General features: G+C 32.0%; 62 protein-coding genes and 1 pseudogene (1 of these 63 running past the window's edge). 14 read left to right on the top strand and 49 right to left on the bottom strand.

Annotated elements, in window-relative coordinates; all coding sequences use genetic code 11:
• The 6 genes from lplA to IDG63_RS05040 form a co-directional block, all read right to left on the bottom strand.
• Positions 1-246, bottom strand: partial view of a lipoate--protein ligase gene (gene lplA / locus IDG63_RS05065; protein ID WP_000280836.1) — the 5' end (the start) only. It extends 777 nt beyond the left edge of the window; the window shows 246 of its 1,023 coding nt (coding positions 1-246); its start codon is at positions 244-246; its stop codon lies beyond the left edge, outside the window.
• The gene (locus IDG63_RS05060) at positions 224-1,168 is read right to left on the bottom strand and encodes an SIR2 family NAD-dependent protein deacylase (protein WP_001191951.1); all 945 of its coding nucleotides are present in this window, start codon (positions 1,166-1,168) and stop codon (positions 224-226) included. The genes lplA and IDG63_RS05060 overlap by 23 nt, the downstream gene beginning before the upstream one ends.
• Entirely contained in the window at positions 1,158-1,958 is an 801-nt protein-coding gene (locus IDG63_RS05055; protein WP_000449059.1) for a protein-ADP-ribose hydrolase, read from the bottom strand. The genes IDG63_RS05060 and IDG63_RS05055 overlap by 11 nt, the downstream gene beginning before the upstream one ends.
• A complete protein-coding gene (locus IDG63_RS05050) occupies positions 1,959-2,291 on the bottom strand; it encodes a glycine cleavage system H family protein (protein WP_000731877.1) in 333 nt (110 codons plus the stop codon).
• 33 nt (positions 2,292-2,324) lie between these two features.
• Positions 2,325-3,326, bottom strand: coding sequence for an LLM class flavin-dependent oxidoreductase (locus IDG63_RS05045; RefSeq protein WP_001808208.1), 1,002 nt, complete (start codon positions 3,324-3,326; stop codon positions 2,325-2,327).
• Positions 3,327-3,439: 113 nt separating this feature from the next.
• The gene (locus tag IDG63_RS05040; protein ID WP_001802007.1) at positions 3,440-3,532 is read right to left on the bottom strand and encodes a hypothetical protein; all 93 of its coding nucleotides are present in this window, start codon (positions 3,530-3,532) and stop codon (positions 3,440-3,442) included.
• 95 nt (positions 3,533-3,627) lie between these two features.
• Between IDG63_RS05040 and IDG63_RS05035 the strand changes: the two genes are divergently transcribed.
• Both IDG63_RS05035 and IDG63_RS05030 read left to right on the top strand, forming a co-directional pair.
• Complete coding sequence (locus IDG63_RS05035; RefSeq protein ID WP_000286461.1) at positions 3,628-4,827, top strand: NADH-dependent flavin oxidoreductase; 1,200 nt, start codon at positions 3,628-3,630, stop codon at positions 4,825-4,827.
• 72 nt (positions 4,828-4,899) lie between these two features.
• Entirely contained in the window at positions 4,900-5,727 is an 828-nt protein-coding gene (locus IDG63_RS05030; protein WP_000136014.1) for an alpha/beta hydrolase, read from the top strand.
• Positions 5,728-5,968: 241 nt separating this feature from the next.
• Here the strand turns inward: IDG63_RS05030 and lip2 are convergent, their stop codons facing one another.
• Positions 5,969-8,044 (bottom strand): YSIRK domain-containing triacylglycerol lipase Lip2/Geh, encoded by a 2,076-nt coding sequence (gene lip2, locus IDG63_RS05025; RefSeq protein WP_000943825.1) that lies wholly within the window; start codon positions 8,042-8,044, stop codon positions 5,969-5,971.
• Positions 8,045-8,461: 417 nt separating this feature from the next.
• On the opposite strand from lip2, the gene IDG63_RS05020 reads away from it, so the two are divergent.
• Positions 8,462-9,775, top strand: a complete 1,314-nt coding sequence (locus tag IDG63_RS05020; protein ID WP_001077716.1) for a YjiH family protein — start codon at positions 8,462-8,464, stop codon at positions 9,773-9,775.
• Between the two features lie 130 nt (positions 9,776-9,905).
• Here IDG63_RS05020 and IDG63_RS05015 read toward each other — a convergent pair whose 3' ends face one another.
• A complete protein-coding gene (locus IDG63_RS05015) occupies positions 9,906-10,574 on the bottom strand; it encodes an N-acetylmannosamine-6-phosphate 2-epimerase (protein ID WP_000936727.1) in 669 nt (222 codons plus the stop codon).
• Between the two features lie 139 nt (positions 10,575-10,713).
• Between IDG63_RS05015 and rpiRa the strand changes: the two genes are divergently transcribed.
• Positions 10,714-11,514, top strand: coding sequence for a pentose phosphate pathway transcriptional regulator RpiRA (gene rpiRa / locus IDG63_RS05010; RefSeq protein WP_000667382.1), 801 nt, complete (start codon positions 10,714-10,716; stop codon positions 11,512-11,514).
• Positions 11,515-11,791: 277 nt separating this feature from the next.
• On the opposite strand, the gene IDG63_RS05005 is transcribed toward rpiRa, so the two are convergent.
• Positions 11,792-12,652, bottom strand: coding sequence for an ROK family protein (locus tag IDG63_RS05005; protein ID WP_086095906.1), 861 nt, complete (start codon positions 12,650-12,652; stop codon positions 11,792-11,794).
• Positions 12,653-12,809: 157 nt separating this feature from the next.
• Between IDG63_RS05005 and IDG63_RS05000 the strand changes: the two genes are divergently transcribed.
• Both IDG63_RS05000 and IDG63_RS04995 read left to right on the top strand, forming a co-directional pair.
• Positions 12,810-13,691, top strand: coding sequence for an N-acetylneuraminate lyase (locus IDG63_RS05000; RefSeq protein ID WP_001030741.1), 882 nt, complete (start codon positions 12,810-12,812; stop codon positions 13,689-13,691).
• A 39-nt stretch (positions 13,692-13,730) separates the two neighbouring features.
• Positions 13,731-15,263, top strand: a complete 1,533-nt coding sequence (locus tag IDG63_RS04995) for a sodium:solute symporter family protein (protein WP_000665747.1) — start codon at positions 13,731-13,733, stop codon at positions 15,261-15,263.
• Positions 15,264-15,367: 104 nt separating this feature from the next.
• Here the strand turns inward: IDG63_RS04995 and IDG63_RS04990 are convergent, their stop codons facing one another.
• From IDG63_RS04990 to IDG63_RS04975, 4 genes are all read right to left on the bottom strand, one after another.
• Complete coding sequence (locus IDG63_RS04990) at positions 15,368-16,588, bottom strand: NupC/NupG family nucleoside CNT transporter (protein WP_001022968.1); 1,221 nt, start codon at positions 16,586-16,588, stop codon at positions 15,368-15,370.
• A 10-nt stretch (positions 16,589-16,598) separates the two neighbouring features.
• On the bottom strand, positions 16,599-17,522 hold the full coding sequence (locus tag IDG63_RS04985) for a pseudouridine-5'-phosphate glycosidase (protein ID WP_000002072.1): 924 nt from the start codon (positions 17,520-17,522) through the stop codon (positions 16,599-16,601).
• A complete protein-coding gene (locus tag IDG63_RS04980) occupies positions 17,497-18,615 on the bottom strand; it encodes a carbohydrate kinase (protein WP_001283968.1) in 1,119 nt (372 codons plus the stop codon). Before IDG63_RS04980 ends, IDG63_RS04985 begins: the two co-directional genes overlap by 26 nt.
• A gap of 342 nt (positions 18,616-18,957) precedes the next feature.
• Entirely contained in the window at positions 18,958-19,947 is a 990-nt protein-coding gene (locus IDG63_RS04975; protein WP_001822575.1) for a PTS sugar transporter subunit IIC, read from the bottom strand.
• Between IDG63_RS04975 and IDG63_RS14670 the strand changes: the two genes are divergently transcribed.
• Positions 19,898-20,038, top strand: coding sequence for a hypothetical protein (locus tag IDG63_RS14670; protein WP_072353785.1), 141 nt, complete (start codon positions 19,898-19,900; stop codon positions 20,036-20,038). The genes IDG63_RS04975 and IDG63_RS14670 overlap by 50 nt on opposite strands.
• Positions 20,039-20,196: 158 nt before the next feature.
• Here the strand turns inward: IDG63_RS14670 and IDG63_RS04970 are convergent, their stop codons facing one another.
• The 3 genes from IDG63_RS04970 to IDG63_RS04960 all read right to left on the bottom strand — a co-directional run bounded on the left by IDG63_RS04970 (position 20,197) and on the right by IDG63_RS04960 (position 23,075).
• On the bottom strand, positions 20,197-20,874 hold the full coding sequence (locus tag IDG63_RS04970) for an ABC transporter ATP-binding protein (protein WP_000911017.1): 678 nt from the start codon (positions 20,872-20,874) through the stop codon (positions 20,197-20,199).
• 12 nt (positions 20,875-20,886) lie between these two features.
• Positions 20,887-21,936, bottom strand: coding sequence for an ABC transporter permease (locus IDG63_RS04965; protein WP_000477931.1), 1,050 nt, complete (start codon positions 21,934-21,936; stop codon positions 20,887-20,889).
• 248 nt (positions 21,937-22,184) lie between these two features.
• Positions 22,185-23,075 (bottom strand): 5'-nucleotidase, lipoprotein e(P4) family, encoded by an 891-nt coding sequence (locus tag IDG63_RS04960; RefSeq protein WP_001033878.1) that lies wholly within the window; start codon positions 23,073-23,075, stop codon positions 22,185-22,187.
• A 583-nt stretch (positions 23,076-23,658) separates the two neighbouring features.
• Between IDG63_RS04960 and brnQ2 the strand changes: the two genes are divergently transcribed.
• Positions 23,659-24,966: a branched-chain amino acid transport system II carrier protein BrnQ2 gene (gene brnQ2 / locus IDG63_RS04955; protein WP_000745086.1), complete on the top strand. Its 1,308-nt coding sequence runs from the start codon at positions 23,659-23,661 to the stop codon at positions 24,964-24,966.
• 236 nt (positions 24,967-25,202) lie between these two features.
• The gene (locus IDG63_RS04950) at positions 25,203-26,027 is read left to right on the top strand and encodes a formate/nitrite transporter family protein (RefSeq protein ID WP_000659770.1); all 825 of its coding nucleotides are present in this window, start codon (positions 25,203-25,205) and stop codon (positions 26,025-26,027) included.
• A 215-nt stretch (positions 26,028-26,242) separates the two neighbouring features.
• On the opposite strand, the gene IDG63_RS04945 is transcribed toward IDG63_RS04950, so the two are convergent.
• From IDG63_RS04945 to esxA, 33 genes and pseudogenes are all read right to left on the bottom strand, one after another.
• Entirely contained in the window at positions 26,243-26,641 is a 399-nt protein-coding gene (locus IDG63_RS04945; protein WP_000415665.1) for a DUF4064 domain-containing protein, read from the bottom strand.
• 149 nt (positions 26,642-26,790) lie between these two features.
• A complete protein-coding gene (locus tag IDG63_RS04940; RefSeq protein WP_000822161.1) occupies positions 26,791-27,165 on the bottom strand; it encodes a DUF4467 domain-containing protein in 375 nt (124 codons plus the stop codon).
• Between the two features lie 624 nt (positions 27,166-27,789).
• Positions 27,790-28,278 carry a TIGR01741 family protein gene (locus tag IDG63_RS04935; RefSeq protein WP_001008489.1) on the bottom strand — a complete coding sequence of 163 codons (489 nt, stop codon included), beginning with the start codon at positions 28,276-28,278 and terminating at the stop codon, positions 27,790-27,792.
• 10 nt (positions 28,279-28,288) lie between these two features.
• On the bottom strand, positions 28,289-28,789 hold the full coding sequence (locus IDG63_RS04930) for a TIGR01741 family protein (protein ID WP_000142124.1): 501 nt from the start codon (positions 28,787-28,789) through the stop codon (positions 28,289-28,291).
• Positions 28,790-28,799: 10 nt separating this feature from the next.
• Positions 28,800-29,300: a TIGR01741 family protein gene (locus tag IDG63_RS04925; protein ID WP_000141941.1), complete on the bottom strand. Its 501-nt coding sequence runs from the start codon at positions 29,298-29,300 to the stop codon at positions 28,800-28,802.
• A gap of 10 nt (positions 29,301-29,310) precedes the next feature.
• Positions 29,311-29,811, bottom strand: a complete 501-nt coding sequence (locus IDG63_RS04920; protein WP_000142138.1) for a TIGR01741 family protein — start codon at positions 29,809-29,811, stop codon at positions 29,311-29,313.
• 531 nt (positions 29,812-30,342) lie between these two features.
• Positions 30,343-30,735 carry a DUF5084 family protein gene (locus IDG63_RS04915; protein WP_000878108.1) on the bottom strand — a complete coding sequence of 131 codons (393 nt, stop codon included), beginning with the start codon at positions 30,733-30,735 and terminating at the stop codon, positions 30,343-30,345.
• A 1-nt stretch (position 30,736) separates the two neighbouring features.
• Complete coding sequence (locus tag IDG63_RS04910) at positions 30,737-31,126, bottom strand: DUF4064 domain-containing protein (RefSeq protein WP_000413099.1); 390 nt, start codon at positions 31,124-31,126, stop codon at positions 30,737-30,739.
• Positions 31,127-31,143: 17 nt separating this feature from the next.
• A complete protein-coding gene (locus IDG63_RS04905; protein ID WP_000825546.1) occupies positions 31,144-31,518 on the bottom strand; it encodes a DUF4467 domain-containing protein in 375 nt (124 codons plus the stop codon).
• Positions 31,519-31,532: 14 nt separating this feature from the next.
• On the bottom strand, positions 31,533-32,006 hold the full coding sequence (locus IDG63_RS04900) for a DUF5083 family protein (protein WP_000411307.1): 474 nt from the start codon (positions 32,004-32,006) through the stop codon (positions 31,533-31,535).
• 10 nt (positions 32,007-32,016) lie between these two features.
• Positions 32,017-32,214: a hypothetical protein gene (locus IDG63_RS04895; RefSeq protein ID WP_001808199.1), complete on the bottom strand. Its 198-nt coding sequence runs from the start codon at positions 32,212-32,214 to the stop codon at positions 32,017-32,019.
• 91 nt (positions 32,215-32,305) lie between these two features.
• Positions 32,306-32,797, bottom strand: coding sequence for an antitoxin YezG family protein (locus IDG63_RS04890; protein ID WP_000142003.1), 492 nt, complete (start codon positions 32,795-32,797; stop codon positions 32,306-32,308).
• A gap of 10 nt (positions 32,798-32,807) precedes the next feature.
• Positions 32,808-33,308 carry a TIGR01741 family protein gene (locus tag IDG63_RS04885; RefSeq protein WP_000142091.1) on the bottom strand — a complete coding sequence of 167 codons (501 nt, stop codon included), beginning with the start codon at positions 33,306-33,308 and terminating at the stop codon, positions 32,808-32,810.
• A gap of 12 nt (positions 33,309-33,320) precedes the next feature.
• Entirely contained in the window at positions 33,321-33,821 is a 501-nt protein-coding gene (locus IDG63_RS04880; RefSeq protein ID WP_000141988.1) for a TIGR01741 family protein, read from the bottom strand.
• Positions 33,822-34,179: 358 nt separating this feature from the next.
• Positions 34,180-34,293, bottom strand: a pseudogene (locus IDG63_RS04875) (DUF5080 family protein); the annotation flags it as partial.
• Between the two features lie 100 nt (positions 34,294-34,393).
• A complete protein-coding gene (locus IDG63_RS04870) occupies positions 34,394-35,077 on the bottom strand; it encodes a DUF5079 family protein (protein WP_000201522.1) in 684 nt (227 codons plus the stop codon).
• Positions 35,078-35,283: 206 nt separating this feature from the next.
• The gene (locus tag IDG63_RS04865; protein ID WP_000141997.1) at positions 35,284-35,775 is read right to left on the bottom strand and encodes a TIGR01741 family protein; all 492 of its coding nucleotides are present in this window, start codon (positions 35,773-35,775) and stop codon (positions 35,284-35,286) included.
• Positions 35,776-35,785: 10 nt separating this feature from the next.
• A complete protein-coding gene (locus IDG63_RS04860; protein ID WP_000575668.1) occupies positions 35,786-36,286 on the bottom strand; it encodes a TIGR01741 family protein in 501 nt (166 codons plus the stop codon).
• Between the two features lie 10 nt (positions 36,287-36,296).
• The gene (locus IDG63_RS04855; RefSeq protein ID WP_000142007.1) at positions 36,297-36,797 is read right to left on the bottom strand and encodes a TIGR01741 family protein; all 501 of its coding nucleotides are present in this window, start codon (positions 36,795-36,797) and stop codon (positions 36,297-36,299) included.
• A 132-nt stretch (positions 36,798-36,929) separates the two neighbouring features.
• Positions 36,930-37,148 carry a hypothetical protein gene (locus IDG63_RS04850; protein ID WP_000431354.1) on the bottom strand — a complete coding sequence of 73 codons (219 nt, stop codon included), beginning with the start codon at positions 37,146-37,148 and terminating at the stop codon, positions 36,930-36,932.
• Between the two features lie 134 nt (positions 37,149-37,282).
• A complete protein-coding gene (locus tag IDG63_RS04845; protein WP_000394923.1) occupies positions 37,283-37,894 on the bottom strand; it encodes a DUF5080 family protein in 612 nt (203 codons plus the stop codon).
• Positions 37,895-37,903: 9 nt separating this feature from the next.
• A complete protein-coding gene (locus IDG63_RS04840; RefSeq protein WP_001004375.1) occupies positions 37,904-38,353 on the bottom strand; it encodes a DUF5085 family protein in 450 nt (149 codons plus the stop codon).
• Positions 38,350-38,799: a DUF5085 family protein gene (locus tag IDG63_RS04835; RefSeq protein WP_000417868.1), complete on the bottom strand. Its 450-nt coding sequence runs from the start codon at positions 38,797-38,799 to the stop codon at positions 38,350-38,352. The genes IDG63_RS04840 and IDG63_RS04835 overlap by 4 nt, the downstream gene beginning before the upstream one ends.
• A 120-nt stretch (positions 38,800-38,919) precedes the next feature.
• On the bottom strand, positions 38,920-39,606 hold the full coding sequence (locus IDG63_RS04830) for a DUF5079 family protein (RefSeq protein WP_001066359.1): 687 nt from the start codon (positions 39,604-39,606) through the stop codon (positions 38,920-38,922).
• A 14-nt stretch (positions 39,607-39,620) separates the two neighbouring features.
• Positions 39,621-41,174: a T7SS effector LXG polymorphic toxin gene (locus IDG63_RS04825; protein ID WP_000527011.1), complete on the bottom strand. Its 1,554-nt coding sequence runs from the start codon at positions 41,172-41,174 to the stop codon at positions 39,621-39,623.
• A gap of 25 nt (positions 41,175-41,199) precedes the next feature.
• Positions 41,200-41,595: a YwqH-like family protein gene (locus IDG63_RS04820; protein WP_001284372.1), complete on the bottom strand. Its 396-nt coding sequence runs from the start codon at positions 41,593-41,595 to the stop codon at positions 41,200-41,202.
• Positions 41,596-41,612: 17 nt separating this feature from the next.
• Positions 41,613-41,909 (bottom strand): TIGR04197 family type VII secretion effector, encoded by a 297-nt coding sequence (locus tag IDG63_RS04815; RefSeq protein WP_000503898.1) that lies wholly within the window; start codon positions 41,907-41,909, stop codon positions 41,613-41,615.
• Between the two features lie 11 nt (positions 41,910-41,920).
• Entirely contained in the window at positions 41,921-46,366 is a 4,446-nt protein-coding gene (essC, locus tag IDG63_RS04810) for a type VII secretion protein EssC (protein WP_000549288.1), read from the bottom strand.
• A 21-nt stretch (positions 46,367-46,387) separates the two neighbouring features.
• A complete protein-coding gene (gene essB / locus IDG63_RS04805; protein ID WP_000240338.1) occupies positions 46,388-47,722 on the bottom strand; it encodes a type VII secretion protein EssB in 1,335 nt (444 codons plus the stop codon).
• A 12-nt stretch (positions 47,723-47,734) separates the two neighbouring features.
• Positions 47,735-47,977: a type VII secretion protein EsaB gene (gene esaB / locus IDG63_RS04800; protein WP_001071606.1), complete on the bottom strand. Its 243-nt coding sequence runs from the start codon at positions 47,975-47,977 to the stop codon at positions 47,735-47,737.
• On the bottom strand, positions 47,949-48,407 hold the full coding sequence (gene essA, locus IDG63_RS04795; RefSeq protein ID WP_000928938.1) for a type VII secretion protein EssA: 459 nt from the start codon (positions 48,405-48,407) through the stop codon (positions 47,949-47,951). Before essA ends, esaB begins: the two co-directional genes overlap by 29 nt.
• Positions 48,407-51,436 carry a type VII secretion protein EsaA gene (gene esaA / locus IDG63_RS04790; RefSeq protein WP_000728954.1) on the bottom strand — a complete coding sequence of 1,010 codons (3,030 nt, stop codon included), beginning with the start codon at positions 51,434-51,436 and terminating at the stop codon, positions 48,407-48,409. Before esaA ends, essA begins: the two co-directional genes overlap by 1 nt.
• 83 nt (positions 51,437-51,519) lie before the next feature.
• Complete coding sequence (gene esxA / locus IDG63_RS04785) at positions 51,520-51,813, bottom strand: WXG100 family type VII secretion effector EsxA (RefSeq protein ID WP_001240826.1); 294 nt, start codon at positions 51,811-51,813, stop codon at positions 51,520-51,522.
• Between the two features lie 247 nt (positions 51,814-52,060).
• On the opposite strand from esxA, the gene IDG63_RS04780 reads away from it, so the two are divergent.
• The 5 genes from IDG63_RS04780 to IDG63_RS04760 all read left to right on the top strand — a co-directional run bounded on the left by IDG63_RS04780 (position 52,061) and on the right by IDG63_RS04760 (position 57,614).
• Positions 52,061-52,954: a CHAP domain-containing protein gene (locus tag IDG63_RS04780; RefSeq protein ID WP_000751207.1), complete on the top strand. Its 894-nt coding sequence runs from the start codon at positions 52,061-52,063 to the stop codon at positions 52,952-52,954.
• A 330-nt stretch (positions 52,955-53,284) separates the two neighbouring features.
• Positions 53,285-54,808: a DUF6583 family protein gene (locus IDG63_RS04775; RefSeq protein WP_000038525.1), complete on the top strand. Its 1,524-nt coding sequence runs from the start codon at positions 53,285-53,287 to the stop codon at positions 54,806-54,808.
• 67 nt (positions 54,809-54,875) lie between these two features.
• Positions 54,876-56,042 carry an ABC transporter permease gene (locus IDG63_RS04770; RefSeq protein ID WP_000848779.1) on the top strand — a complete coding sequence of 389 codons (1,167 nt, stop codon included), beginning with the start codon at positions 54,876-54,878 and terminating at the stop codon, positions 56,040-56,042.
• A complete protein-coding gene (locus IDG63_RS04765) occupies positions 56,039-56,941 on the top strand; it encodes an ABC transporter permease (RefSeq protein WP_000806105.1) in 903 nt (300 codons plus the stop codon). Before IDG63_RS04770 ends, IDG63_RS04765 begins: the two co-directional genes overlap by 4 nt.
• 13 nt (positions 56,942-56,954) lie before the next feature.
• On the top strand, positions 56,955-57,614 hold the full coding sequence (locus IDG63_RS04760) for an ABC transporter ATP-binding protein (protein WP_000570076.1): 660 nt from the start codon (positions 56,955-56,957) through the stop codon (positions 57,612-57,614).
• The last annotated feature ends 57 nt before the right edge of the window (positions 57,615-57,671 follow it).

Here is a 57,671-nt window from a genome sequence, read left to right as displayed (position 1 = left end):
AACATACACAGCGCCACCACCAGTATCTCGGCGAACTACTTGAATACTGTGTTTATCTATATAATCTTGATTCACTTCTATAGCAGTATTTTGAAAACGTCCAATTTCCACTTTTGGATCACAATAATAAGGGAATAAAATATCTTCATCTAAAAAGATATGCTGATTAACATAAACTTGCATAGCGAGTGCAATCGCACCATCAGTAATATATTCTCCATTTCTAATCTGTTCTATTAAGTACATCTTCTGTCTCTCCAATGTTGTTATTTTGCGTTGTGCTGTCGTTCCGGAGTGCTGTTGTAATCAATGTTGAGATATCCTCAGTTAAATGTATGGTACGTTCTTGAATTGAATTCGGAATGCGATATGCCTTTTTATTCATCGTCATATAAAGTGCATTTTCATTTTTACGTGTCATACGCTGAAAAGGATGCTTCACAAATTGTGGTGTAGTATAACCAATTCCAATTTCCAAATACAACACTTTATCATCTTGATGTTGCTCTAGAAAAGCATTATAACGATGTAGTTGCGCATGAAATTCAGCATCTTCAACCATACCAACTTCCGCTTTACGTTTATTCACTTCCATTGGGGCATCACATTTTGGACATCTTGGAATCATCTCCCAAGGTATAAGCATATCTTGTTGCGCAACAACCATTTTACGAATTAAATCATCATTGCGATACGTTTGAGCATGACAATGCTGACTACACTGTTGCAGTATATACTCCCCTTGTATATGAAATACATGAGTCATATCATAATCAGCTACATCGAAAGCATTGTCTGCATTCGTAGTTATAATGTGGTACTGTTTACCTTCCACTAAGGATTTTAAAGCGAGGTAAGACTGACCTACAGGTTGATCTAAATAGTTTAATGTAATAAAACGACTCTCAAATGCCCAATATTCTTGCCAACTGCCATAAGGATGTAAACTCGCTTGCAACATATCAAAGAAGCGATATTTTTCAATAAAATCTGGGAAATTTTCCGTAAAACGCTCTCCTACATATGTAAATCCGTCAGATGCAGACATGCCTGCACCAATTCCAATCACTATCGCATCTGCTTCATCAATCGCAGTACGCAATACTTCATCCTGCTTTGTCTTGTCATCCATTAAAAGAGACATTGCATTCCATTTACTACTCTGCATCACGGTTCAATGCCTCCTTATACAGTTGTAAATCCTTATCTGTAAATACATTGAACACGACTTTCAATGTTGAATTTGTTTCTTTGAGATAGCTTTCTACTGTTCGAACAGCAATTTCTGCTGCTTCATCTTGAGGAAAAGCAAATACACCTGTAGATATACAGCAAAAAGCGACATGATTTAAACTATGTTGATCAGCCAATTTAAGACAGCTAAGATAACATTTAGCTAACAAGTCCTGATTCATCTTTGAAACAGGCAATCGACGTATTTGCGGACCAACCGTATGAATTATATACTTTGCTGGCAAATTATATCCACGTGTTATTTTGGCTTTACCTACACCTTCATTGCGCCCTTGTTGTCGAATGATCTCTGCACAATCAAGTCGAACTTGAACACCCGCTTTTGTATGAATAATATTATCAATGCAGTCATGATTAGCTTGCATACATCCTAGAAAACGACTATTTGCAGCATTAACAATAGCATCGATTTTTAACGTCGTGATATCACCTTGCCAAACAAAGATATTGTCACCTTTTATCGGCTTCAAATCCTTCAAATCCGTAACATGTTGATGATTCAAATCACTTAACATAGCATCTTGTACAGCTAAATATTCATCACTTACAGGTAATGTCGGTCTGACATTTGCTAAGCCTCGATATAATTCCCACAAATCTTCAAATGAAGATGGCATTACCAATACGTCATTGTCATTTCCCTCTCGACGCATATCATTGATTAAATATTCAAGTTTCGCTTTATTTGATTTTAACGTTTCCATTTAAGCCTCCGGTAATGCTAGGAATGCTTCTTTATCGACATCATCCAATTTGAACAACCAATTTTCTTCTGGTTTTTCAGAGTTTAAAATTATCGGTTCTTCTTCCGCTTTTGTATTTCGCTCAATAATCGTTCCTGACAATGGCGTTTGCACATCAATGACCGTTTTCGATGCTTCGATACTCACAATTTCATCATCCACTTTAACTTCATCTGGACTTACGAATTCAACATAACCTACTGTCCCAATATCATCTTGCAATTCAGGTGTCATACTAAACACATACAAATCTCCTACTTTTTCTACCCATAAATAATTGGCTAACTTTTTCATCTTATCTTCATCCTTTCTCTTCTATTTAAAATGCTACAAATAGATTTCCGCGAGTAATTTTAATGTTTTACAACGCTGTTCAATGCCTGGAATAAGCGGTGCTACTAACACCTCATCAACTTCAAACGTAGCAATGAAATCATCTAATTGTGCTCTAACCTGTTCTTGTGTACCTGCAATGATGCGTGCTTGATGTGCTTGAATCATCTCTTTGTCTCGATCATTAAGCTTATACTTTTGCGCTGTGTCTACCGATGGAAAATGTTCAAATTCTGCAAATTGTAATTTACCTAATAACCAAACATCTAAGGCATGTTGCAATGCTGCTACTTCCGCTTCATTATCAGCTACAATGACAAATACAGATGCCATCACCTTTGCGTCCATTTTAATCGTTGATGCTTGGAAATGTTTTTTGTAAATATCAATGTTATCCTTCGCTGCATGTATCGCATTTATATCTGGTAGCAAAAATGTGCCAACAGAAAGCCCTATACCTAGTTCGGCAGCTATTTTGGCAGATGTTGCGCTACTACTTAATAACCACATTTCTGGAAAATGATCAATGTGTGGTTGGACACCTAACGTATGCGCACTTGGTTTATCCTTTATTGTAAGATAATCACGTAATAACGAAATCGATTCATCGTAACTATCATATGTAGGATTTATTCCATCTAAAGCTTGCTTTACCATAGTAGTACCCGGATTATTGCCAATACCTAAATCAATACGATTTGGATATAACGCTGCCATCATTCTAAAATGCTCAGCAATTTTATAAGGTCGATAGTGCGGCAACATCACACCACCAGAGCCAACTCGTATGTGATTTGTCTGCGCCAATGTATGCATCATCAAAAGTTCTGGACTACTACACGCAAACGCTGGTACATTATGATGTTCCGTAAACCAAATTCGCTTAAAGCCAAGTCGATCTGCTAATTTTGCAAGTGTCACTGAATCTTGCAATGCCTTTTCTGCATCCTTACCTTCATCTATTAAGGCATAGTCTAATACGCTTAATTTAACCAATCCGTCATCTCCAAACTTATCCTGCCATGTCAAACCGACATAACATTTTAACGTTCTTAATATCATTCCCTCTTCATATACCCACGTATATGATAACGTTTTTCAATTAACTTTTATATCTTTTCGCCTTTATTTTTCTTTTTCATATTCATATTTTCAGACCTACAAATGCCATTCATTAGTTCAATTTTAAAAATGTTTTCCATGTACCAATTCTATTCTATCAAGACTGTTCATCATTGATTATTCATTCTTTCCATGGTACTTTGAAAACAATATTGAATAGAAAAGGAATCATAGTATGTACCGATACAAACCACTTTTACAATCAATCCACTTACCTAATGGCATCAAAATTTCGAATCGCTTTGTATTATCACCAATGACCGTAAACGCATCAACAAAAGAAGGCTATATTACAAAAGCAGACTTGGCTTATGCTGCACGTCGCTCTAATTCAGCTGGAATGCAAGTCACCGGCGCTGCTTACATTGAACCTTATGGTCAATTGTTTGAATATGGCTTTAATATTGATCATGATGCTTGTATCCCTGGATTAACTAACATGGCATCTACGATGAAACAACATGGTAGCCACGCTATTATCCAGCTAGCGCATGCTGGTCGTTTTTCAAATCAAGCCATTTTAAATTTTGGAAAGGTGTATGGACCAAGCCCTATGACATTGCATTCACCGATTGAACACGATGTTATCGCCATGTCTCATGAGAAAATCAATAGCATCATTCAGCAGTATCGCGATGCTACATTACGCGCGATTAAAGCAGGTTTTGATGGTGTGGAAATTTCGATTGCACAACGTTTGCTGATTCAAACATTTTTCTCAACTTTTTCGAATAAACGTACAGACCATTACGGTGCCGACTCATTAAAAAATCGTGCAAGATTATCTTTAGAAGTTATGCGTGCGGTACAAGAAGTGATTGATAAAGAAGCACCTGACAATTTTATTTTAGGATTTCGAGCAACGCCAGAAGAAACCAGAGGCAGTGATTTAGGATATACCATTGACGAGTTCAACCAATTAATCGATTGGGTCATGGACGTTTCAAACATCCAATATTTAGCAATCGCTAGCTGGGGTCGACATATTTATCAAAATACGTCTCGTACACCAGGTGAACATTTCGGTCGGCCAGTTAACCAAATTGTCTATGAACATTTAGCAGGTCGTATCCCTTTAATTGCAAGTGGCGGGATTAATTCTCCAGAGTCTGCTTTAGATGCTTTACAACATGCAGATATGGTCGGCATGTCTTCGCCTTTTGTCACAGAACCTGACTTTGTGCATAAACTTGCTGAACAGCGACCACATGATATCAATCTTGAATTTTCTATGGCAGATTTAGAAGATTTAGCCATTCCACATGCTGCTTTTAAAGATATTGTTAAAATGATGGATTATGGGGAAGGTCTAAAGAAGCATACCCGTGACGCTTTACGTCAATTGGAACAGAATTATCATGACTCATCGTCTTAAGACTATTTTTCATGGAAATTTAAGACAGTGTTATAATGACATCAATATCAAAAATAAGGAGCCTATTAAATCGTGACTGAAATTAAAGATAAAGTAATTACTAAAGATGCATTTGCATTACCTTACACAATTATTAAAGCAAAAAATCAACCAACAAAAGGCGCTATTGTCTACATCCACGGTGGTGGATTAATGTTCGGTAAAGCTAACGATTTATCCCCACAGTATATCGATATCCTTACGGAACATTACGATTTAATTCAACTAAGTTATCGTTTATTACCAGAAGTAAGTCTCGATTGCATTATTGAGGATGTCTACGCATCATTCGACGCGATTCAATCACAATATTCTAATTGCCCTATTTTTACCTTTGGCAGATCATCAGGTGCATATTTAAGTCTATTAATTGCACGAGACAGAGATATTGATGGTGTTATTGATTTTTATGGTTATAGTCGCATCAACACTGAACCTTTTAAAACAACTAATAGTTATTACGCAAAAATAGCTCAAAGCGTAAACGAAACAATGATTGCACAACTCACTTCACCAACACCGGTTGTTCAAGATCAAATCGCACAACGTTTTTTAATCTACGTTTATGCACGTGGCACAGGTAAATGGATAAATATGATTAACATTGCTGATTATACTGATTCAAAATATAATATTGCACCAGATGAACTTAAAACACTTCCCCCGGTGTTCATTGCGCATTGTAATGGCGATTATGATGTTCCCGTTGAGGAAAGCGAACATATCATGAATCATGTTCCACATTCAACATTTGAACGCGTGAATAAAAACGAGCATGATTTTGATCGTAGACCTAATGACGAAGCAATCACTATTTATCGTAAAGTTGTTGATTTCTTAAACGCTATAACAATGATGTAATATATCATTATTTTAAAAAACTCAATTTATCATCATGATAAACAGTTATTCGATCAACCATATTATTCATACAATTTATTAAGCTCATAAACAGATACGCCTGTCCCTTTAGTTTTCGCTAATGAGACAGGCGCTTTATTTCACTTTACTATTTTTAAATTCAACACTGTGATGCTACTTATATCTGCTGTGCCATGATAACAGCACGATTTACATAGCATATTAAATTCAGAAGATGAATTTAACTTGCTTTCAATTGTGTTCCTTTACTTTCAGTCGCTTCAACACGCAACAAGTCATTTATAATACCTGTATAGAAGTTGGCAAGTTCTGCACCTTTACGTTTGAAATCCAGGAAGTCCACACCAATAAAATCGACATGATCCCATCCTTGTATGATTGGTTTAACTTGCCAGATACCTCTGCGTGTGGCAGGTTCATCATTCGTAACATTAACAAATGGTTGATTGGACGGATGTAATGACGAAATCACTGGTACGACACCATCATTTTTACGCCATTCTTCTCTTGCATCATGACCAATAATTCTACTCGTTGTATCCATTAAGAAAAATGTACCTAAATCAGGATTTTCATAACCTAATGGACCAGTATGAGATGATACACCTGTATAAGTCGTATACGTAATATTAGGATTCATACTTGTCATGTTGTTCAATTTTGCAGAGCCATCTAACGTTAAATCATAGGCAGCATTGTCGTCTGATGTCCAAATTTTGCTTTTACTAACGCGTTTTATATAGTCAATGTAACTCTCATTTGGTAATTGTTTAAAGCCCCATTGCGTTAATCCTAAATCGATATTCGAATACTTGTTACCCATAAATCGATTTAAAGCGAACATGATTTTTCTAACAGCTTCTGTATTTCCAAACTTATCAGCTGCTTGTGAACCATTATGTGGTGTTGCTAATGTTGTGATTGATGCAACCATATTGTTATGACCACCAGTGAATAATGGTGATATTTCTCCACCATGCGCTTTATGATAGGCAATTTCTTCTTTGTTACCATTTCTTAAAAACTCTTCCATTAAACGAATTGTTTGACCACCCATACTATGCCCTACAAGATGTACCTTTTTACCAGGTTCCCAATTAGGCATGATTCCTTTATAAGTCTTACCATAGCGCTCATGTCCGTATTTAGCTGCATGTGCTGCGCCATAATCTACGCGACCACCTTTAATGTAATAATAAAGTTCTACAGCGCGATCATAGTTACTACCAAATGCACTAACACTTGCTTGATGTACATTATAGCCTTGCTTTCTCAATTCTTCGATAACTTTAAATTTATTTCCACCCCAATAATTTGGGTATAAAGCAGGTGCATTATCGCCTACTAATCCTAAAAATCCATGTACAAAAACAACTGGATATTTGTTAAGTGGTTGTACTTGATTCGCTTTAAGTGGTCGAATCTTTTTAGCATCTGCTGCTGCATTTGTAGTCGAACGTGTTTTAGGCGCTTGAAGCGCATCTTTGATTAGTTGTTTATTATCAGTATTTTTATCTGTCGGTTTGTCTGGGGAATTTTGACCATCGATATGTTTACTTAAATCGCCAACTTGTGGTTTCTGTTCACTTTGGCGAACAGTATCATCTTGCTTTGCATCTATGATTTGATGCGCGGGTTGATGTGTATCTTGTTGATTTGGATGTTTGTCCGTGGTTGCATCTTGTGCTTTTGTTGATTTAGGTGCAGTTTTATCATTAGACGGGGGTGTAGTTGAAGTTGGTGCTGCTTTATCATGATTGGGTAATACCTTTTGTGCCGGAATGGATGGTTGTGATTTATCAACATCATTCGATTGTGACGTTGTCGATTGTGATCCATTACGTTCAGCATGATGGGTATTTTGAACCTGATCATTTTGACGTTCAGTATTATTAGTCGCATTATTTTGGTGTGACTGTTTAGAACCTTGTCGTTCAGAATCTTGCTTTACTTGATTATCATTTTGCGTTCTGATTGTTTTACTATTTTGTGTTGATTGATGCTTCGATGATTGAAGCGTGTCTTTACCTTCTGTCACTGTTCCACTTTTACCATTCTCTTTATGCATATCGTCTAATTGCTTTCCTGACTGCATTTGATGTGACGTTATCACGTTCCCTTGTTCTCCCGGTTGATTTAGTGTTTCTTTTTGTGCCGCTGCATTGGACGTTGGTGTTTTTTCCGAGGCTTGTGCTTCATGTGATGACACAACAAACATTGTAGCCGCTAACACTGACACCACGCCTATTGAATACTTTCTAATACTATACTTTCTTTCTTCTTGTCCTCTTAACATATAATCACCTCAAAAGTATTTTTTTGACCCCCTCTTGAGAATGAAAAACAACTGCACCTTCAATATAACATGACATATATTATTTTTTGATTAAGACTACAAAATTAATAAAAATTTAATAATACGATATTAAATCGATACTAATCATTTACAAATATGTGTATTTCCAAATAATTTATAAACACTTTTAGTTGTGGTGTTGAATCAACACAACAACATTTAAGATAAATATTTTATTAAGTAATATAGTTTCAATCTATATATAATTAGTTAATTTGTATTGGTATGAAAATAATTCAAACTATACAATTATAGTAAGTTTTCAGATTTTTCTAAATTAAAATAATGATTCATCTCATTAAGGGGAAGATGCATCATACAGTTTTGTGTATTCATTTAAACAAAGGGGTTGCTTTAATGAATCAATATCATTCTAATGCACAACAACCAAGTGCATGGCGTTTTTTTGTCTATAGTTTAGTGGGCATACTATGTTTCTTTATTCCTTTTACGATTAATGGTAACAACACTATTTTCGTCGATCATGTTCATCTAGCCATTCGCTCAATCATAGGTCCACTTATGCCCTATGTTGCACTGATTATGATTTTAATTGGTACAGCGTTACCAATAGTGAGACGTACTTTTATGACTTCAATCACAAACTTGGTCATTACATTATTTAAAGTTGCAGGTGCAATGATCGGTATAATGTATGTATTTAAAATCGGTCCATCAATACTATTTAAAGCTAACTATGGTCCGTTTTTGTTTGAAAAATTAATGATGCCATTAAGTATCTTAATTCCAGTAGGTGCAATTGCGCTTTCTTTATTAGTGGGCTATGGCTTATTAGAATTTGTCGGTGTTTATATGGAGCCTATTATGAGACCTATTTTTAAAACACCAGGAAAATCCGCTGTCGATGCAGTGGCTTCGTTTGTCGGCAGTTATTCCTTAGGATTATTGATTACTAATCGTGTCTATAAGCAAGGGATGTACAACAAACAAGAAGCCACGATTATTGCGACTGGCTTTTCAACAGTTTCAGCAACTTTTATGATTATCGTTGCTAAAACTTTAGGATTAATGCCGCATTGGAATTTATACTTTTGGATAACTTTAGTCATCACATTTGTCGTGACTGCAATTACTGCATGGCTACCGCCAATCACCAATGAATCAACAGAATATTATAACGGACAAGAAGGAGAACAAGAAGTTGCTATTGAAGGAAGCAGACTGAAAACTGCATATGCAGAGGCGATGAAACAAAATGCATTAACACCATCTCTCGTGAAGAACGTTTGGGACAATTTGAAAGACGGTTTAGAAATGACTGTTGGTATTTTACCTTCTATATTATCGATTGGTTTTTTAGGACTGATTGTAGCGAACTATACACCATTCATTGATTGGCTTGGCTATATATTCTATCCATTTATTTATATTTTCCCAATTGCTGATCAGGCTGTACTTGCAAAAGCATCAGCGATTTCTATTGTAGAGATGTTTCTACCATCTTTGTTAGTAACTAAAGCTGCAATGAGTACTAAATTTGTCGTCGGTGTAGTAAGCGTATCAGCCATTATCTTTTTCTCAGCATTAGTGCCATGTATACTAGCAACTGAAATTAAAATACCTGTCTGGAAACTCATCATCATTTGGTTTTTACGCGTGGCATTGTCGCTATTAATCACCATCCCCGTCGCTTTACTTATTTTTGGATAATTCAAATTGAAAATAAAATCACTATCATAAACAAACAAAACGAGATGAACCCATTACATTCATTCAGCCACCTAAGATAATTAGGTGCCTTTAATTAATGATGGTCATCTCGTTTTTTTATCGTTATCATTTAATCTTCCATAATTTGAACAAAACGTTTCGTAATTTCTTTTGGTCGTGTTATCGCACCACCAACGACTGAACAATGAACGCCTAAGTCCATCACACGTTTATACATATCCGGTGTAATGACATTACCTTCCGCAATAACTTTTGCATCAACACTTTGTAGTACATCTTTTAGAAATTGGAAGTCATTCTGATAAAGTAATTGTCCTTGCGTATAACTAGTATAGCCATGTAACGTCGTGCCAATATAATCAAAGCCAAGTCGTGCGGCATTTTTAGCTTCTTCAACGGTCGCGATATCAGCCATGATTTCAACGTTCGGTGCATGTGTTCTAATATATGATACTAATTCGTCTAACGTTTCTTTCGGACGTTGCTGTAACGTTGCATCCAATGCAATGACTTCACATTGGCTTTCTATCAGTTCATCAACTTCTTTTGACGTTGCAGTAATGAAAACATCTGAGCGATCATAGTCACGTTTCACAATGCCAATAACTGGTAAATCTACCGTTTCTTTAATTGCTAAAATGTCTTCCTTAGTATTTGCGCGAATACCAACAGCACCACCTTCATACGCAGCTAATGCCATTTTCGACATAATAAAAGATGAATGCAATGGTTCATCTGGTAGTGCCTGACAAGATACTATTAATCCATGTGGTAACATTATTCCTCACTCCATAAGTCGTTTTTTCACGTAAAGTCATTTACAATATATCATTAAGATAATTTTTATCAATGCTTTTTACTATCTTGAAAATATTTTTCATATATAATAGTAATCATTAAGATGAAGGGGTGACACAATGAAATTTGAGAATCGTGTTCAACGTTATCAACATTTATTTACAAAAACTGATAAACGCATCGTCAATTATATAAGACAAAATGGTTATAGCGATGCCTTTTCAACGATTAACTCCTTAGCCCATGCGATTGGTACATCACCAGCAACGATGACACGCTTTAGTCATAAGCTGGATTATGAGAATTTCCAAGATTTAAAATTTAATATTCAACAAGAAATGACAGAGACAGTTATTGAAAATAGCCCAATTATTCAAAGAATTCATAAATATCATCAACAAATCATTCAACAAACTGGTGAATTTATTGATAACGACATTATCCAAACCTTTATCGACAAACTTCAATCAAGTCGACATATACTCTTTGCTGGACTAGGTAGCTCTGGTTTATCAGCGACTGAATTTTATTATCGTATGATTCGTATGGGGCTAAAAGGTAATGTTACTACCGATTCACATTTAATGAAAATATCGGCATCCCTACTATCTCATTCGGATATGTTTATTGCTATGTCAAATAGTGGTAATACTTCGGAATTAATTTCTGCAGCGGAAGTCGCCAAATCTCATGGTGCATATGTTGTTGCCATCACAAATTTCGAAGGTAGTAAACTTACAGATTGTGCAGATTTAGTACTTTTAACAACGGATCAATCGCGCAATACCGACCATCAATTTATCAACACACAAATTGCGACACTCTTTTTAATCGATATCGTGAGTTATCATTTATTAGAAAATACGAATCTGAGTCAAACTTATCAACATACTAAATCTATTATCCTAGACAACAAATAACTAGTAGTATATTCAAATCCACCTGCAACTGTAGACAATCATCGTGATTGTCCCAACGAGTTGCTAGGTGCTTTTTTAATTTCAATACCAAATATTTTTTTACATTTTCTAAAATTTTAATATCTCAGCCTCTTCAATTTAATATGCCCGTGGCACACTGTTGGTTGATATAGTTTAGATTGGTCCTAGATAGAGTGTGATGTGTGGAACTAACAACAGCTCTCATCTCTCGTAACGGTTTCAAATTCTATTTTAGAATGACTCCTTCTTTCAACCATCATTGCAAACAGCCATATAATGCTGCATCATTTTTACTCTTAGTCGTTTGTATTGGTGCATAAACATAGTCTTTTGGTAAATAGTGTGCAACTTTCGGCTCGATATATTTAATGAGATTGTCTCCTTGTTCAGATATACCGCCACCAATTAATATAAGCCCTGGATCATACATGACTTGTATTTGGGCAATCCCTTCTGCTACATCTTCTGCCCACTCATTCAATATTTGTTTTGCAATATCATCACCTTCTTCAGCTGCTTCAAACAATACTGGCACATGTGTGCTTCTCGTAAATCCTCCGGCAATCATGCGCTTTTTCAATGCACTCGTTGCAGCACGTTGCTCAAACGTTGTATTTTCAGTTGGACGATACAATAAATACCCAACTTCATTTGCCTTATGAAGTTCACCATTATCAATATGACCTTGATTATTTTTGTACGCACCCCCAATGCCTGTACCAAGCGTCATACAAAAGATCCGTTCTGCTTGATATTGATGTAATTTCAATTCGCCTAGTAATGCAGCGTTTACATCATTTTTTACTTTGACATAAGGAGACAGTGATTTTAATAATCGCTTAAAATTAGTATCTTTATAATTCGGAATGGTTGGCCCTGCGTATACAATTTCGCCTTTTTGTTCATCAACAACGCCTGCTGATGAAATACCTATGACAGGTTGGATCAACTGATATTGCTTCATATATCCTGTTACAATCTCATATACTTTGTCAGTAATAAGCTCACTTTTGTTGTCCGGCGTTGGTATTTGTTGATAGTCAAACATATTCAATTGCTTATCAATAACCGCCGATTTAATTTGAGTGCCTCCAATATCGATTGCGATGTAATACACCTTACTCACTCCATTTCTATTGATTTTGAAAAATATTTTCATTAATTATAAATAAATATGACTGCAATTTTCAAAAAGATATTGTTACATTTTATGATAGCGTTTACAATTATAACTGTAAACTATATTATCAAATGATTTTTGGAGGGACTTCATAATGAACAAAGATTTAAAAGGTTTATATGCAGCGTTACTCGTTCCTTTTGATGAAAATGGTCAAGTAAATGAACAAGGACTCAAACAAATTGCTCAAAATGCCATTGAAACTGAAGAATTAGACGGTCTTTATGTAAATGGTAGCTCAGGCGAAAACTTTTTATTAAATACAGAGCAGAAGAAGCAAGTTTTCAAAGTTGCCAAAGAGGCAGTTGGGGATAAAGTGAAATTGATTGCTCAAGTAGGTTCGTTAGATTTAAATGAAGCCATTGAACTTGGGAAATATGCCACAGAACTCGGTTATGATGCACTTTCTGCCGTAACACCATTCTACTATCCATTTACTTTTGAAGAAATTAGAGATTACTATTTCGATATTATCGAAGCAACACAGAACAATATGATTATTTATGCAATACCAGATTTAACAGGTGTGAATATTTCTATTGAACAATTCAGCGAGCTATTTAATCACGAAAAAATTGTTGGTGTTAAATATACAGCGCCGAACTTCTTCCTACTCGAACGTATTAGAAAAGCATTCCCAGACAAATTAATCTTATCTGGCTTTGATGAAATGTTAGTTCAAGCTACGATTTCTGGCGTAGATGGTGCAATTGGTTCTACATATAACGTTAATGGTCGCCGTGCTAGAAAAATCTTCGACTTAGCACGACAAGGTCAAATTCAAGAAGCTTACCAACTACAACATGATTCGAACGACATCATCGAAACAGTGTTATCAACGGGGATTTATCCAACATTGAAAGAAATACTACGTCACCGTGGCATTGATGCAGGATTACCGAAAAGACCTTTCAAACCTTTTAACGAAGCACATCGACAAACATTAGATCAACTCATTGCAAAATACGATTTATAGACATCAAAGAATCAATACATTGTAAAGGGGATGTTTCCCATGAAAGAAGTTGGATTTGGCACACTAAACTGGGTTGCCGTTATCATTTATCTACTAGCTATGTTACTCATTGGCGTTTATTTTACCAAGCGCGCGAGTCAAAGTACGAATAGTTTCTTTACTGCAAGTGGTCGCTTGCCATCTTGGGTAGTTGGCTTTTCAATTTATGCTACTACATTAAGTGCAATTACGTTTATGTCGACACCAGAGAAAGCATTTTTAACAGATTGGTCATATATTGCAGGTAACATCGCTATCGTAGCAATTATTCCATTACTTATTTATTTCTATGTCCCTTTCTTTAAAAAGTTAAAGGTAACATCTGCATATGAATATTTAGAAGCTAGATTTGGCCCTAGCATACGTGTCATTGGCTCATTATTATTTGTCGTTTACCATTTAGGGCGTGTTGCAATCGTTATCTACTTACCAACATTAGCAATCACATCTGTATCAGACATGAACCCTTATATCGTTGCATCACTCGTTGGTTTACTATGTATTTTATATACATTTTTAGGTGGATTCGAAGGTGTGGTTTGGAGTGATTTCATTCAAGGCGTCATTTTATTAGGCGGCGCTTTAGTTATCATTATTCTAGGTGTTATGAACATTAAAGGCGGTTTTGGCACTGTCTTTGCAGATGCGATTGAGCACAAAAAATTAATTAGTGCAGACAATTGGAAACTAAATACTGCGGCAGCTGCCATTCCAATTATTTTCCTAGGAAATATTTTCAACAACTTGTATCAATACACAGCGAGTCAAGACGTCGTGCAGCGTTATCAAGCTTCTGATAGTTTAAAAGAAACAAATAAATCGTTATGGACAAATGGTATCCTAGCTTTAATTTCAGCCCCCTTATTTTATGGTATGGGTACAATGCTGTATTCATTTTATACACATGAAGCTGTTTTACCAAAAGGCTTCAATACATCATCTGTAGTGCCATATTTCATTTTGACTGAGATGCCACCATTTGTAGCAGGATTACTTATTGCAGCCATTTTCGCCGCTGCACAGTCTACCATTTCATCTAGTTTAAATTCTATATCTGCTTGTATTTCAATCGACATTAAGCAACGCTTCTTCGGAAAAGGTAGCGAGCGACACGAAGTTAACTTTGCACGTTTCATTATCATCATTGCAGGTATTTTCGGTTTTGGAATGTCACTATACTTAATTGCTTCTAATTCAAATGACTTATGGGATTTATTCTTGTTTGTAACTGGATTATTCGGTGTTCCATTAGCTGGTGTATTTGCAGTTGGTATTTTCACTAAACGTACGAATACATTCGGTGTTATTTGTGGATTAATATTGGGTATCATCTTTGCTTATGTCTATAATGGTGTTGGCAAAGGTAACTCACCTTTCTATGTATCTACCATTTCATTTACAGTTGCTTTTGTCTTTGCTTATATACTTAGCTTCATTGTCCCTTCAAAACATAAAAAAGATATAACGGGATTAACAATTTTTGAAAAAGATCAACCATCAACATACATTTCAAAAACGGCTACGAAAAAGTAGATTGTTATGATAAAACCCCGTCACTAAGTTATGATGCGCTGTTGCGCCAACTTGGTGACGGGGTTTAGCTTTGCCATGAATTTAATTTAGGTACTTCGATTAATTTACAATACTAAGCCAATAATTGATCCTGAAATGATTGAAGCTAGAGTTGAACCAAGTAGCAACCTCATTGCAAAGGATGCAACTTTTTCTCCTTGCTTATCACTAATTCCTTTAATTGAACCAACGATGATACCAACAGTACCGAAATTAGCAAAACTCACTAAGTAAACTGAGATAATACCTTGTGTTCTAGCTGATACGTCACCCAAAACATTTTTAAAATCTAGCATTGCTACAAACTCATTTGTAATTAATTTTGTAGCCATTAAAGAGCCAGCTGGAACAGCTTCACTCCAAGGAATCCCCATTAAGAATGCGATAGGTGCAAACAAATAACCAATTAACTGTTTAAAATTCAAACCAACACTACCAAAAATGATATTGATTGCTTCCATTAATGAAATAAACGCTAACAACATCACGGCTACTACAACAGCGATTTTAAACCCATCCATCGCACTATCACCAATCATTTGGAAAAAGGCAACTTTCTTAGGTTTTCCTGTTTTTCCATTCACTGATTTCGTTTCCGTTGATTTAGTTAAGTTATCAATTTCAACATCACTATCATCAGATTTATAGGGATTGATTACACTGGCGATGATAAGCGCACTAAAAATATTTAACATTACAGCTGTAACTACGAACTTGGGCTCAATCATCTGCATATATGAACCCAACATTGCCATACTAACAGCACTCATACCAGACGTCGCAATTGTATATAATTTCGCTCTAGATAATCTTGGAATAATATCTTTTATTGTTAAATATACTTCTGGTTGTCCAAACATTGCTGTTGAAATAGCAAAGTAACTTTCTAAGCGCCCCATTCTCGTTATTTTATTAATAGCGATACCTACATATTTGATAATAAATGGTAATACCTTAATATAATTAAAAATGCCTATTAATACAGAAATGAACACTAATGGCAGTAACACATTTAAAAAGAACGTAAAGCCATTTTTATTTTGTATATCTCCAAAAACAAAGTTTATACCTGCTTTACTAACATTTATTAACCCTTCAAAAAATGAGCCTAATGCAGTTAAGATTGTTAAACCAATCGTTGTGTTCATCATAAATAACACAATCAACACTTGAATAAATATCATTATTAACGTCTTTTTGAAGTCTATGTTTTTACGATCAAAACTGAATAAAAACGCAACAAATAGTGCAAATGCTATCCCTGTGATAGCGAATAAAATATTCATGTATCATCACCTACAATAATTTATTAACAGCGACAGCAATTTTAGCACCCAACGCCGCATTGTTTTCAACAAGTTTTATATTTGCTGCTAAACTTTTACCATTCGTTTTTTCTACAATTTTCCCTAACAAGAACGGTGTGGCGTCCTTACCTTTAATACCTTGATTTTCCGCTTCAACAACAACTTCATTTATGATTGCCTCAATATATGCTTTTGATAAGGCATGCTCATATGGAATTGGATTAGCAACAACAATGCCACCTTCAAGATTTAACTGCTGTTTTGTTAAATGAATGTCAGCAAGTCGTTCTGGCGTTTCAACCGAACTTGTTAACTTAACACCGCTTTCGCGAGTGAAGAATGCTGGCAATTCATTCGTTTGATATCCAATAACTGGAACGCCTTTTGTTTCTAAATACTCCATCGTCTTAGGTAAGTCTAAAATTGATTTGGCACCTGCACAGATAACAGTGACATTTGTTTTAGACAGTTCTTCTAAGTCTGCTGAAATGTCCATCGTATGTTCTGCACCTTTATGGACGCCCCCAATACCTCCTGTAACAAAAAATTGAATACCAGCCATTGCAGCACATATCATCGTCGTCGCTACAGTAGTAGCACCAACACACTTCATCGCAACAACTTCTGCTAAATCCCTTCTAGATACTTTAGCAACGTCTTTACTAGTTGCCAGTATTTCTAAATCTTCGCTTTCTAAACCAATTTTAATTTTGCCATCTATAATGGCTATGGTTGCTGGAATGGCACCATTATTCCTGATAATTTGCTCTACTGTTGTTGCCATTTCAACATTTTGTGGGTACGGCATACCATGCGAAATAATTGTTGATTCTAATGCTACAATCGGTTGATTGTTCTCCCGTGCTTGCTGAACTTCTCGAGAATACTCAATATACTTTTGTAAATTTGCCATTTTTATAATCCTCCATATCGTGATAAAGTTGCTGTTGATCTAGGTTTTGCCTAACTGTATATTTCGTTTCTATCGTTTTCTTTGCGTTAACCATACCAGCAATTAATATATCTTCAGTAGACATCCCATTTAACCAGCTATATACTACTGCAGCACAGAATGAATCGCCTGCACCTGTAACATCTTTCACACTATTTGATGGCATAACTGACTTGATGATTTCTTCCTCACCACTTCGATAAATGAGTTCTTTCACGCCATTTGTCACAATAACATTTTTAACACCTAAATCATTCCAGCGTTTAGCAGCTATTTTTAAATCATCAGTAGATTCTATTTTTAAATTTAAGTATGTTTCTGTTTCATCTTTATTCGTGATAATCCAATCAATAGCATGTAATGAATCAGGCATATTTTTCATTTTTGGGGAAGAAACCGTGGTGATAACTAATTTGATTTGATGTTTCGTGGTATAGGCACATAAGAAGTTTAATGCCTCTTTGCCTAAATTCAAATCGACAATAATGCACTTAGCCTTTTTCAATAAGTGTGAACGCTTAATTAAAAATTCAGGCGTAATGTAGTCAAACACTTCCATATCTGCTAAGCCATATGTCATGTCGCCTTCTTTACTAATTAAAGCTGTATATGAACCTGTACTCGCATTTTCAAATTGTTGAACATGATCCAAATTCATAAATGGTGTGGACAATCGTTTAATCATTTCCCATTCACTATCTTGTCCACTAGCAGATAAAAAAGCGACCGTTTCGCCAAGCCTACCTAAGTTCTCAGCAATATTTCTTGCTACGCCACCAATAGAGCGTGTTGACGTTACAGGATTTGATGTTTCTGCAACTAAATCTTTATGCACATAAAACTTACGATCTACATTCGCTGCGCCAATACAAACAATAGGATAATCTTCATTTAAAACATATGCCTTTCCCATAACATATTCCTTTTGTATTAATCCTGAAATAATGTTTGCTACGCTGGGTCTAGATAATCCAATTGCCTCAGCAAGTTCACGTTGTGAAATAAACGGATTATCTTTAATTCTTTTTAAAATTTCTTTCTCAGAATCGCTCATAACATCCCTCCTCATATTGACTTAAAATACTTGAATCAGTGAATTTACAAAAATATCGTAGCATGCTGTTATTTCTGTTGTAAACGCTTACATTTGCCGTTATATCAATGATATTTGTTTATAAAATACGCATAATTTCGTAAAAAGTAAGTTCATTCCATCGTGTAAAAGGTACTTGAGAAAATGATAAATGTTTATACAGTATGATATTTGTCGACAATAAATTATGACATTTTTATGTCTTATATTTTTCTATAAAAAAACGTGACTCATTATCGATTTTTTCATCGACTGAATCACGTTACTATGTTTTATTTGTTTTTACTATTCAATATGATGATGCTATGCGTCAACTGCACCTCGATTAATCATGTCTTGCTTAGTAACAATTGGATATTTTTTAAATACGATTGAACCAAGATAACCTGCAAGCGCACCTACAATCGCCATTACTACACCATAAATTACAATAGTCATTGGATGATTAAATCCAAACATTACTAAAAATCCTGCAATCGGTGTAGCTGTACCTGTCGCATCGTTAATTAAACCTGACATAGCAATAATTAAACCAGCAATCGCACCACCAAAGAAATTTGTAATATAGATTGGAATTGGATTGGCTGATACAATATCTGCTTGTGATAAAGGTTCAATACTTACTGCAATCGTAGACTTACGATCACCTAATTTTAAGCGATGGAATAGCGTCCCATTCATAAATGCCGAACTAAATGCTGCCATGGCACCAATAGCCATAGGTACACCCGTTAAACCTAATAATGCTGTCAATGCCATTGAACTCAATGGCGCTGTGCCGACAACCGTGATAATACCACCTAAAATGATACCCATGATAATTGGATTCGTATTCGTACTACTTTGGATAATATCACCAATTCGAATCAATGTACTATTCACTACTGGCGTTAATAATACTGCAATAAGACGAGCTAATGGCGCTAAGATGACAATCGATCCAATTAAGTCGACACCATCCGGCACATATTTCTCTGTATATTTCATCACATATCCAATCATATAACCCGCAAAGAAACCTGGTAATAAATCCATACCACCGCACGCGGCTGCTATAACTAATGCATATACTGGTGATACACCGATAGCTAATGCTGTTAATCCAGCGGCAGCGACACCACCTAGACCTCCCGCAGCGTCTCCTAGCTCTTCTAAAAATTTAATACCGAATACTTCGCCACCAACATATTTATTAAATGCTTCCACTAAAAATGTTGCGATTGCTGCATTAGCTAATGCTCCCATGGCACGCATACCATTAGGTGCTTTATATGTAAATAATGTAAAAATCACTAAGACCAAAAATAAAAATAAAGTACCTATCATTAAATCCATAACCATTGACCCCCATTACGATAATTTTATATTCAATCCCCATATTTAAATATTGAATACTTAGAGGCCATTTTACTACAAAAAATATTATATTTCACGGAATATTTCTAATTTTCGATAATAATTATTATTAATTGAATGTGAAAGTTTATTCAAATAATACATAAACATAAAAATACCGGCACATGATGTACCGGCTTAATAAAACTATTCTACTGTTTCATTTTCAAGATTAAGGACGCCATCTTTCATATGATATGAACGATCACAATATGCTTTAAGTCGTTCATCATGTGTAACAATAATACATGCTTTCTTTCTTTTTTTGGCTTGATCACGTAGAATTTTAATGACTTCAATCGCATTTTCAGTATCTAACGCCGCGGTAGGTTCATCCGCTAAAATAATCGACGGATTCGTATATAACGCTTTGGCTATCGCCACACGTTGTTTCTGACCACCTGAAATTTCTGAAGGTAACTTATTAAGCAATGAAGTTAGACCTAATTGTGACATAAGTTGCTGATAGTCTTCATTAGACATAACATTCTTATTTTTCTTTTTCAATAATGTAAATTGTTGCTTTACCGTTAAAAATGGTACAAGGTTTGTAGCTTGTAAAATAAAACCTATTTCAGACATTCTAACTTTTGCCAATGCTTTTTGCTTCATTGTCGTAATATCTTGGTTATTGATTAAAATGTGCCCAGATGTCGGCGTTTGTAAAGCACCTGCCATAGTTAGAAATGTACTTTTACCAGAGCCAGAAGGTCCAACCAATGCTATAATATCACCTTTATTTATCTCAAAATTTGTATCTTTAACCGCTTCAATGTTACGATTCCCATCTTTAAATGACTTTGTTACATTTTCAAATTTCAACATTTGCTACACCTCCTACCCAATCGCCTTTAACGGATCTATTTTTCTAATTGTTAAAATGGAGAATAAACTTCCTAATACAGAGACAATCATTAACACAATTGCAAATACGAGCAATGTTAGTACATCGAATTTGACAGGTACTGCATCAGGTAAAAATGCACCTGTAACGCCTGTTAACAGTAAGCCAAATGCCGTACCAAATAATGCTAATATGAGCGTCTGCGAAATAACTACGTTCGCTAAATAGCCATTCGTAAATCCTTGAGCCTTTAATATGCCAAATAAACTTGTTTTTTGTAATGTCATGACATATAAGAAAATGCCTATAACTGTAGCTGAAATGACAAATAAGAATGAAATCATAAAGTTTAATGTTAAGTTCTGTGGTTTATAACCTGGTAAATTTTCAATAAAGTCATTAATACTTACCGCTTCAAGCTCTTGGTTTAATTTTTTGTCTTTCCAATTTGTATCACGTACAACAACTGCATTAATTTTATCTCCAGTCAATCTAGGATTGATCTTGGCAATGGTAGCGTCATTCGTGAAAATGACTGGTGACGCATTATATTTTGCACTTTCTGTAAAACCTACGATATGCAATTTTTCATCTGATTGAGATAGTGATAATGTGTCACCAATTTTAAATCCTTTATTTTTAAGCGTTTCATCAGCTAACACTTCATTATCTTTAGTCGCTTTATGCCCTTCTATTAAACTCGGAACTAAAAATGATGACTTTTCAACACCGAACACTAAAACATTGTCTTTTTGATGGCCATTAGACACAATTTCCCCTGTTTGCTTCAAAGTAGCTTGCTTCTTGTATTTATTTTCAATATCTTTCTTGTTAAAAACAGATTGTTGCACAGTTTGATTGGCATCTTTATTTAGAACAATGGCATCTGCTTGCCACTTATCAATGCCTTCTTTATTCATATTGATAAGACCATTCGCCAATCCAGATAATAAAAATAGCAAGTAACTAATCATCGTTAACACACCAATAATTAGTCCAAACTTCAATTTGTTGCGCCGTATTTCATTCCAAGCTAAAAACATGCATTTCTCTCCCTACTACTATGATTTAAACATTGTTTATATTCTTAGATGCACGTACGTCGTGTTGCGCTCTGTAATGTTATACATACACTTATCCTTCATTATACCCGAACTTTTTATATTAAAAGCAAATTTATGGAAAATGCAATTAATTGTCTATTATTTTTGTACGGTACATTTAAAATTAAGGATCAATTTAAAAACGCCTACATATACCTTTAAGTACATGTAGACGTCCAATTCATATATTATTTAACTTCGCCTGTTTTAGGATCGAATTGCTTAATAGCATTTTTACGTAATTTATCTTTTGCTTTGTCACTTGCTTTATAGTTATTGTTGTAAATCGTAGCTTCCCAACTACCATACATTGGGTTAGGGAAAATGATATATTTCTTACCGAAATCGTCTTTATGTTTTTCAATTAATGCTTCACGAGATTCAGCTGTAGCTTCTTTTGGATCTGTAAAGTCTAATAAATTATCTCCAAATAGCATGACAAGTTTATGATCCTTTTGAACCATTTGTCTGCGTGATTCTTTACTCTTATCATCTTTACCTTTTAGTAAAATATGACTCTTCTTAGCTTGAGGGATACCTTGTTGTTTTAAGTTCTTTTGTGTTGCCTTTAAATCTTTTTCTTTATCTCTATCAGAAATATAGTAGATATCGACACCTTTTTTGTCAGCATATTTCAAGAATTCTTTTGCGCCATAGACAGGTTTAGCTTTAGCAGCTTGTACCCATTCATGCCAACCTTCTGGGAAAGGTTTATTATGTATTGATGCATAGCCTTGATATGGAGAATTATCTAAAACTGTTTCATCTAAATCCAAAGCAATAGCTAACTTATGTTTACCTTTATTCTTTTTAATCTCTTTATCTAACTGTGTCTTTGCACTGTTATAACCTTGTAAATATAATGCTTTTGCTTCAGCTGAATTTTGATACCAAGCCACTGCCATATTATTTTGATTACCAAGATTCGCCTTTTGTGATGCTGGTATAGAAGCTTGTTGCGTTTGTTGAACTTCAGCAGAACTTTTGGCAAACGCTGTAGAATTTGTCGTTTGTGGTGCTGAAACTGTAACCGCTACCGATAATGATGCTATTGCAATATACTTTGAAATTTTATTCATCTTATCACCTCATGATTAATATTTAAAATACAGTTAAAATTATAAATGCATTTATTTAATATTGCTATACTATGAAAAGATATTTAATATTATTTCTTGAAAAGCTAACAAATATGTGAACATTTCATATAAGCATGATTTAATGGGAGACCTATCACATGAGAGAGATTTGTGATTTATCACGTAATAAACTTAAATTCATTTGAGTGACTAGGCCTTCCTATCAGACATATTCACTCATCCACGTATCATTATGTGTACAGTGTGCTATCTCTTATTTACCTATTGGAACAACCATAAACTCATCCATAGTTTACCTTTTATAAATAGCAGTCCTCACTCATACAATTTCTCATAAAAATCACAACGCTCCAACGTATTTCCAACTTACTTTCACCTATTTTAATTCATAAAAACGACACTTTAATTGTCATTATCCAATAATAGCAAGACGTTATTATTGCAATCTTTTTTATAAAATAATAGAATCATAGTATTGTCATTTAAAGATAAAGTAAGAACGTTTTTATTTTTCAGATTTTTTAAATTATTATGAATATCTAGTTTTAGGAAGGAAATTACATTGAAAAAACAAGTTATTATTTCGGGCCTCATGTTATTTTCACTATTTTTTGGAGCCGGAAATTTAATATTCCCGCCCATTCTTGGCCATACAGCGGGTCAAAATATGTGGATTGGTATGCTAGGCTTTGCCCTTACAGGCATATTACTCCCCTTTATTACTGTTATTGTTGTTGCATTTTATGATGAAGGTGTTGAAAGTGTAGGCAATCGTATACATCCATGGTTCGGGTTTATTTTTGCTGTCGTGATTTACATGTCTATCGGAGCATTTTACGGTATTCCACGTGCTGCAAATGTCGCGTACGAAATTGGTACAAGACACATTTTACCTGTGCATAACCAATGGACTTTAATTATATTCGCAGCAATCTTTTTTGCCATCGTTTACTGGATTAGTTTAAATCCATCGAAAATCGTTGATAATTTAGGTAAATTATTAACACCATTATTACTATTAATGGTCGCTCTATTAAGTATTGCTGTCATTTTCAACCCTGAATCTGCACTAAGTGCACCTAAGGATAAATATATAACACATCCTTTCATTTCAGGAAGTTTGGAAGGCTATTTTACAATGGATCTTGTTGCTGCGTTAGCTTTTTCCGTAGTCATTGTCAATGGCTATAAGTTTAAAGGCCTCACAGATCGCATGAAAATTTTAAAATATGTCTGCTTTTCAGGTCTTATTGCAGCCATATTACTTGGAATGATTTACTTTGCACTTGCATACGTTGGGGCATCAACGGCTCCAGGAAACTTTAAAGATGGTACAGATATATTGACGTATAACTCATTACGCGTATTTGGTTCATTTGGCAACATAGTATTTGGTATGACAGTGATACTTGCATGTTTAACAACATGTATAGGACTCGTCAATGCTTGCGCCACATTTACTAAGAAACACGTACCTAAGTTTTCTTATAAAATATTCGCACTTATTTTCTCTATCATAGGGTTCTTATTTACAACACTTGGTTTAGAAATGATTTTAAAAATTGCTGTACCATTGTTGACATTAATATATCCCGTGTCGATTGCACTTGTACTCATATCATTTGCTAACATGTTTAGCACATTCAGATTCAGTTGGGCCTATCGACTCGCAACTGTTATTACATTGATTATTTCAATTTTACAAATACTAAATAGTTTCAACTTATTACACGGTGTTATTTTGAAATCGTTTATGATGTTACCTTTAGCAGATATCGATTTAGCTTGGCTTGTACCATTCATGCTCTTTGCTATTATCGGTTTCATCATCGATGTATTTATACGCCGTCCGAAACAAGCGACAACTTAATAAATGCTCACTGCCTAGTAATGATTGACCCATCGTTACTAGGCTTTTTTATATGAAATTCATGACTTTTCAGTGATACCGTCTGTCTATTGATTATTTTAAAATAAATGATTTGTTAAAAAATCCTAGCTGTTATTCAAAAATATTAGTTTTTAAAATTAATTTTGTGAAATTATTCACAAATAAGGCAATTCATAGTATACTCTGATTAACAAATGAAAAGTGAGGATGTCATTGTGAAGGAGAAACATATTAAATGGGATAAGATTTTTTATGGGGACGACTGGGTAAATAACGTAGTCGAAACGATAAGAACAAAAGATATATTACAAAGCGTTTATTTAAAACGTTATTTATTACGCGCGATGATGGCAGGATTTATTATCGGGATTATTACGGTCTTCGTATTATCAGTTAAAGCAACACACGAACCAGATTTACCGCCAGGCATTGTGAATATGGCCAGTGCCATTACATTCAGCTTTGCGTTAGTACTCATTTTATTTACAAACTCCGAACTACTAACCAGTAACTTCATGTACTTTACTGTAGGCCTGTATTATAAAGTAATTAAACCAACTAGAGTATTGAAAATATTTTTATTATGCTTTGCAGGAAATATTTTAGGTGCTGCTATTTTATTTAGTTTCATGCGTTTTTCAAATGTAATGACGCCAGATATGTTAAATCAGTTATCAGCAGTTATAGAGCATAAAACGTTGTCTACTGGTTTTGTAAGTATATTAATGAAAGCGATATTCGCCAATTTCTTTATCAATATTTCATTAGTTATTGCCATGCAAATTGACGATGTACTTGCAAAAATGTTTGTCATGATGTTCGGTGTTACCATATTCGCCTTTATGGGTTATGAACATGTCGTTTACAACAGTTGCTTATTTATGGGTGGTTTAATTTATCAAGTTGATACATTGCACTTCATACCAGCTATTTCGAATATCGCTGCGGCTTTTATCGGTAACTATATTGGAGGCGGACTCATTATAGGTTTATTCTATGCTTACTTGAATGATCATCATCAATTTTATAAAAATAATTAACTATATTTGAACAATGCGTTAGTCGATGCCTTAAATATTTAGAAGTGCATTGTCTAACGTATTTTTTTTAAGTTCGTCAATGGTTTTTGTCCGATGCTATGAGCATTATCAAATACAAAATGCTCTCTTAAAAGCAGTTATTGACTGAAAATCTACTTCTAAGAGAGCACTTTATTTAATTACTTAAGAAATCTTGAAATTTCAATATACGATGTTTATGATAAGTCGCTTATTTCATCTTTAGGCTTGTTATTAGTAAGTAGTTTAATACCACTGACTAACCATAAAGCAAATGTAATTATGTTACCACTTATTACAGCTCCAATAATCAACAATATACCACTCATTTTTTTGTTTTTAGATGCTTTAAACATACCGATTGCACCTAAAATAATTGAAATGATTCCAAATATGAATAGGGATAAGAATAATACAGTGAAAATTGCTGCTGCTGTTTCTGCATCAACTGGGTCAACCTCACCATTAACTGTTGTTGACACATCTGTAGTCATTACACCTGATGCTGCTAAAACCATCAATAGTAAACTAAATACCGTTGCTAAACCCTGAATAACAATTCCTATTATTGTCATTATTTTGATCGATTTTTCCATTGACTTACTCCTTTATTATTATTTACAAACTTACGTTTGTGTTCTTATATATAAATGTTTAAATTTATATCGTGTTTATTTTAAAAATTATTGTCGCTAAAGCTCATTTACTTTTTGAAACTGGTTAAAAGTTTTAAAGAAAGCCTACGTTAATCTTTTTCCACTTCTACATTTTCATCTTCATAATCTGCTTTATGGTCTTTCATATACTTAATTGGGTCTATTTCTCTATTAATCTCTGCCTTACCATCTTTTATTTCATATGCGAAATAATACATTTTTTCACGATCTTTATATAATTGAATACCAATAACAATGACTTTACCATCTTTATAGACATGTGTATTACTGTCTTCTTGTTTAATGTCTGTTTTAATAGTGTTTTGTACTTTCGAGGCAATTTTATTCATTTGATTCTGTTCTTTGTACACTTTATCAATATCTTTTTGATACTTTTCACCTTTATTAGAACAACCTGCCAATATAATTGCTAACATTAAAAATACTACCAATATTCTTTTCATCATTTTTCTCCTTAGATGGCTGTCATTTTCCACACACTACAATACTGATAATATGCTTTATCATTGTGATGTTTGAACAATGTTTAACCAATTGTTATCAACTTAAAATTCGTTTAAATGTTTGACGCAAGATTTTGATTAATTATGATATTAAAGTCTTCTTAATATAAACATCTATTTCAGTGTTAATTTACAACTATCTACTGAAAATTATGTCATCATAATAAATTATGCAATAACTATTTGATATCTTTACATTGCTATGTATCTCTAAAAATTGCCTCCCACACATTTATTTCATAACCAAATATTTAACTATTTATAATTATAGTAAAAAACATTTTAATAGTATATACTTTTCTCATATTTTTTTGATATAAGTTTTAAAAAATAAGTCGATGTGCATCAACTTTATAAAATACACTACAATAACCTTTTCAATTAATGGCAATTTTAAATTTATATCGTGATTTATTAATTAGTTAAACTCATTTATACATATGATGTATGGATACCGAGAAGCTAATAAACTTTTTAAGTTGCAAATAATCTTATCGTTTACCTTCTTCTTTGAGTCAAATGTAAAACGAGGGTGATTTTGCACAGCCTTCTATAACATATATGCTACTCTTGGTCTTTAACATACTTCTCTACTTCTCGAATTTCTTCCATTTCATATTCCGTTTCTGGTAAAACACCAAACTTTTTATACATATAGTAGTTTTCCTTTCCTGATGGACCAAAACCTAATTTAATCCAATCTATATAATCAAACGATACTTTCAAATTACCCTCTCTTGTAAAATCAAATTCACATGATGTCCATGGTTCTAAATCTTCTTCTTTAAATGCGTTTCTTAACTTCTTAAACAATCTATATAAATCCGTCCACAAATCATAAAATACTTTTTCAGAGACATTATACTCTCTAGGGATATATGTGTAATAATTCAATTCATCACTACCTGGTTTAGTATAATTAAAAATGACTTCCCCAGCTTGATCAGTTACATAAGCTATTGTAAATACTTGCTCCCATTCTACTGGTATCATCCCACTAATCTCATTCGCAATCTCGTTGTACATTTGACTTAATTTTTCTTCAAAATTCATGTTATCGCCCCTATAGTTCAGCTTCATCTTGCTCTTTAACATAATCTTTTATTTTTTTTACCCAATTTATGGCATATTCTTTTTCAGGCCAAATTCCAAATTTTTTATACATGTAATAATGTTCTCTTCCCATTTGTCCAAACTCTGAATTCGCCCAATCAATATAATCAAATGAAACATTCAATTTGCCGTCTCTTGTAAAGTCAAATTCACATGATGTCCATGGTTCGAGTCCTTCTTCTTTAAATAAATCTCTTAGTTTATCAAATTGCTTATATAATTCATATACTGAGTCCATAAATTCTGATCTTGATATATTATATTTATTTAACACGCTCGTATAGTAAAATAATTCATCACTTCTTGGTTCAGTATAATTGTAGAACACTTCTCCACTTCTTTCATTTACATAAGCCATTGCATATACCTTTTCCCATTCTACCGGTATCATACTGCTAATTTTATTTGCAATTTCATTGTACATTTGACTTAGTTTTTCTTCGAAAGTCATATTATCGCCCCTATAGTTCAGCTTCATCTTGCTCTTTAATATATTGCTCGATTTCTTTAATTTCTTCCATTTCATATTCCATTTCTGGTATAACCCCAAATTTTTTGTACATATAATAATTTTCACGGCCTAATTGATCAAACTCTGTATTTATCCAATCAATATAATCAAGTGAAACTTTTAATTTACCTTCACTTGTAAAATCAAATTCACATGATGTCCATGGTTCTAAATCTTCTTCTTTAAATAAATCTCTTAACTCCTCAAATAAATCATATAAATCCATCCATAAATCATCAAATACTTGCACAGAAATGTTATACTCCTTAGGTATATCGGTGTAATAATTCAAGTCATCACTACCTGGTTTAGTATAATTAAAGAATACTTCACCTCCTCCATCATCTATATAAGCCATTGTATATACTTTTTCCCACTCTACCGGTATCATACTGCTAATCTCATTCGCAATCTCATTATATAATTTGCTTATTTTCTCTTCGAAAGTCATGTTATCACCTCTATTGTTCAGCTTCTTCTTGCTCTTTAATATATTGTTCGATTTCTTTAACTTCTTCCATTTCATATTCCATTTCTGGTATAACCCCAAATTTTTTGTACATATAATAATTTTGACGGCCCAATTGATCAAACTCTGTATTGATCCAATCTATATAATCAAATGAAACTTTTAATTCACCTTCTTTTGTAAAATCAAATTCGCATGATGTCCATGGTTCATATCCTTCTTCTTTAAATATATTTCTTAAATTTTGAAATTGTTTATACAACTCATACGCTGAGTCCATAAATTCTGATTCCGATATATCATATTTATTTAATACACTAGTATAGTAGTATAATTCATTGCTTCCAGGTTCTGTGTAATAGTAGAACACTTCTCCACCTTCATCATCTATATAAGCCATTGTATATACTTTTTCCCACTCTACTGGTATCATGCTACTAATCTTATTCGCAATCTCGTTGTACATTTGACTTAATTTTTCTTCGAAAGTCATGTTATCGCCCCTAATCTCTACTTTAATAATAACGATATATTTATAAATACATTCAAATAACTTGAAATTCTATTTTTACAATTTAGTAAAATCTAAATATATGCATCCATTTAAATTTTCACCCTAAATTGGTTCATCATCTTGAAACTATATATTTTTCTTAAATCCTTCAGAGTTTTTACTTACAATACTCGTTTCCATTTTTCGGAAATGGAAACAGACTCGTGATTTTCAACGCAAATAAATGAAGGAGCAAATTTATCAAACTCGTTTGAGTTACTCATGTTTATCTACCTTTCATTAATCATTATTAAAATTTAGATTCGATTTCTAAACCATTACATTTTCAGTTAGAATTTTTATATTTTAATGGTGTATATTTTAATATTGTAAAAATCACATTTTACATTCATTGTCATTATCTTTTTATTTTCAAAGTATTTGAAGTCTTTTAGATTCAGCTACATCTATTATGTATAAATCATTAGGACGGATTTCTTTTAAACCCGTCCTATTTTAAATTAATATATTCTATTGCTTTAATCTTGATTGCTGTATTTTATAAACGAATACTGTACCGATTGTAAATAAAATGATAGCAATTATGAATAATGGTATTCCAAATATATTAAAAGATTCACCGTAAAGTTTTACTCCAATTTCCATATACCTAGCTTTCATTACGAAGTAAAATAAGATAGGCATAAATATAAATACTGCATATGTCCCAATGATTGATAAAATTATCGTTGGTTTTGATATAGATTCAAGTGCTTTAGAATTTTTATGCGGTGTATAAACAAATAGCCACATGACATTCAGTGCCAACATTCCAAAGCTACCTAAACATAAAATAAATCCATAAACACTTGTTAAACTTAAAATCCCTGCAATTGTTAAAAGTATCCACCAAGTATATTTCATGCTATGACACTTCTTTTCCTATTTTGTTATATCTTAAAACAGAAATCCCACTTATTAACCAAGCAATAAATGTTAATAAATTGGCACTGATCACTGCACCAATAATATACAAAATGCCACTCTCTCTATTATTCACAAACAACTTTTTCATAGCTATAATGCCTAATAAATCTGAAGCTAAAGAAACAACAAATAATATTGCAAATATTGTCACGAATGTTGCTTGAGCAGTTTCTGGACTTTGTATAGTTTGTTCACCATTAACAGTTGTGGTCAATTCTGGCTGTATAATTCCTGTTGCTGATAAAATTAAAAATATTAAAAATAACAATGTTAAAAAACTTTGAATAATAATTCCAATTAAAGACGTCACTTTGATTAATTTTTCCATTTTCCTGCTCCTTAAAATTATTTTACTTTAATATCTTTATAATCTGATTTGTGTTCTTTCACGTATGTTTTAGGATTAATATCTCTCTTATAATAAATTTTGTCGTTTTTAAACTCGTAAGTCGCATAAAACATTTGATCTTTATCTTTAAATAACTTATAGCTGATGATAATTAATTTGCCATCATCAAATACATAAGTATTTACTTTATCCTTATTAAATTCAGGATTAACTTCATTACTCTTTTTAACCATCTCTTTATGAGTTTCTTGTTGAATTTTCATTACTTTATTAATTTGACTTTGATATTTATTTTCATTTTGCTCATTACCACAACCATAATTGATTATACTCAGCATTATAATTAACACTCCTATAATTAATCTTTTCATTGGTTACTCCTTAATTATCTATTTTTAATAAAAAAGTCTTTCAACTCTATGGGTTTGCGATTAGGTTTTATAAAAAATTCCCAAAAGTGATAGGCCGGCTGTCCAGATTTTTTATTTTCTCTAAATGAGCGAACATGTAAAAATCTAAAATAGAATGGAATCGCATATAATCCCGGAATCATATATAAAATCGACAGTACTTTTGTAACTTTCACTCTATTAGCTAATTCAATATTACTTTGATCATATTGATAGTTTTTCAATAAAATAAAGTAAAAAATAATTTCTAACAATATGGTAATTGCATATGCAACCATAATTGAAATATAACAATAAAAGCTTACTCTATCGCTAAAATCCCTACCATACTGCAAACGATTATTAATTAGACTTGCAATAATTGGTGGAAATGCCAGTAAAATCATCATTGCAAATGGAATAACTTCAAATGATAAAAATATTTTGTTTATTTTCTTTATTTTTTCCATTACTGCTCCTTTAATTGGTTAATTTTTCAATAGCAGAAGCTATTGAATTTATTGCATTTTCTAGTACAGATAATGTATTACCTAATGAATTAACTTCATTTTGCATCTCGGTAGTTTTATCGATGAGTCTATCGATATTATCATCAATATTTTTTATACAATTTGTTATTGAACCACTTATGAGTTCGTTCTCACTTTTCTCTTCCAATTTCGAATGATTCTTCCTAGAAATATCAACAATTTTAAATTGCAGCAAACTAAGATTAAACAAATCTTATTGCTTAACCTCTTTCCCATAATTAACTTTCTTGGCTTTTAATATATTGCTCGATTTCTTTAACTTTATTAATTTCATATTCCATTTCTGGTATAACCCCAAATTTTTTATACATATAGTAATTTTCTTTTGCTAATGGTCCAAATTCTAAATTCACCCAATCAATATAATCAAAAGATACATTCAATTTGCCATCTCTTGTAAAGTCAAATTCGCATGATGTCCATGGTTCAAGACCTTCTTTTTTAAAAGTTTCTCTTAACTCATCAAACATTCGATAAACTTTAAACCATGAATTCTTAAAAATATCTTTAGAGACATTACAATCTTTAGGTATATCTGAATAATAATTCAATTCATCACTACCAGGTTTAGTATAATTAAAGATTACTTCTCCAGCTTGATCAGTTACATAAGCTATTGTAAATACTTGCTCCCATTCTACCGGTATCATACTGCTAATCTCATTCGCAATTTCATTGTACATTTCACTTAATTTTTCTTCGAAAGTCATATTATCGCCCCTATAGTTCAGCTTCATCTTGCTCTTTAATATATTGCTCGATTTCTTTAACTTTATTAATTTCATATTCCGTTTCTGGTAAAACACCAAACTTTTTATACATATAGTAGTTTTCCTTTCCTGATGGACCAAAACCTAATTTAATCCAATCTATATAATCAAACGATACTTTCAAATTACCCTCTCTTGTAAAGTCAAATTCGCATGATGTCCATGGTTCAAGACCTTCTTCTTTAAATGCATTTCTTAACTTCTTAAACAATCTATATAAATCCGTCCACAAATCATAAAATACTTTTTCAGAGACATTATACTCTCTAGGGATATATGTGTAATAATTCAATTCATCGCTACCTGGTTTAGTATAATTAAAAACGACCTCTCCACCTTCATCATCTACATAAGCAATTGTATATACCTTTTCCCACTCTACTGGTATCATTCCACTGATTTCATTTGCAATTTCATTGTACATTTGACTTAGTTTTTCTTCGAAAGTCATATTATCTCCCCCCTATAGTTCAGCTTCATCTTGCTCTTTAATATATTGCTCGATTTCTTTAATTTCTTCCATTTCATATTCCATTTCTGGTATAACCCCAAATTTTTTATACATATAGTAATTTTCTCTAGCTAACGGACCTAAACTTAATTTAATCCAATCAATATAATCAAAAGATACGTTTAATTTACCATCTCTTGTAAAGTCAAATTCGCATGATGTCCATGGTTCATGTCCTTCTGTTTTAAATAAATTCCTTAAATTCTTAAACAAGTAATACAGATTCATCCATAAATCATCAAATATTTCTTCCGAAACATTATAATCTCTAGATATATTCGTGTAATAATTCAATTCATCGCTACCTGGTTTAGTATAATTAAAAACGACCTCTCCACCTCTATCATTTACATAGGCTATCGTATATACTTTTTCCCACTCTACTGGTATCATCCCACTAATCTCATTCGCAATCTTGTTGTATATTTCACTTAGTTTTTCTTCGAAAGTCATGTTATCGCCCCTATATTTTCAAAATAGATATTGGTTTCATTTCCGTTAAATAAAAAGCACTAAACAACACCTCTACGTCGCTTAATGCTTCTTCAAATTAATATTACTCATTTCATACCTAAATTCACTAATGGAACTAAAATAACTGCAACTATTGTTACGATAACTGGAATTCCAAATAATTTCGAGTCTTTTTTAGTATTATATTATTTGTAAATAACAACCCTAAAACTCCTGCTCATTATTTTGTCTTTCAATTTATTTAACTATTTATAATTATAGTAAAAAATATATTAATAGTATATACTTTTTTACCATTTCTTAAATAAAAATTTACCAACACCTATATGTAATACAATTATAATAATCTTGATAAAATCATATTCAGAATAAATAACCAACTACTGAAAAATATTAGATTTATTACAACAAAAGCAAACGTTCCTTTTCTAATTCTAATAATCAAATCCCATTAATATCAATCCACACAAATTCTTTCACATCATTGAGTAAAATAATGTGTTGAAGTTGATTTTTTATATAAGTATACTCTACAGAATTTATAAAATTATTTAGTCATCACCTTCAGTGTTTAATTCAAAAATATAGAATCTACTGTATTGCATAATAAATTGAAATGCCACAAATTGTGCTCCAGCGATAACCAACATGCTCACAATAATTATAAACTTGGATTCTACGACATTAGGAACCAATATATATTCGATAATTCTTTCAATATATATAAATGCGCTCAAAGCGGTTAATAATAAACCAAAATGGGTTTTAGTTTTACCACCCCAACGTTTTGTTACTTTAGGTAATTTTAACAACGTAAACATTCCGCCAATTACTAATAACAAATAACTAATTATGATTGAAATCGTACCTATTAACCAATAATTGAATAGGTCATAATGATTTTGCACAGCAACAAAATAGTAAAGATTACATGTTGCAAATACTGCAGTGATAGTAGTTAGCACATTTATAACAACTAAAAATCGGGCATATATTTTTTTATATTTCTGTGCGCTTTCCTTTTCGAAATCTATAAATCTAATCCATTGAAGTAAACTAATTATGATAATTATTAATTCTATAATTGTCGTTATCTTTAAATAATTTGGAAACCTTTCATAATCTAAACCAAAAAAGAAAGTTAGACATGAAAAAAGTATCATAAATAATGATGCTAAACTTAAGGCTTGTGCACCTGGCTTTCGAAGAATGTCTATATTTTCCTTAGTAGCCATATTTACCTATCTCCTATACATTGATTTTGTAATAGCATATTAAGTATTTAAAGTTATAAGTACTTAGATTTTCATCTACAAAAAACCTAAAATTATCTTTATATTATTATTTGATGAGCATCAACTTTATATTCCCTATTGATTTTTCATTAACCACTAAAAATGACTAAACAAAGCTTTATTGTTTAGTCTCACATTAAGATTGTCTATTCTTCTTGCTCTTTAATATATTGCTCGATTTGTTTAACCTCCTCCATTTCATATTCCATTTCTGGTATAACCCCAAATTTTTTGTACATATAATAATTTTCACGACCTAATTGATCAAACTCTGTATTTATCCAATCTATATAATCAAATGATACGTTTAATTTACCGTCGCTTGTAAAGTCAAATTCACATGATGTCCATGGTTCGAGTCCTTCTTCTATAAACAACTCTCTTAATTTGTCAAATTGCTTATATAATTCATATACTGAGTCCATAAATTCTGATCTTGGTATATTATATTTATTTAACACGCTCGTATAGTAAAATAATTCATCACTGCTTGGCTCAGTATAATTGTAGAAAACTTCTCCATTTCTTTCATTTATATAAGCCATTGTATATACCTTTTCCCATTCTACCGGTATCATCCCACTGATCTCATTCGCAATTTCATTATACATTTCACTTAATTTTTCTTCGAAAGTCATGTTATCGCCTCTATTGTTCAGCTTCTTCTTGCTCATTAATATATTGCTCGATTTCTTTAACTTTATTAATTTCATATTCCGTTTCTGGTAAAATTCCAAATTTTCTATACTTATAGTAATTTTGTCGACCTATTTGACCAAATTCTGAATTTATCCAATCTATATAATCAAATGAAACTTTTAATTTACCTTCTCTTGTAAAATCAAATTCGCATGATGTCCATGGTTCTAGTCCTTCTTCTTTAAATAAATTTCTTAATTCCTCAAACAAATCATATAAATCCATCCATAAATCATCAAATACTTGCACAGAAATGTTATACTCCTTAGGTATATCGGTGTAATAATTCAATTCATCGCTGTTTGGTTTAGTATAATTAAAGAATACTTCACCTCCTCCATCATCTATATAAGCCATTGTATATACCTTTTCCCATTCTACTGGTATCATGCTACTAATTTTATTCGCAATCTCGTTGTACATTTCATTTAGTTTTTCTTCGAAAATCATGTTATCGCCTCTATTGTTCAGCTTCTTCTTGCTCTTTAATATATTGCTCGATTTGTTTAACCTCTTCCATTTCATATTCCATTTCTGGTATAATTCCGAATTTTCTATAGTTATAGTAGTTTTCTTGGCCTAATTGATCAAATTCTGTATTCTTCCAATCAATATAATCAAATGAAACTTTTAATTTATCTTCTTTTGTAAAGTCAAATTCACATGATGTCCATGGTTCAAGACTTTCTTCTTTAAATATATTTCTTAATTTTTTAAATGATCTATAAAGTTCCATCCATAAATCATCAAAGATTTCTTCTAAAACATTATAATCTTCAACGATACTCGAATAATAACACAGCTCATCATTTCCGGGCTTGGTATAATAAAATATAACTTGCCCACCTCCATCGTCCACATATGCAATTACATATACCTTTTCCCAGTCTATTGGTATCATACTGCTAATCTTATTTGCAATCTCGTTGTACATTTCACTTAATTTTTCTTCGAAAGTCATGTTATCGTCCCTATATGTTCGAAATATCTCTTGATTAAACTATTAATTTAATTCTCTACATTTATTTCCGTTAAATAAAAAGCATTAAACAACACCCAAATGTCGCTTAATGCTTCTTCAAATTCGTTTTACTTATCTTAAACCTAAATATGCTAATAAATTTAAAACAAAAGCAATTATTGTTACGATAATTGCAATTTTCAATAACTTCGAACCTTTTTCAGCATCGTATTTTTTGTAATTAATACTACAAATAATACTTCCAATACCAAATAACGGTGTAACTATTGTTAATACAATAAATACCCATGTTGCAATTTTTAAGCCATTGCCTTGATTTTGGTTTTCCATCTCATTAACTCCTACTCATTATTTTGTCTTTCAATTTATTTAACTATTTATAATTATAGTAAAAAAGATATTAATAGTATATACTTTTTTACCATTTCATAAATAAAATTCACGCATACCTATATGTAATATCATTATAATAATCTCGATAAAATCATATTCAGAATAAATAACCAACAACTGAATAATATTGGCCTTATTACAACAAAAGCAAACGCTCCTTTTCTAACTCTAATAATTAAATCCCAAACAGCAAATATAACAATGATAAATAAGCTGAGTATGAAAAATGAGATACTTAAGTCACGTGTTTCCGCAGTAATTTGAGGTGTTGACTTTAATGTCATTAATACCGTTAGTACTATAGCTACTATCAAAGAAATAATCCCTTTATACTTAGCTATTTCAATATTTATACGTAAGCTTTCAACTGAATTGTATTCAGATTTATTAACTATTCCACTTGAACTATCTGTAATGTTCTTATATTTTAGTAATAGTGGTCTGTTCCAAAGATTTCTAAAAGCCATCCATACATAAAACAAACTCCCCATATACAAAATCACATTGAAATTTGTTAACTGATTATAGCTGTCACCTATAAAAATATAAGTGATACCAATTACTACAAACACAATGGCATAGATGATTATAGGCAATACTACTATTTTTTCAGAATACATCACAGCAGTTAAATATATAATATAATACAGTCCGGCTACGACAATTAATAATAAGAACTCCATATTCGCACCTCAATATTCCATAACTTTTACTTTAATATCAATCCATTTAAATCCATTCACATCATTTAGTATAAAATAATATGGTGATATACGTTGAAGTTGATTTTCTTTTGCAAATCTTTCTATATCTTCTAAACCCTTCTTAATATCTTCTTCATAATTTAGTGGTCTAAGTTGATTATGTAACATTTGATCAATATAAAGGTAAGATTGAAATTCAAAAGAATCATGTAAACTACTTAAATTATTAATAGATGAATAAATTGTAATATTTACTTTCTCATTTTTCATCAACTGGTTAATAGTGAGAATTAATGGTTCATTTTCATTTAAATCATAATGCTTTACTTCATTTAAAAAATGTGTTGTCACTTCATTTAAATTTTTTAAGTCTATATCTAAATATTCTTTTGATATAACATTTCTAAACATTATAGTAGAATAGCTTAATTCATTCATTCCAATTCATCCTCATCTAAATTGATTTCAGCGTGAATTTCATATACTTGACCACCAAAATAATCAACCATCACATGGTAGAATGGTGAATTTGATAGCGTTATGTTATTTTCTACTGCAAACTCTTTGATTCTCATATAAACATTTTCAAATTCATCTTCATCAAAGCATTTATGAGAAATAGTTGGTAAAAGGGCAATTGAAGGTATAAATTTAATATTCAATTCAGGTATATCGTCAATTTCAGAATTTAATGAAATATAGGTTACAAACTTCATTTCATCTAGCCCGACAACTTCTCGTGTAAATACTATTGGTCCAACTGTATAGATACGTTTGTCTATAAAAAATGATTTAATTCTGCTCATTTCGTCTTTCCAATATTCTGGATTAATAGAAAATTCCATTTTAGCTAAGTTAGGCATTACTAATGCATCAAGTTCCATTTATTATTCCTCCAATTTAAAATATAAAAGCAGTGAAAAACTATATAGAATTTCCGATTTTCAAATCACTTTTTCAGATCAATTCACTTTTTAAAAGTGTGTTTTGTAAATCTATATCATTTAGTCATCATCTGCTGTGTTTAATTCAAAAATATAGAATCTACTGTATTGCATAATAAATTGAAATGCCACAAATTGTGCTCCAGCGATAACCAACATGCTTACAATAATTATAAACTTGGATTCTACGACATTAGGAATCAATATATATTCGATAATTTTTTCAATATATATAAATGAGCTCAACGCAGTTAATAATAAACCGAAATGTGTTTTAGTTTTACCACCCCAACGTTTTGTTACTTTAGGTAATTTCAACAACGTAAACATTCCGCCAATTACTAATAACAAATAACTAATTATGATTGAAATCGTACCTATTAACCAATAATTGAATAAATCATAATGGTTTTGTACAGCTGCAAAATAATAAAGGTTACACAGTGCAAATACTACAGTGATAGTAGTTAACACATTTATAACAACTAAAAATCGAGCATATATTTTTTTATATTTCTGTGCACTTTCTTTTTCGAAATCTATAAATCTAATCCATTGAAGTAAACTGATTACAATAATTATTAATTCTATAATTGTCGTTATCTTTAAATAATTAGGAAACCTTTCATAATCTAAACCAAAAAAGAAAGTCAGACATGAAAAAAGTATCAAAAACAATGATATTAAACTTAGAGCTTGTGCTCCTGGCTTTCGAAGAATATCTATATTTTCCTTAGTATTATTCATTTTTTAATCTCCTTTTAAAATACATTACATAAAGTTTTACCAAAACCATTACTTCTAATAGAACTAACCGTATTATTAAGTTTATCTTTAGCAATATCCGTTAATGACTTGCCACCTACTAATTTAAAATCAGACGCGGCACCTACTACAATTCCAGCTATTCCGCCTACAACTGCACCTACAGGACCTCCAATTGCTGCTCCAATTGCTGCTCCAGTTGCAGTGGATCCACCAATTGCCCCTAAATCAACAATAGATCCAACAATTTTTTTCTGTCCTGATTTCTCATTTACAACATTGTTTGCTACTGCTGCTACTGCTCCTAGTGGCCCTAAAAGCTTACCAGCATATCTCATACTTTTCAAAAATTTTCCTAGTTTGTTTTTGCCTAGAAAATCCTTAACTTCATCCAAACATATATTTTTTAAATTTTTAGGATTTTTCAAAAATTCGCGTAACTGTTTTTGACTCATACTTTCCCATGCGGCTTTAGCACCTCTTTTCATTGCAGATTTACCATTGTATTTTCCTGCAACTTTTTCTAGCTGCTTGAATTCAGTATCGCTATAATTTCTGGTCATTTTAAAACCAGCTTTTAATTTCTCACTGAATTTCATTTTATTATTTTTATCAAGTATAAATTTAGCAGCTTTAACTAATCTTTTTCCTTCAATATTTTCAACATTTGTTTGCATAGTTGCATTTATTAATTTTAATTTTTTATTTCCCAATTTCCCCAACTGGTTTTTAGCTAATAATTCATTACCTTTAAAGATATTACCGTCACCAGCTATATATGCAACAATTAATGCATTTTTTATTTCAATCATAGATTTAACAGTCTTTCGATATTTATTACCACCATATATTGCGCTTTCATATTTTTCCAATTCTTTTTTCAATTCACGAAATTGGTTGTTTTCTGAATGAAGTTTATACTCACTTTTTATATATCCAGCATTTCCAGATATAGTTGATCGATTACTTGGCATATTTTTAACTTTAGAGGCCATTGTAGAAACAGGTGTAATCATAGATAATAATTCGGAATCATCTAAAAAGTGTAAACTTTGAAAATTATTAAAATTATCTAATGTATCAGTAATTTGCTTATTAAATGTTTCTCCCTTTTCTTTAACATCCTTACCACTTATTGTTTTTGCTGTTGTTAAATCATGAACCCCTCCTATAGTAGAATTCATTCTTGTCTTAATACTCTCTATTTGTTCAATAGATTTTTTGACTTCACCTTTGTATTTTTCTATTGCATCTTCATCTAAAATTGCATTATGGTCATTATCAACACTATTTTGAAAATCTTCAATTGCATCTTTTATTTTTTTTTCAAATTCCTCCTTTATTTTTTCGATTCTACTTATTGTTTCAATATGAAAACTTTGATTATAGCTATTAATATTCGATGCTGTTTTCCCTTTAAATTCACTATCATCTTTCAATTTATTAATATTATTCTTTAAAGTTTTTGTATTCGTAGATAAACTACTGAGAGATTTCTGTAATGAAGCATTAAAATTATTCACTTCTGACATTTTTATTTTATTCCCCATTTTATACTCCTTTACTCTTTTATATTTATAATTGTCTATCTATATTTTGAATTTCAGCAGCAATGTTTGAAATATCCGTTTCAACGCCCTCTATTTTACTTTCAAGATTTTCCAAATCCTTCTTCATTTGATTTAAAGCCTTATCAAACTTTTCTTTATATTTATCTATAGACGTATTTAAATTGGTGCGATTATCATCCGATTTATTACGCGTTTGTCCAGACCATTGATTCTTTTCAATTTCTATACCATCGTAAGTCTTCTTTTCAGAGTTAAAATCTTCTATTATAGTCTGTGCAGAATTCACTGCATCTTGTAACCTTTTCTTATCTCCTTGTAGGCTTTTCAATTCACTTTCCTTGCTATGTTTTTGTTCTATACATCGTGCCCTTCTTTTTTTGAGCTCTTCCTTATTAGCCATTTTTATCTCCCTCTATGTTATAATCCTGCTCCTAAATTATTATTTTCATCAATTTGTCCAGCTATATCAGCATCCTTATCTCTAAAATCATTTACAGCAGTTTTCATTGCTTCTGTGTCTTGAGTAATAATAGAATGATAATTAGAAATAGCTGTAGTTAAAGTACTACTAGCAGCAGCAAATCCTGTAAATGGTGAAATGTTTGTGTATTCTAACGAGTCTGATACATTATCAAAAGAAATATTTGATCCAGCATTAGAAATACTTTCAATTTTTCCTATCGTACTACTCGTTTCAACTTTTATTTCCCCCATAATTGTCCTCCCTATTGAATTAATTTTATTTTAATATGTTCATTTTTATTGAAATAATACATTTCATATGGTTTTAATAACGGCTCTCTATTCGTGATTTTAGCTTGTAAAAACTCTTGATCATATAGCCTAGTTACAATTACTGCTTGATTAATAATTTGACGTGCTAATTTTGATTCTCTATCAAATGTTCCTAAGATGTCATTGTACATACTACTAATTATTGTATAGACATTTACCTTTGGTCCTTCAGATAATATATACCTTATATCCTTTTCATTAAGTCCTGTAATAGAAATAAACGCCTTAAGATTGTTGATAAATACAATCTTCACACTTTCTTTACTTCGTTCGCTATTCAACCTTTTTTTGATTTCAACGATAAAACCTTGTTTTATTAATTGCAAATCCTCTGACGATGCATAATATGAATTAACTATACTTGACTTATCACTCATATTTTCATCTGCATCAACTAGTATTGTTGTTACACTTTCCTTAAGTTTACTCATACCATCTAAAACTCGATTATTAACTATTTCTAAATCATTTGGTGTTCTTGCTGTTAATATACTTGGTGATGTCAGATCTAAACTAACTAGTTCCACATCCTCAAAGTCTAATCCTAATGGTAATTTGTGTTCTTCATGAATGATTTTTTCCAAATCATATGCTTCTCGAATATCCTCCATTAATACCTTATCTGGCATCATTGGAATATGTTTTGGATAATCTCCTACATAGAATTCTTTCATTTGTGCTACTTCATTTTTAATGCGCTCATTATATGTTTGTCCTTCTGCTAATTCAAATGGTTGAGCAATTTGGAACTGTGTGAAGTTATCATCATTTATTGCAGCTCTACCTTTAACATCTTTCACACCTTTTTTATAAGAACCAATAATATTTGTTAATTCATTGTTTTCAAAGAGGTACAGCGCAACTCTTGTTTTAATGTTAGTAAATATTGCTGATTTTATTGCACTTGATCTTGATCCTGAAAGAATGATGTATACCCCTAACGCTAAACCTTCACGTGTTACCTTAGACATCATTTCTTCATATTCTTCCATAAACGGTGATTCTTTCACCGTGTCGTAGTTATCGATAATTAAGAAAATATTTGGAATTGAATTTCCAGTTTCTTTATTATATTGCTCTATATTAACTACTCTCTCTTGACTTAATAGTCTTTTTCGCTCAGAAATAATATCATGTATCTTCCGTATCGCCTTAGCAATCTTGTCTTCTTGATCTACTGTAAAGTAATCAGCGACATGCGGTATGTCTGTGACTGGCATCAAACCATTGGTACCGAAATCGAACAAGTACATGTGTGCTTGATCAGGACGATGGTGTCTTGCAACATCGAAAATAATGTTATGTAAGAACGTTGTTCTACCATATCCTGGACTTCCGATTAACGCGATGTGCCCAGCTTTTTTCAATTGCAATACCATCGGTCCTTGGTATTGTTCTTCTGGTACGTCTTTAAGTCCTAATGTTAATTCCACTTCTTTTGCATCATCTGACCATAATTTTCTGAAATCTGTTTCTACTAAATCTTCTTGATATACATTTTCTGGCAATGGTGGTAGCCATGGACGCTTAACTTCTTCGATTTCTAATCGTGTTGTAATAGATTCGATATGATCTATGACCGCTTCTAACTCAGTTTGATTTTCTTTCGTTTCTTCATCTTCAAGTCCACTCAAGTCTTTGTTGATTGCTTGAAGTTGACCATAGTCATTAATCATGTAAATCGTCTTATCTTCAACTTCTAATTTATCGCCTTCGATGTCATATGTTGCACCACTCCATGCAGATTGGAATAATTCATAAATTTCATTATTACCAACTTGTAAATACGCACGACCTGGTAATGTAATGTCTGCTGCATCTGGTGTTTTTAAAATTTCATTACTGTCTTGTCTATCTTGTACTTTTAATGCCAATTTAAATTTAGAGTTAGACCAAATTTGGTCATCAACAACACCCGATGGTTTTTGTGTCGCAAGTATTAAATGAATACCTAACGAACGTCCAATACGTGCCGTTGATACAAGTTCTTTCATAAAATCAGGTTGTTCTGATTTTAATTCGGCAAACTCATCGGAAATAATGAATAAATGTGGCATTGGTTCTGTTGCAACACCTTCTTTAAATAACTTATGGTATTGATTAATATGGTTAACATCATGCTCTCCGAATAAACGTTGACGTTTTCTCAATTCGGCTTTGATTGATGTTAAGGCACGCATCGCTTCATCGCCATCTAAGTTTGTAATCGTACCAACTAAATGGACTAAATCTTTAAATAAGTTCGCCATACCCCCACCTTTATAGTCAATCAATAGGAACGCAACTTCATGTGGATGAAAATTAATAGCTAAAGATAAAATGTATGATTGGATAATCTCAGATTTCCCTGAACCAGTGGTACCAGCAACTAAACCATGTGGCCCGTGTGCTTTTTCATGTAAGTTCAATGATAAAATATCATCTTTACCTCTTACACCTAAAGGTACTGCCATCGTTTTGTATGTTTCGTTTTGTCTCCATCGATTAACCACATCAAGCTGATCTACTTCTTTCACGTTATACATCTCTAAAAATGTAATACTATCAGGAATTGCATTTTTCAAATGTTCGACGTGTATCAAATTCGCCAAACGTCTCGCGATATATTCTTTATCAACGTTATCAATATTTTCAGGTGTAAATTTCAATTGAACTAATTCTTTTTCTTTCGTAATCAGTTCGCCTTCAGTACGAGACTTGATATCAATAATGGTATCTACATGCTCTGGCAAACTTTCAATCACATCTTCAACAAAGATTAATGAAATACCATATTCTGATAAATCTTGGTTTACATATTCTAAAATGACATGATCAATAATTAATGACATATCTGTAATGACAAACACTAATTGCGGTGTGAAAATAATTTGCTCATTACTTCTGCTGCGTTCACGCACAGCTTGGATACGTTCTTTAATCATGCTATAAATTGACGTTAAAATTTGGTCACGTGTTCGTTGATTGTAAACAAACCCTCTAATGTTTTGACCTCTCAATGTCATATGTGGCAACCAACGTGCCCATTTCAATGTTTCAACTTCATCTTCACGTGTCACAAATAGAAACTCTAAATCATGATAACTATGGAACGTTGACAATTGGATTAGCATTTTCTCCAATTCTTCTAAAATGAGATGTCGTGCACCAATATATGCAATTGGTCCATGATTTAAATCATTGATTAATGGTGCTTGTTCTACATCTGTGTAAAATTCATACAATTCTTTAGCATCGTCGAATAGTTCATCACGACGTTGGTTAAATTCTTCTTCTTGGTAATCTAATTTGAATGACTTTTCTACATTCGCAATACCTAACTTATAATGTAAGAAATCGTGATGATGCGATGTTTTTTCATATATTCTTGGTGCTTTCGTTTCAACGATATCTTTAATTTCAGCAACCGTTGGATAATGGTAATTCAAACTAAAACGTTGTGCTTTAATCGCTTTATTAATTTCTTTAGATTTATTATCCAAATAAGCTTTGTAATCTTTCTCTCGTTTTTCAACATCTTTGTTATACTTTTTCTTTTCAGAGAAATACGTTGTAATACCAAATACTATCGTTACTGTACTCATACCAATCATCATTAAAATATAAATACCAATTGGTCTCACTAAAAAGATGACAACAGTTAAAGCAATCATTACTAATGGCGGTATAATGGAACGCCATATCACTGTATTGTTCTTCTGTATTGGCTGTGGTGGTCTTTCAATCTTAATATCGTCGGTAGGTTCACGGTGAATAATCCTTGGCGAACGATGGTACGTATTGTAATCATCTGCCTGTGCATGTGGCATCTCTTGTGTTAAGCGAATTAATGACGATGCCACTGTATTCTGACTCAATACATTTAAACCATCAGCTTGTACTTCGAGCCATATCCCTTCAACATAAATATGATCACCAATGTAAGCTTTGTTCGTTAGTTGCTCTTGTAGTTCATAGTTAATATACACATCTGTATTTTTATCGTGCACAATGCGTACGTATTGTGATTCTTGTATTGATTGAAAATCTTTAATAATGATGGCATTCATCAAGCTTTGAATAACCATATCATCATACGCATTTGGCCCAATTGTCATCGTATCTTGAATTGAAGGATAAGCAAATGATGCATAATCAGCTTCTGTATAAAGCTGTAATGTAATGTCATCAAGGTCACCTTTTCTAACAAGCACCTTATTAATAGAAGTATGATTCGCTTGCCAAGTACCTTGATTATTTTGTTCTAAATGAATGACTTCGCCTAACGATTTCAACGTAATATCTGCACGCTCGTCTTCGCTAATAGTATATGTCTTACCATCTCGCAAATTGAGCATCTTCAATTGTTTGTTATATTTTATAATCAATTTATGCATTGTCTTTGCCTCAGTCCTATACTATTTTTTTCTTTCAGCTTCTTGGCGTTTTTCTTTATCTTTTTGTGCTTGTTCTTTTTGTTTCTTTTCGTTCTCTTCTTGTTGCTTTAATTTCTCATCTTTCGCTTTTGCTTTCTCTTCTTCAGATTTCGCTTTTTCATCTTTAACTTGTTTTTCTTTGTCTAAAATATCTTGCAATTTATCGTTATACTTTTTCGTTTCTTCAGAACGTTTATCATTCGATAAATCTCCGTTATTTTTAATCTCATTTAACTTATTAATCAACGCTAACTTTGTAATATCGTTATCATCTAAATAAGTGGCAATATTAATCGCTTCATCAAGATGTCCTTGTCCTAATTCCATCCAATATAATAAGTAGTCTTTGTTTGAATTTGGTGTCACGTTATTAAGTAAATTTTCTTTCTTATCTTTTTCTAAACCTTGTTTATTTGTTTGGATATAACTTTTGGCATAAATGTAAAGTGCCTCTTTATCTAATTTTTTTCCATCTAAATCATCATACGTATTTAGTACTTGCGTATAATCATCCTTTACAAATGCTTGGTATCCTTTTTCAATGCGCTCATTATGCTTCATTACTGAAAAATATAAAAATGCTAAGAATGCAATTAATAAAACACTTAACGTTGTCATACCGATAGCGACCCATTTGAAAACGGTATGCCCTACTTTGCGTACATATGCATAATTTTGACTATAATCTTGTTCTTGTTTCTGATACTGTTCATCTAAAAATGCCGTTAGTAAATCTAACGTTGCCGCTTCAATAACTTTAGTTTCAAATGGCGTTCCTTTATGTAGTTCTAAGTTTCCTTCAACTAAAGCATCAAATGATTGTTTCTCATTGAATGCACAGATAACCAGTGCTTTATATCTTGTTAAAAATTCAGCTTCTGACACAGGTAATGGATCAACAACATTTTGTAACCCTCTTGTTTTAGCAATTGGTAATCCATCTCTTGTGAAAAATAATTCATCTGGTGCCAACACAAATGTGTAGCGTGTACGATTTACTTCTTCTAAATTTTTGATATTGAGTAAGTAACGTAATTTTTCATTTTTAGTAAATGATTTAATATTATCAAAAGGTGTATGATTGTCATTAATGTCATAATGTATTTGGAAACTGTCACGTAGTTCAGTTAATTCAGCATCTATAAAATATGGAGAATGTTGTTCTAATAAGTACATTAAATGAAAATGTTCTGGTTTAATTGAAGACTTAGGAATCTCTCTCATATCTAAGCGTAATTTTGTTTTAGCTGCTTCTTCAGCATCTAAAGGCGTTAACATATCTTGCATTTCATTTTTAGGGTTATGATTTTTAACCATCTATTTTTCCTCCTATAGTAACTTCAAAATATCTCCATCAGCGATTTGATAATCAATGAGTCGATCATTTTCAACAAGTAATTGACCTTTCGTCATCACTTTAATTTGTGTATTGACATCAAATATTGAAATGTCCAAACTATCCAATACTAAAGCTATTAAATTTTTTATCGGTAAATATGCTGGTACTGCTAAGTCATATGTGCCGTAATTATAATTAGTAAAATCAAATGTTACTTTTACGTGCTGATTCATTTTTCGTTCGTCTCCCTTTATGAATTGAAAAAATGACAAATCCTAAAGTCAAAAAAGCCCCTACAGACATCAAAATGTACGGGAATATTTTTTTCTCCTGCTTGTTTTGAATATAGGGGCTTTTATCACTCTCCGAAGTCTTTTCTAAGTTAGATTTGGAAAATAACACTTTTTTAGTTTCATTCAAGCGAGTCGAGTGACTCGCTTGATTTTGAAACATATCATTTTTTATTTGTTGTTGTCGTTCTTTTTTCTGCTTAGCAATCGCGTCGTTGACTTCTTTACTATCTTTATTAAATAGCGTTGTATCATATTGATTTAAATCATTATTGATTCGCTTTTCCTCTTCTTGTTGCACATCAATATTAAGTCCGCCATTATTGCTAGATGCTGTTAAAAAAGTTAAAGCAATCACGCTATTCATCAACATTAGATTAATCTCTCTTTCTTAAAGTGTTTTATAAACATGTTCAGTACAAAACCAATAATCACAAGTACTGTTAATATTACTAGTGCCAAGCCTATAGGATGCTCTGCATTTAAATAATTGAAGAACATGTTATCGATATAAGACAATGGTGAAATTTTATTAGTCACACCTTGTCCAGCCGCTTTCAAATTATTCATAGCTACAAAGTATAGACCCAATGCAGCAATCATTAAGAACATACCGATAGATTTTACCTGTCTTAGTAAATACGTATTAATAAGTACAAAGACCATCATAGTTAAAATCACCATTAAGATGAATTTCGCTCTATAGCCAGCTAATACATGGAACTTATTCATTGCAATTAAACCGACAATTAATCCTTCTACCAAACCAGTTGTACCAATAACACCTGACGTAATGACATTATTCCAAAGATGGTTTTTACTACTATAATCATCTTTAATGAAATTCATTTGTCCTTTGGCACGTTCATAACTATAGAAAATATATGCTGTAATCATTGATAGTAAATACATCAATAATACGAATAATGTCGGTGAAATCACGTCTGTATTACCATTATTAGCTAAAACATTTTCTAAGTTTTTCTTTTGAACCGGATTACTCATAAATGCTTTTAATGCTTGGTTTTGTCTGTCGCCATCTTTAGAATTTTGTAATACTTTTTTAAACTCTTTAGCGAATAACTCATTATCTTTATCGTTTTTAGCCATTTGACGGTTCAAATCATTCGCTCTTACGCCTAATGCTCGACCTGTCGCATGTAGTTTATTCACATTATTATCTAATTGATTTAATTGTCCACTAACTGAATCTGCAATTGTTTTTGATTCTTGTGTATCTGATAGCAATTGCGTACTTTTCTCAGAAATTCTACTAATTTCTTTATCTAAATTTGAAGACATCGTATTAAATTCATCATTTTTGCCTTTATCAATTTTTGGTTCTTGTGGCTCTTCAGCAAAAGTCTTTTTAACGTTTTCTAACTGATCAATCAGCTTAGAAATATCTTCTTTATTTTTTGTTGTATTCTTTTTGTTATTTAAAATGTCATCAATCAGTTTGTCTGAGTTTTCTTCCATTGAATCAATTTGATGTAACACAGCTACTTTATCGTCTTTGAAACTTTCCATGTCATTGATAACTTGGTCAACCATCATATCAATTAAACGTTTGTTGTCGAATGGTTTATCTTCTCTGCCTTTTGTATCTGTGTACATTTTATAATGCGCATCAAACCTAGATAATGCACTCAATTGCTGGCTTAATGCATCTTTCGATAAGCGACCATCAAGGTTATGATTCAATGTTACATCCACAACACTCGTTGTTTTCTTATCATTTGGTTCATCTTGACGATTTGCTTGTCCAAATAACAATTGTAAATGCATTGTTTTATCTTTTAAGAAATCTTTCTCAGCATCCTTTTTCAATTTAGCAACGCCATTGACTTCAACTTTATATTCCTTGTTAGATGTATCGAGTTGAACACTTTGATCCTTAATGTCATATTTTTTACCATTAATTTTAATGTCGCCTTCAAAATTAAAATGAGGATCTGTTGCAACAGTTAATTGATTAATATCATTACTTTTAATCGTTTCAGTACGTTGCACTTTGACACCATCATTAATCAAACTACTTGTGTCTTGCGCAACTTGGTTATCGTAATCTGTTAAATTAATGTGTTCTGCTAACGGTTTTTTCAAATTATATTCATTTTTATAACGTTTTGCTTCTTTGACAATTGCTTCGTATTTATTAGCTTCATCCTCATTTAAACCTGCAGCTATAAAGTCTTGTTTAGACATGTTATAGATAAATGTTGTATCTGTATCAGGTTCTTTGACAATATCATCATGAAGTTGTTTCTCTAAGTTTTCAGCGAATTGAGCATTGTTCATTTTAATGCTATTTAGCGCATCTTGTAAGTCTTTGTTATTTGCAAGCTCATCTTGCAGTGATTCTGTTAATTGCTTACGATAGTCTTCAATCATACCTTTTGAAAATGGTGACTCTTGTGATTGAATGATTTCTCTTAATTTATCTAAGTTTTCTTTAACAGTTTGTTTATATTCTTCTTTACCTGTATCTTGCATACTTGATTGTTGATCAATTTGGCTGTCCATCTGTTTTAATGCATTGATATAGTTATCAAGTTCCACGCTATCTTTTTGCGATTTATAATCTTGTAACATTTTATCCATCGCTGTATTGTGCTCGTCAAATAATGAATTTTGTTTTTCAATTAAAGTCGAAACATTATAATCTGTGTTCACTCTGAACGTATCTGAATTCGCACTCAATAATGATTTATTGTATGTTTGGAACCATTTTGTAATGTCTTTGTTTGCAGAAATTGAATTTACAAGCGTATCTGTAAATAATTCCGGGAAGTCGTTAATTGGATTTAATAAGTAATTCGAGAATTTACTATTCACACCATGTTCACGCGTCATAATAGCGCCAACATTTTTTTGTGCATTATGTAAATTATCAATGATGCTTGTTAAATAAATTTCGACTAAGTTTTTGTTAAAGTCGTTAAGTACATTACTTACAACTTTTTCTGTGTTTTTAGCTACTTCTTCTTTTTGTCCTACAGCTGTTTTATACTGTAGCGATATTTTCGATGGTGTTTTAGCGTCTAATTGCATTGCCAATTTTGAAAAGTTTTCTGGGATAACAATCATGACTTGGTATCCACCATTTTTCAAACCAGACTCAGCAACGTTTCTTGTTACTGTTTCAAATTTATAGTTTTTCTCATTTGCTAACCTTTTAATAAATGCTTGACCCAGCTCAACTTTTTTACCGTTATATGTCGTTGGTTGATCCTCGTTAACAATTGCGATATGTATTTTATTATTTTTATTACTTACACTTTGGGATCCTTTTTCTGATTGATCTCCATATTTTGTTTGAACAAAAAATATCATACTAACTATGGCAATTATAATAATTAAAGTGACAATTAATGCATAAATCCAATTTTTCTTTTTCATGCTTATTTCCTTTCAGTTGTTTTCTTAAAAAAATGATAAGCAAAGCCACATTAGAAAATGTGACTTTGCCAATTTCAGAATGCTTATTGCAAACCGAAATTATTAGAAAGTTGTTGGTCTTGTTCTTGAACGGCATCAGCAGTGCTATTCAATTGTTGTTTAATTTCTTCTAATAATTGTGCAAATTTTTCTACTTTAGGACTAAGTTGTTGGAATTGCTCTTCGAAACGGCTGAAAGCTTGACCTTCCCAGTTCGCTGCAATTTCACCTTGTGCACGTGTTAAATCAGATAAAATTTGACGGATTTGGTCTGAACCTTGCCCGTAAGATTGCGATTTTGCTCTGATTTCCTCTGGACTCATCTTAATCATTGCCATAACTAGAAACCTCCTGAATATTTTAAGTTTATCAAAACTTTTTAGGGACACTATTTTTTGAAAAAGTGCTCCTTACTCAAATAATATATAAATTATTAGTATATGTATATAGTTTTTTAAGTATTTTTAGCTTTTTTTAAATAAATATATTGAATATACCCATATATTTTTAATTAACCATTCATTTTTGTAATATAAATGTGTATACTAAAATTAAATTAAATACATAAAGGATTAAATGGTTATTATGAAGAAAACAATTTTACTGACGATGACAACTCTTACTTTATTTAGTATGTCGCCTAACTCGGCTCAAGCATATACGAATGATAGCAAAACATTAGAAGAAGCAAAGAAAGCACACCCAAACGCACAGTTCAAAGTGAATAAAGACACCGGCGCGTATACTTATACATATGACAAAAACAACACGCCAAACAACAATCATCAAAACCAGTCACGTACAAACGACAATCATCAACACGCAAATCAACGTGATCTTAACAACAATCAGTACCATTCTTCATTAAGTGGTCAGTATACGCACATTAATGACGCAATTGATTCACACACACCGCCTCAAACGTCACCAAGCAATCCTTTGACACCAGCAATACCGAATGTCGAAGACAATGACGATGAATTAAATAACGCTTTTTCAAAAGATAACAAAGGGCTTATTACAGGCATCGATTTAGACGAATTGTATGACGAATTACAAATCGCCGAATTTAATGACAAAGCAAAGACTGCTGACGGTAAACCTTTAGCATTAGGTAACGGTAAAATCATTGATCAGCCTCTTATCACAAGTAAGAACAACTTATATACTGCTGGACAATGTACATGGTATGTCTTTGATAAACGTGCCAAAGATGGACACACGATTAGTACATTTTGGGGAGATGCTAAAAACTGGGCAGGCCAAGCTTCAAGCAATGGCTTCAAAGTAGATAGACACCCAACACGAGGATCAATTTTACAAACAGTAAATGGTCCATTTGGTCATGTAGCCTACGTTGAAAAAGTTAATATTGATGGAAGTATTCTAATTTCAGAAATGAATTGGATTGGTGAATATATCGTTTCATCAAGAACCATCTCTGCTTCAGAAGTTTCATCATATAATTACATCCATTAAATTAATCATCACATCAATAAAAAGCGACCAGTTCGCAGTTTACAATTCGTAACACTGCAAAATTGGTCGCTTTATTTTGTATGTTATTCGATTATAAAATATGATGTCTACCTTCAAAATTGCAATAACTTATCACCTTAAAGTTAACCAACATTTTTCAAGAATCATTATGTAATCAAACTATTTTTTGTAGTTTATTAGATTTCCAATAACTTATTAAACATTATTATAACTAAAATTCTATTAATTTAAACAAAATTTAAAATAAACCATTTAATAAAATGTATTGTTCTGATATGATTAACTCATAAATAATTGGGAGGAAGCAAAATGTCTAAAAAGTTAAAAATTATAATTCCTATTATTATTGTCTTACTATTAATAGGTGGAATCGCATGGGGAGTTTATGCATTTTTTGCAAACACACCGAAAAATACATACTTAAAAAGTGAACAACAAACTGCAAAAATGTATAAAGATTATTTTAATGACCGTTTTGAAAATGAAGTGAAGTTCCAAGAAAAGATGAAAGATAATTCGTTTTTATCTTCATTAGAATTAAGCGCAGATGCATCAGATGAAATTGTTAAAGGGCTTGGCATTCCTAAATCTGTTGTTAATGCATCGAAAATTAAAATGTCATATGGACATGATCCTAAAAAAGAGAAATCAATGATTAATCTTGAACCAACAATCGCAGACTCTGCATTAGGGAAATTCCAGTTAGCTGCAGATAAAGATAAGCATTATTTCGAATCACCATTATTTAAAGGGAAATATAGTGTTAATAATTCTGATTTATTATCAACTTATTCAAAACTTACAGGTGAAGATGAAGAAACAGCAAAAGAAAATGGTATTACAAACCAACAACTAAATTTAAATACTCTTTTTAGTAATGCTCAAGCACAACAAAGTGACTACAGCAAAATTGCCGAAAAATATTCCGAACTTATTGTCGACAAATTAGATGACGATAATTTTGATAAAGGTAAAAAAGAAGAAATTAAGGTTAATGGTGAAAAGTACAAAGTTAGACCTGTCACGTTAACACTTAGCAGAGCTGACACTAAAAAAATTACATTAGCTGTATTAGAAGAAGCTAAAAAGGATAAAGACCTTAAAAAATTAATGGAAGAACAAGGTGCTACAAAAGACTTTGAAAAAGACATCAAAAAAGCAATTGACGATGTCAAAGAAACTAAAAAGGATGAATTTGCTAAAATTCAATCTAAAATTTATACCGAAAAACATACGATTGTAAAACGAGAAATTACTATTACAGACAAAGAAAATAATAAAACTAAAATCAAAGGTACTAATACTTTAGAAGACGATAAGTTAAAACTAGATTACGCACTTGATTTCGATCAAGATAAATACACGTATGCTGAAGCGAAATATACAATTAAAGGCGTATCTTCTAAGGAAAAAGACAATAAATACAGTGATAAATACGAATTTGGTAAAAAGACAGAATATGATGAATCAAAAATCAAATTAGATAACCAAGAGAAAGTAGATGGCACAAAACGTCAAGATAAAGGTAAAATTACTGTCGCATTAGATAAATATAGCGACGAAAATGAATTCACTTTTGAAAATAATATAGATTCTGACGTAAAAAATAACACTCAGAAATCTACGTTAAATATCGGCATCAAATATGCTGAAGAACCAATTAATTTCATTTTAAAATCTAGCACAAAATTGAAAGCAGATATTGATTTTGATGATAGTGGTGCGAAAGATTTCAATAGTCTATCTTCAAAAGACCGTGAAAAACTTGAAAAAGAAATCGAAAAAAATGGCGGCAAAATGTTTGAATCAATTTTAAAAAAGGCATCTAAATAACTAAAATATAAAAATAAGATTGGAAGGTCATCTTGCCTTTCAATCTTATCATTGGAGGAGTGGTTAAATGAAAACAATACATTTGTTTCGCATCTACCACTCTTTTTTATTGAAAAAGTGGTATTTGATTATCTATTTACTATTTATATTAGCGGCACTCGTTATTACATTAACGACGATCCAACATGTAACAGAAGATGACAATCATTTTAATATAGGTGTCGTAGATAAAGATCAATCAAGTGAAACGAAATTAATCTTAAACTCTATTGGTAAAGGGAGTAACCTAGGAAAAAACGTGAGCATTAAGGCATATGATGATAAGCAAGCACATACTTTGTTAAAAAAACATAAACTTCAAGGCTATTTTGTTTTTGATAAAGGTATGACCAAGGCATTTTATAAACAAGGCGAACTACCAATTTCAGTATATACATATGATCAACAATCCATGAAAAGTGTCGTGCTATCTCAGCTAACAGATTCTGTTTACCAACGTCTTATGCGATCAATGGGTGGCATCTTAGCTTTTCAAGACTTAGCACCGAAAGCATCACATTCTGACAGTATCAATGTTATGACTGATTTGCTGATTACAGGATTAAACCGTTCAGGTGCATTTAACTTAGAACCGATTCATTTATACGATACGGGCAGTTATTATGCAATTACAGGATTTTTAGCAACGGTATTCATCTTTGCACTATCTTTATTTACAGTTTTGAAAATGAATCAAGATACTGTATTGAAAGCGCGATTGAAAATGTTTCATTTTTCTAAAGAGCGTTTATTAATCATTCGTGCGTTGATTACATGGTTTTATACTATGTTATGGAGTATCGTTGGTGTAGTTTGGATTGTGTTCAGTATTCCGAATACCTTTGAATTATATAATTGGCCAACGTTAGCCATTCATTTAAGCTATTATGTTACCTTTTTAATACTGTGGTTATTACTCATCGAACTTTTAACAACAGGCTTGTTGAATAGTATTAGTAAAGTCATATTAGCTATTGTCATCCTGGTGTTATCTGGTTTAACAATACCTACGATTTTTTTACAACATATAGCAAATGGCGTTTTCAATATTCAACCGTTCGCAGTTGTAACAAATCAATTGTTAGAAATTATTTTAAACAACTACATTTTAGAACTACACCCTAGTTTCTATCTTAGCTTCATCGCACTTTTGATAATTAATTTAGCTGTATTGGTTTGGAGGTATCGTCAATGAAGCCTTATATACAACTTGTTGTGTTCAAGCAATGGTTACAATACATCTTGCTCGTAACAACCATTGTCATCGCACTCGTACTTATTGGTATCGGTTACCGTGTAGCACATGACAACTTCAAAATACCGATTACCATTCAAGATTTAGACCAAACCACTGCATCAAAATCATTCGTCAATAAAATTAAACAATCTGACTATGTAACTATTAAAAAAGTCGATGAAGATGATGTTACTAAAAAGGAAGCTATTTTAAGTATGCAAATTCCTAAAGGTTTCTCTCAAAAATTAAAAGAGAACCGTTTAAAAGAAACGATACAGTTATATGGTAGAGATGACTTTATAGGTGGTATTGCTGTAGAAATTGTTAGTAGTTCATTATATGAACAGCAAATTCCTAACATTATTTATGAACACTTTGAGGATATGAAACAGCATCAATCCATCGATGCTATCAACAAGTCCTATCATAAACATACACCTGAATCTAAAATCAAATTTGTGTCGCTTACTAAACAAGCACAACACTCTATTTCAATTAGCTTAATCTTTGCGGTGATTTTATTTGTTAGCGCTGTTCAAGTAGTAATTCATTATCGTTTAAACCAACAAGCAGCATTGCAACGATTATCACAATATCATTTAAGCCGTTTCAAACTATATAGTACTTATGTAATGACACATACGATTTTGTTATTGTTGGTACTATTGGCAGTTAGTCTATATTTGTCTCAACCACTCAGCTTAATATTTTACTTAAAATCACTGTTACTTATATTGATTTATGAGATAGGTATCGTCTTTATCTTATTCCATATTCAAACAATAAGTCATCGATTATTCATGACATTTATATATGCACTTGCTATGGGTATCGTATACTTGATTATTTTCATGTAAAGGAGCGTAACTGATGATAGAAATTAATAACCTTTCAAAGCGTTACCGTAACAAACAGATTTTCAATCATTTAACTATGTCCTTTGATAGTAATCGTTTAACCGTATTACTTGGTGATAATGGCGCTGGAAAATCAACATTACTTCGTATGATCGCTGGTATTGAAAAAGCTAATGATGGAACTATCAACTATTTCGGCGAAAAATGGAATCAAAGACAAATCCAAAATCACATCGGTTATGTGCCACAAGACATTGCGTTATTTGAACACATGACAGTGGCTGAAAACATTAATTTTTTTAAATCACTTTGTAAAAATCCAATTAACGATACAACTATCAACGAATATTTACAGCAATTAAATTTTGATGATACGTCTGCCAAAGTATCTACATTGTCTGGTGGGAATAAACGTAAAATTAATATATTAGTAGGTTTACTAGGTCAACCTCGAATTCTAATTTTAGATGAACCGACAGTTGGTATTGATTTGAAATCTAGACATGACATCCACCAACTTCTTAACATTATGAAATCTAAATGTTTAATTATATTAACTACCCATCATTTAGATGAAGTTGAAGCACTTGCAGATGATATCAAGTTAATTGGCCAAGATCCTTTTTATCAAAATGTTTTAGAGGACAAGCAATGGGCTTATACCTATTATTAAAACGAAAAAATCCCAAGTTGCGTATGATATCGTAACTTGGGATTTACTGTATTATCT

Origin of the sequence: Staphylococcus sp. EG-SA-14 (genome assembly GCF_017151935.1) — a bacterium.
GTDB classification, from domain to species: Bacteria; Bacillota; Bacilli; order Staphylococcales; family Staphylococcaceae; genus Staphylococcus; species Staphylococcus aureus.
Note: the sequence above shows the minus strand (reverse complement) of the source record. Positions and strands in the feature narration are given on the sequence as shown.

What these genes read in the sequence shown, in the direction of transcription:
- IDG63_RS05060 (WP_001191951.1), bottom strand. Translation starts at nt 1,168, where the DNA reads ATGCAGAGTAGTAAATGGAATGCAATGTCTCTTTTAATGGATGACAAG.
- IDG63_RS05055 (WP_000449059.1), bottom strand. Translation starts at nt 1,958, where the DNA reads ATGGAAACGTTAAAATCAAATAAAGCGAAACTTGAATATTTAATCAAT.
- IDG63_RS05050 (WP_000731877.1), bottom strand. Translation starts at nt 2,291, where the DNA reads ATGAAAAAGTTAGCCAATTATTTATGGGTAGAAAAAGTAGGAGATTTG.
- IDG63_RS05040 (WP_001802007.1), bottom strand. Translation starts at nt 3,532, where the DNA reads ATGGAAAACATTTTTAAAATTGAACTAATGAATGGCATTTGTAGGTCT.
- IDG63_RS05035 (WP_000286461.1), top strand. Translation starts at nt 3,628, where the DNA reads ATGTACCGATACAAACCACTTTTACAATCAATCCACTTACCTAATGGC.
- lip2 (WP_000943825.1), bottom strand. Translation starts at nt 8,044, where the DNA reads ATGTTAAGAGGACAAGAAGAAAGAAAGTATAGTATTAGAAAGTATTCA.
- IDG63_RS05020 (WP_001077716.1), top strand. Translation starts at nt 8,462, where the DNA reads ATGAATCAATATCATTCTAATGCACAACAACCAAGTGCATGGCGTTTT.
- IDG63_RS05015 (WP_000936727.1), bottom strand. Translation starts at nt 10,574, where the DNA reads ATGTTACCACATGGATTAATAGTATCTTGTCAGGCACTACCAGATGAA.
- rpiRa (WP_000667382.1), top strand. Translation starts at nt 10,714, where the DNA reads ATGAAATTTGAGAATCGTGTTCAACGTTATCAACATTTATTTACAAAA.
- IDG63_RS05000 (WP_001030741.1), top strand. Translation starts at nt 12,810, where the DNA reads ATGAACAAAGATTTAAAAGGTTTATATGCAGCGTTACTCGTTCCTTTT.
- IDG63_RS04995 (WP_000665747.1), top strand. Translation starts at nt 13,731, where the DNA reads ATGAAAGAAGTTGGATTTGGCACACTAAACTGGGTTGCCGTTATCATT.
- IDG63_RS04990 (WP_001022968.1), bottom strand. Translation starts at nt 16,588, where the DNA reads ATGAATATTTTATTCGCTATCACAGGGATAGCATTTGCACTATTTGTT.
- IDG63_RS04985 (WP_000002072.1), bottom strand. Translation starts at nt 17,522, where the DNA reads ATGGCAAATTTACAAAAGTATATTGAGTATTCTCGAGAAGTTCAGCAA.
- IDG63_RS04980 (WP_001283968.1), bottom strand. Translation starts at nt 18,615, where the DNA reads ATGAGCGATTCTGAGAAAGAAATTTTAAAAAGAATTAAAGATAATCCG.
- IDG63_RS14670 (WP_072353785.1), top strand. Translation starts at nt 19,898, where the DNA reads ATGGCACGCATACCATTAGGTGCTTTATATGTAAATAATGTAAAAATC.
- IDG63_RS04970 (WP_000911017.1), bottom strand. Translation starts at nt 20,874, where the DNA reads ATGTTGAAATTTGAAAATGTAACAAAGTCATTTAAAGATGGGAATCGT.
- IDG63_RS04965 (WP_000477931.1), bottom strand. Translation starts at nt 21,936, where the DNA reads ATGTTTTTAGCTTGGAATGAAATACGGCGCAACAAATTGAAGTTTGGA.
- IDG63_RS04960 (WP_001033878.1), bottom strand. Translation starts at nt 23,075, where the DNA reads ATGAATAAAATTTCAAAGTATATTGCAATAGCATCATTATCGGTAGCG.
- IDG63_RS04945 (WP_000415665.1), bottom strand. Translation starts at nt 26,641, where the DNA reads ATGGAAAAATCGATCAAAATAATGACAATAATAGGAATTGTTATTCAG.
- IDG63_RS04940 (WP_000822161.1), bottom strand. Translation starts at nt 27,165, where the DNA reads ATGAAAAGAATATTGGTAGTATTTTTAATGTTAGCAATTATATTGGCA.
- IDG63_RS04935 (WP_001008489.1), bottom strand. Translation starts at nt 28,278, where the DNA reads ATGAATTTTGAAGAAAAATTAAGTCAAATGTACAACGAGATTGCGAAT.
- IDG63_RS04930 (WP_000142124.1), bottom strand. Translation starts at nt 28,789, where the DNA reads ATGACTTTCGAAGAAAAACTAAGTCAAATGTACAATGAAATTGCAAAT.
- IDG63_RS04925 (WP_000141941.1), bottom strand. Translation starts at nt 29,300, where the DNA reads ATGACTTTCGAAGAGAAAATAAGCAAATTATATAATGAGATTGCGAAT.
- IDG63_RS04920 (WP_000142138.1), bottom strand. Translation starts at nt 29,811, where the DNA reads ATGACTTTCGAAGAAAAATTAAGTCAAATGTACAACGAGATTGCGAAT.
- IDG63_RS04915 (WP_000878108.1), bottom strand. Translation starts at nt 30,735, where the DNA reads ATGAAATATACTTGGTGGATACTTTTAACAATTGCAGGGATTTTAAGT.
- IDG63_RS04910 (WP_000413099.1), bottom strand. Translation starts at nt 31,126, where the DNA reads ATGGAAAAATTAATCAAAGTGACGTCTTTAATTGGAATTATTATTCAA.
- IDG63_RS04905 (WP_000825546.1), bottom strand. Translation starts at nt 31,518, where the DNA reads ATGAAAAGATTAATTATAGGAGTGTTAATTATAATGCTGAGTATAATC.
- IDG63_RS04900 (WP_000411307.1), bottom strand. Translation starts at nt 32,006, where the DNA reads ATGGAAAAAATAAAGAAAATAAACAAAATATTTTTATCATTTGAAGTT.
- IDG63_RS04890 (WP_000142003.1), bottom strand. Translation starts at nt 32,797, where the DNA reads ATGACTTTCGAAGAAAAATTAAGTGAAATGTACAATGAAATTGCGAAT.
- IDG63_RS04885 (WP_000142091.1), bottom strand. Translation starts at nt 33,308, where the DNA reads ATGACTTTCGAAGAAAAACTAAGTCAAATGTACAATGAAATTGCAAAT.
- IDG63_RS04880 (WP_000141988.1), bottom strand. Translation starts at nt 33,821, where the DNA reads ATGACTTTCGAAGAAAAACTAAGTGAAATATACAACAAGATTGCGAAT.
- IDG63_RS04870 (WP_000201522.1), bottom strand. Translation starts at nt 35,077, where the DNA reads ATGGCTACTAAGGAAAATATAGACATTCTTCGAAAGCCAGGTGCACAA.
- IDG63_RS04865 (WP_000141997.1), bottom strand. Translation starts at nt 35,775, where the DNA reads ATGACTTTCGAAGAAAAATTAAGTGAAATGTATAATGAAATTGCGAAT.
- IDG63_RS04860 (WP_000575668.1), bottom strand. Translation starts at nt 36,286, where the DNA reads ATGATTTTCGAAGAAAAACTAAATGAAATGTACAACGAGATTGCGAAT.
- IDG63_RS04855 (WP_000142007.1), bottom strand. Translation starts at nt 36,797, where the DNA reads ATGACTTTCGAAGAAAAATTAAGTGAAATGTACAACGAGATTGCAAAT.
- IDG63_RS04850 (WP_000431354.1), bottom strand. Translation starts at nt 37,148, where the DNA reads ATGGAAAACCAAAATCAAGGCAATGGCTTAAAAATTGCAACATGGGTA.
- IDG63_RS04845 (WP_000394923.1), bottom strand. Translation starts at nt 37,894, where the DNA reads ATGGAGTTCTTATTATTAATTGTCGTAGCCGGACTGTATTATATTATA.
- IDG63_RS04840 (WP_001004375.1), bottom strand. Translation starts at nt 38,353, where the DNA reads ATGAATGAATTAAGCTATTCTACTATAATGTTTAGAAATGTTATATCA.
- IDG63_RS04835 (WP_000417868.1), bottom strand. Translation starts at nt 38,799, where the DNA reads ATGGAACTTGATGCATTAGTAATGCCTAACTTAGCTAAAATGGAATTT.
- IDG63_RS04830 (WP_001066359.1), bottom strand. Translation starts at nt 39,606, where the DNA reads ATGAATAATACTAAGGAAAATATAGATATTCTTCGAAAGCCAGGAGCA.
- IDG63_RS04825 (WP_000527011.1), bottom strand. Translation starts at nt 41,174, where the DNA reads ATGGGGAATAAAATAAAAATGTCAGAAGTGAATAATTTTAATGCTTCA.
- IDG63_RS04820 (WP_001284372.1), bottom strand. Translation starts at nt 41,595, where the DNA reads ATGGCTAATAAGGAAGAGCTCAAAAAAAGAAGGGCACGATGTATAGAA.
- IDG63_RS04815 (WP_000503898.1), bottom strand. Translation starts at nt 41,909, where the DNA reads ATGGGGGAAATAAAAGTTGAAACGAGTAGTACGATAGGAAAAATTGAA.
- essC (WP_000549288.1), bottom strand. Translation starts at nt 46,366, where the DNA reads ATGCATAAATTGATTATAAAATATAACAAACAATTGAAGATGCTCAAT.
- essB (WP_000240338.1), bottom strand. Translation starts at nt 47,722, where the DNA reads ATGGTTAAAAATCATAACCCTAAAAATGAAATGCAAGATATGTTAACG.
- esaB (WP_001071606.1), bottom strand. Translation starts at nt 47,977, where the DNA reads ATGAATCAGCACGTAAAAGTAACATTTGATTTTACTAATTATAATTAC.
- essA (WP_000928938.1), bottom strand. Translation starts at nt 48,407, where the DNA reads ATGTTGATGAATAGCGTGATTGCTTTAACTTTTTTAACAGCATCTAGC.
- esaA (WP_000728954.1), bottom strand. Translation starts at nt 51,436, where the DNA reads ATGAAAAAGAAAAATTGGATTTATGCATTAATTGTCACTTTAATTATT.
- esxA (WP_001240826.1), bottom strand. Translation starts at nt 51,813, where the DNA reads ATGGCAATGATTAAGATGAGTCCAGAGGAAATCAGAGCAAAATCGCAA.
- IDG63_RS04780 (WP_000751207.1), top strand. Translation starts at nt 52,061, where the DNA reads ATGAAGAAAACAATTTTACTGACGATGACAACTCTTACTTTATTTAGT.
- IDG63_RS04775 (WP_000038525.1), top strand. Translation starts at nt 53,285, where the DNA reads ATGTCTAAAAAGTTAAAAATTATAATTCCTATTATTATTGTCTTACTA.
- IDG63_RS04770 (WP_000848779.1), top strand. Translation starts at nt 54,876, where the DNA reads ATGAAAACAATACATTTGTTTCGCATCTACCACTCTTTTTTATTGAAA.
- IDG63_RS04765 (WP_000806105.1), top strand. Translation starts at nt 56,039, where the DNA reads ATGAAGCCTTATATACAACTTGTTGTGTTCAAGCAATGGTTACAATAC.
- IDG63_RS04760 (WP_000570076.1), top strand. Translation starts at nt 56,955, where the DNA reads ATGATAGAAATTAATAACCTTTCAAAGCGTTACCGTAACAAACAGATT.